The sequence below is a fragment of the Sphingomonas albertensis genome (genome assembly GCF_014358075.1).
Classification (GTDB): Bacteria; Pseudomonadota; Alphaproteobacteria; order Sphingomonadales; family Sphingomonadaceae; genus Sphingomonas; species Sphingomonas albertensis.
This window is the reverse complement of the sequence record NZ_JACONT010000035.1, coordinates 1-44,938: the sequence shown is the minus strand read 5'-3', so window position 1 is coordinate 44,938 and position 44,938 is coordinate 1. Positions and strand designations below refer to the sequence as shown.

At 66.3% G+C, this 44,938-nt stretch carries 38 protein-coding genes, 1 tRNA gene and 1 riboswitch; of the genes, 15 read left to right on the top strand and 24 right to left on the bottom strand.

The features are described 5' to 3' along the window. Nucleotides 1-83: 83 nt before the first annotated feature. Nucleotides 84-821 (bottom strand): SIMPL domain-containing protein, encoded by a 738-nt coding sequence (locus H8S47_RS14660; RefSeq protein ID WP_187504568.1) that lies wholly within the window; start codon nt 819-821, stop codon nt 84-86. A gap of 266 nt (nt 822-1,087) precedes the next feature. Between H8S47_RS14660 and H8S47_RS14655 the strand changes: the two genes are divergently transcribed. From H8S47_RS14655 to H8S47_RS14645, 3 genes are all read left to right on the top strand, one after another. Beyond that, nucleotides 1,088-2,266, top strand: a complete 1,179-nt coding sequence (locus H8S47_RS14655; protein WP_187504567.1) for an efflux RND transporter periplasmic adaptor subunit — start codon at nt 1,088-1,090, stop codon at nt 2,264-2,266. A 4-nt stretch (nt 2,267-2,270) separates the two neighbouring features. Then, nucleotides 2,271-5,501, top strand: a complete 3,231-nt coding sequence (locus H8S47_RS14650) for an efflux RND transporter permease subunit (protein WP_187504566.1) — start codon at nt 2,271-2,273, stop codon at nt 5,499-5,501. Between the two features lie 87 nt (nt 5,502-5,588). Beyond that, the gene (locus tag H8S47_RS14645; protein ID WP_187504565.1) at nt 5,589-6,857 is read left to right on the top strand and encodes a DUF445 domain-containing protein; all 1,269 of its coding nucleotides are present in this window, start codon (nt 5,589-5,591) and stop codon (nt 6,855-6,857) included. A 349-nt stretch (nt 6,858-7,206) separates the two neighbouring features. Here the strand turns inward: H8S47_RS14645 and H8S47_RS14640 are convergent, their stop codons facing one another. The 5 genes from H8S47_RS14640 to H8S47_RS14625 all read right to left on the bottom strand — a co-directional run bounded on the left by H8S47_RS14640 (nt 7,207) and on the right by H8S47_RS14625 (nt 12,339). Next, on the bottom strand, nt 7,207-7,626 hold the full coding sequence (locus H8S47_RS14640) for a hypothetical protein (protein ID WP_187504564.1): 420 nt from the start codon (nt 7,624-7,626) through the stop codon (nt 7,207-7,209). A 194-nt stretch (nt 7,627-7,820) separates the two neighbouring features. After that, entirely contained in the window at nt 7,821-8,861 is a 1,041-nt protein-coding gene (locus tag H8S47_RS14635) for a DUF6882 domain-containing protein (protein WP_187504563.1), read from the bottom strand. A 208-nt stretch (nt 8,862-9,069) separates the two neighbouring features. Continuing rightward, on the bottom strand, nt 9,070-9,336 hold the full coding sequence (locus H8S47_RS19245; protein ID WP_413243623.1) for a DUF6966 domain-containing protein: 267 nt from the start codon (nt 9,334-9,336) through the stop codon (nt 9,070-9,072). Between the two features lie 615 nt (nt 9,337-9,951). After that, on the bottom strand, nt 9,952-11,394 hold the full coding sequence (locus H8S47_RS14630) for a porin (RefSeq protein WP_398456266.1): 1,443 nt from the start codon (nt 11,392-11,394) through the stop codon (nt 9,952-9,954). A 222-nt stretch (nt 11,395-11,616) separates the two neighbouring features. Then, complete coding sequence (locus H8S47_RS14625; protein ID WP_235982928.1) at nt 11,617-12,339, bottom strand: HAD family hydrolase; 723 nt, start codon at nt 12,337-12,339, stop codon at nt 11,617-11,619. Between the two features lie 62 nt (nt 12,340-12,401). Here H8S47_RS14625 and H8S47_RS14620 point away from each other — a divergent pair, with 62 nt between their 5' ends. From H8S47_RS14620 to H8S47_RS14600, 5 genes are all read left to right on the top strand, one after another. Next, the gene (locus H8S47_RS14620) at nt 12,402-13,511 is read left to right on the top strand and encodes an ABC transporter permease (protein WP_187504562.1); all 1,110 of its coding nucleotides are present in this window, start codon (nt 12,402-12,404) and stop codon (nt 13,509-13,511) included. Next, nucleotides 13,511-14,416: an ABC transporter ATP-binding protein gene (locus H8S47_RS14615; RefSeq protein WP_187504561.1), complete on the top strand. Its 906-nt coding sequence runs from the start codon at nt 13,511-13,513 to the stop codon at nt 14,414-14,416. Before H8S47_RS14620 ends, H8S47_RS14615 begins: the two co-directional genes overlap by 1 nt. Further along, a complete protein-coding gene (locus H8S47_RS14610) occupies nt 14,416-15,378 on the top strand; it encodes an MlaD family protein (protein ID WP_132895582.1) in 963 nt (320 codons plus the stop codon). Before H8S47_RS14615 ends, H8S47_RS14610 begins: the two co-directional genes overlap by 1 nt. Before the next feature lie 8 nt (nt 15,379-15,386). Then, complete coding sequence (locus tag H8S47_RS14605; protein ID WP_187504560.1) at nt 15,387-15,968, top strand: ABC-type transport auxiliary lipoprotein family protein; 582 nt, start codon at nt 15,387-15,389, stop codon at nt 15,966-15,968. A gap of 63 nt (nt 15,969-16,031) precedes the next feature. Continuing rightward, nucleotides 16,032-16,325: a plasmid stabilization protein gene (locus tag H8S47_RS14600; RefSeq protein WP_187504559.1), complete on the top strand. Its 294-nt coding sequence runs from the start codon at nt 16,032-16,034 to the stop codon at nt 16,323-16,325. 141 nt (nt 16,326-16,466) lie between these two features. On the opposite strand, the gene H8S47_RS14595 is transcribed toward H8S47_RS14600, so the two are convergent. The 8 genes from H8S47_RS14595 to H8S47_RS14560 form a co-directional block, all read right to left on the bottom strand. After that, complete coding sequence (locus H8S47_RS14595; RefSeq protein WP_187504558.1) at nt 16,467-17,297, bottom strand: HpcH/HpaI aldolase/citrate lyase family protein; 831 nt, start codon at nt 17,295-17,297, stop codon at nt 16,467-16,469. Then, nucleotides 17,294-18,823 (bottom strand): alpha,alpha-trehalase TreA, encoded by a 1,530-nt coding sequence (gene treA / locus H8S47_RS14590; RefSeq protein WP_214655104.1) that lies wholly within the window; start codon nt 18,821-18,823, stop codon nt 17,294-17,296. Before treA ends, H8S47_RS14595 begins: the two co-directional genes overlap by 4 nt. Then, the gene (locus H8S47_RS14585; RefSeq protein WP_187504557.1) at nt 18,823-20,442 is read right to left on the bottom strand and encodes an alpha-D-glucose phosphate-specific phosphoglucomutase; all 1,620 of its coding nucleotides are present in this window, start codon (nt 20,440-20,442) and stop codon (nt 18,823-18,825) included. The genes treA and H8S47_RS14585 overlap by 1 nt, the downstream gene beginning before the upstream one ends. Continuing rightward, nucleotides 20,439-21,884 carry a glycogen synthase GlgA gene (gene glgA / locus H8S47_RS14580; protein WP_187504556.1) on the bottom strand — a complete coding sequence of 482 codons (1,446 nt, stop codon included), beginning with the start codon at nt 21,882-21,884 and terminating at the stop codon, nt 20,439-20,441. The genes H8S47_RS14585 and glgA overlap by 4 nt, the downstream gene beginning before the upstream one ends. 169 nt (nt 21,885-22,053) lie before the next feature. Then, nucleotides 22,054-23,316 (bottom strand): glucose-1-phosphate adenylyltransferase, encoded by a 1,263-nt coding sequence (gene glgC, locus H8S47_RS14575; protein ID WP_187504555.1) that lies wholly within the window; start codon nt 23,314-23,316, stop codon nt 22,054-22,056. 82 nt (nt 23,317-23,398) lie between these two features. Next, nucleotides 23,399-25,561 (bottom strand): 1,4-alpha-glucan branching protein GlgB, encoded by a 2,163-nt coding sequence (gene glgB / locus H8S47_RS14570; protein ID WP_187504554.1) that lies wholly within the window; start codon nt 25,559-25,561, stop codon nt 23,399-23,401. After that, a complete protein-coding gene (locus H8S47_RS14565; protein WP_187504553.1) occupies nt 25,558-27,984 on the bottom strand; it encodes a glycogen/starch/alpha-glucan phosphorylase in 2,427 nt (808 codons plus the stop codon). The genes glgB and H8S47_RS14565 overlap by 4 nt, the downstream gene beginning before the upstream one ends. A 140-nt stretch (nt 27,985-28,124) precedes the next feature. Further along, a tRNA-Tyr gene (locus tag H8S47_RS14560) sits at nt 28,125-28,211 on the bottom strand. 163 nt (nt 28,212-28,374) lie between these two features. Between H8S47_RS14560 and rlmB the strand changes: the two genes are divergently transcribed. After that, nucleotides 28,375-29,118, top strand: a complete 744-nt coding sequence (gene rlmB, locus H8S47_RS14555; protein ID WP_187504552.1) for a 23S rRNA (guanosine(2251)-2'-O)-methyltransferase RlmB — start codon at nt 28,375-28,377, stop codon at nt 29,116-29,118. Between the two features lie 164 nt (nt 29,119-29,282). Here the strand turns inward: rlmB and H8S47_RS14550 are convergent, their stop codons facing one another. Further along, nucleotides 29,283-29,600, bottom strand: coding sequence for a 2Fe-2S iron-sulfur cluster-binding protein (locus tag H8S47_RS14550; protein WP_187504551.1), 318 nt, complete (start codon nt 29,598-29,600; stop codon nt 29,283-29,285). A 72-nt stretch (nt 29,601-29,672) separates the two neighbouring features. Between H8S47_RS14550 and H8S47_RS14545 the strand changes: the two genes are divergently transcribed. After that, the gene (locus tag H8S47_RS14545) at nt 29,673-30,296 is read left to right on the top strand and encodes a DNA-3-methyladenine glycosylase family protein (RefSeq protein ID WP_187504550.1); all 624 of its coding nucleotides are present in this window, start codon (nt 29,673-29,675) and stop codon (nt 30,294-30,296) included. A 219-nt stretch (nt 30,297-30,515) separates the two neighbouring features. On the opposite strand, the gene gcvH is transcribed toward H8S47_RS14545, so the two are convergent. The 4 genes from gcvH to glmU form a co-directional block, all read right to left on the bottom strand. Further along, nucleotides 30,516-30,887, bottom strand: a complete 372-nt coding sequence (gene gcvH, locus H8S47_RS14540; protein WP_187504549.1) for a glycine cleavage system protein GcvH — start codon at nt 30,885-30,887, stop codon at nt 30,516-30,518. A 1-nt stretch (nt 30,888) separates the two neighbouring features. Beyond that, nucleotides 30,889-32,136 carry a glycine cleavage system aminomethyltransferase GcvT gene (gene gcvT / locus H8S47_RS14535; protein WP_187504548.1) on the bottom strand — a complete coding sequence of 416 codons (1,248 nt, stop codon included), beginning with the start codon at nt 32,134-32,136 and terminating at the stop codon, nt 30,889-30,891. 154 nt (nt 32,137-32,290) lie between these two features. Beyond that, nucleotides 32,291-32,394: riboswitch (glycine riboswitch) on the bottom strand. A gap of 253 nt (nt 32,395-32,647) precedes the next feature. After that, nucleotides 32,648-34,471, bottom strand: a complete 1,824-nt coding sequence (gene glmS / locus H8S47_RS14530) for a glutamine--fructose-6-phosphate transaminase (isomerizing) (protein ID WP_187504547.1) — start codon at nt 34,469-34,471, stop codon at nt 32,648-32,650. A gap of 23 nt (nt 34,472-34,494) precedes the next feature. Next, nucleotides 34,495-35,928: a bifunctional UDP-N-acetylglucosamine diphosphorylase/glucosamine-1-phosphate N-acetyltransferase GlmU gene (glmU, locus tag H8S47_RS14525; protein ID WP_187504546.1), complete on the bottom strand. Its 1,434-nt coding sequence runs from the start codon at nt 35,926-35,928 to the stop codon at nt 34,495-34,497. A 62-nt stretch (nt 35,929-35,990) separates the two neighbouring features. Here glmU and H8S47_RS14520 point away from each other — a divergent pair, with 62 nt between their 5' ends. Together H8S47_RS14520 and H8S47_RS14515 are read left to right on the top strand one after the other, a co-directional pair. After that, the gene (locus H8S47_RS14520; protein WP_187504545.1) at nt 35,991-36,674 is read left to right on the top strand and encodes an HAD-IA family hydrolase; all 684 of its coding nucleotides are present in this window, start codon (nt 35,991-35,993) and stop codon (nt 36,672-36,674) included. After that, complete coding sequence (locus H8S47_RS14515) at nt 36,671-37,030, top strand: VanZ family protein (RefSeq protein WP_187504544.1); 360 nt, start codon at nt 36,671-36,673, stop codon at nt 37,028-37,030. The genes H8S47_RS14520 and H8S47_RS14515 overlap by 4 nt, the downstream gene beginning before the upstream one ends. Before the next feature lie 10 nt (nt 37,031-37,040). Here H8S47_RS14515 and H8S47_RS14510 read toward each other — a convergent pair whose 3' ends face one another. From H8S47_RS14510 to H8S47_RS14490, 5 genes are all read right to left on the bottom strand, one after another. Further along, nucleotides 37,041-38,030, bottom strand: coding sequence for a nucleotidyltransferase domain-containing protein (locus H8S47_RS14510; protein ID WP_187504543.1), 990 nt, complete (start codon nt 38,028-38,030; stop codon nt 37,041-37,043). Further along, nucleotides 38,015-38,875, bottom strand: a complete 861-nt coding sequence (locus tag H8S47_RS14505) for an HprK-related kinase A (protein WP_187504542.1) — start codon at nt 38,873-38,875, stop codon at nt 38,015-38,017. The genes H8S47_RS14510 and H8S47_RS14505 overlap by 16 nt, the downstream gene beginning before the upstream one ends. After that, nucleotides 38,872-39,192 carry an HPr-rel-A system PqqD family peptide chaperone gene (locus H8S47_RS14500; RefSeq protein ID WP_328805556.1) on the bottom strand — a complete coding sequence of 107 codons (321 nt, stop codon included), beginning with the start codon at nt 39,190-39,192 and terminating at the stop codon, nt 38,872-38,874. Before H8S47_RS14500 ends, H8S47_RS14505 begins: the two co-directional genes overlap by 4 nt. 4 nt (nt 39,193-39,196) lie before the next feature. Then, nucleotides 39,197-39,670 (bottom strand): hypothetical protein, encoded by a 474-nt coding sequence (locus H8S47_RS14495; RefSeq protein WP_235982926.1) that lies wholly within the window; start codon nt 39,668-39,670, stop codon nt 39,197-39,199. A 125-nt stretch (nt 39,671-39,795) separates the two neighbouring features. Continuing rightward, nucleotides 39,796-41,604 (bottom strand): DUF885 domain-containing protein, encoded by a 1,809-nt coding sequence (locus H8S47_RS14490; RefSeq protein WP_187504540.1) that lies wholly within the window; start codon nt 41,602-41,604, stop codon nt 39,796-39,798. A 257-nt stretch (nt 41,605-41,861) separates the two neighbouring features. Here H8S47_RS14490 and H8S47_RS14485 point away from each other — a divergent pair, with 257 nt between their 5' ends. The 3 genes from H8S47_RS14485 to H8S47_RS14475 all read left to right on the top strand — a co-directional run bounded on the left by H8S47_RS14485 (nt 41,862) and on the right by H8S47_RS14475 (nt 44,863). Beyond that, nucleotides 41,862-42,038, top strand: a complete 177-nt coding sequence (locus tag H8S47_RS14485; RefSeq protein ID WP_187504539.1) for a hypothetical protein — start codon at nt 41,862-41,864, stop codon at nt 42,036-42,038. Between the two features lie 67 nt (nt 42,039-42,105). Beyond that, nucleotides 42,106-43,350, top strand: coding sequence for a putative DNA modification/repair radical SAM protein (locus H8S47_RS14480; RefSeq protein ID WP_187504538.1), 1,245 nt, complete (start codon nt 42,106-42,108; stop codon nt 43,348-43,350). A 127-nt stretch (nt 43,351-43,477) separates the two neighbouring features. Continuing rightward, nucleotides 43,478-44,863, top strand: coding sequence for a UdgX family uracil-DNA binding protein (locus H8S47_RS14475; protein WP_187504537.1), 1,386 nt, complete (start codon nt 43,478-43,480; stop codon nt 44,861-44,863). The last annotated feature ends 75 nt before the right edge of the window (nt 44,864-44,938 follow it).

Sequence of the window (44,938 nt, the reverse complement as noted above, 5' to 3'; positions counted from 1 at the left end):
CGGGTTCCATGTGTTCGAACGGTCGCGGCATAAGCGAGCCTACCCACCCCCAGCCCCTCCCTTTCAGGGAGGGGAGTTGGATGTCAGTTCAGCAGGAACCGCACCGATACGGTGACCGTCACGTCCTTCTCGCCCGGTGCGATCTGCGTGCTGTCCTTGGCCATCGACGCGCGTGCCATGAACATCGGCTGCGGTGAGCCGCCGGTATCCTGCCCCGATTCGGCGATCGAGACGATCCGCGACACCCGCAGCCCGGCTGCCTTCGCGTAGAGATCCGCGCGACGCTTGGCCTGCGCGATCGCGTCGGCGCGCGCTTCGTCGAGTGCCGCCTCGGGCTTGTCGATCGACAGGTTCGGCCCGTCGATCTGGTTCGCACCCTCCGCCACCAGCGCATCGAGGATCGCGCCGGACTTCGCCACGTCGCGGAAACGGATCGAGACTGTGTTGGTCGCCTGGTATCCGGTGATCACCGGCGGCTGGTTGTCGGCATAGCGATATTGCGGCGCGAGCTGGACCGACGACGTCGCGATGTCGCGCGGCGCAACGCCCGCCCGCTTCAGCGCCGCGAGCACCTTCGCCATACGCTGCGCATTGTCGGTGAGCGCGGCTGCCGCGGTCGTCGATTGCGAGACGACGCCGGCACGGATCGTCGCGAGATCAGGCACGCGGGTCGTGCGGCCCTCCGCCGTCACGTCGAGCACGGTGCCCGCCGCCGGGATCATCGGCTCGACCGTGGTCGGCGCGGTCTGCGCGATGGCGGCAGTTCCCGGCAACGCGACGGCGACGCCGGCCAGCGTGGTAAGGAACGTTGCGATCTTCATGACTATGTCTCCCGTGTAGCAATATGCCGGCGTGTGGCGCCGCGCACGTCAACGCAAGCTGAACGTCGCCAAACTCTTCGAACGTCCCAAACTCTTTGAACATCCCAAACTCTTTGAACATCATTGCGGATAGATCGGATTCGAAGCATGTCTTCGCGTTCGTGCTCGTCGAGGGGCTTGAGCACGGTGACTTATTCAGATAACACAGCGTGCGAATGGCGAAGCGGGTCGAGACAAGACCGGTCGGAATTGGGATTGTGACGCGCATGAATTACGAGACGAAGATGATCGGTGGCGAGAGCGAAGAGCCACTGGCGTTGCCGGACTACAGCGCGCCATCGCATCGCCGCCGCAACGTCATCATCGCCGTGATCCTCGTCCTGGCGATCGCGGTGGCGGTCTATGCCTTCAAGGCCGGCAAGAAGGACGTCGCGGCGGCGACGCCCGGCGCGCAATTGCCGACCGTGTCGGTGGTCGTGCCGGGCCGGCAGGCGGTCGACCGGACGATCTCCGCCACGGGCACGCTGGCGGCGCGACGCGAGATGCCGGTCGGCGTCGCGGGCGAGGGCGGGATGATCACGCGCGTGCTGGTCGAACCCGGCACCTGGGTTTCGGCGGGCCAGGTGCTCGCGACGGTCGATCGCTCGGTCCAGAACGAGACCGCGGCGTCGCTTGCCGCCTCGGTCAGCGTCGCGCGCTCGGACGAGACGATCGCGCAGGCCGAACTCGATCGCGCCAAGCAGCTCGTCGATCGCGGCTTCATCTCGAAGGCCGATCTCCAGCGCAAGGCGGCGACCCGCGACGCCGCGGCGGCGCGCGTGAAGGTGGCGCAGGCGACGCTCGGCGAGGCGCGTGCGCGCAACGGCCGGCTCGATATCCGCGCCCCTGCCGCCGGTCTGGTCCTGACCCGTGGCGTCGAGGCGGGCCAGATCGTCGGGCCATCGGCGGGCGTCCTGTTCCGCATGGCGATGGGCGGCCAGATGGAGATGCGCGCACAGTTGAGCGAAGCGGACCTGACCGGGCTGCATGTCGGCGCGCGTGCGACGGTCGTGCCGGTCGGCACCACGCAGGGCTATCCCGGCGAGGTATGGCAGGTCTCCCCCGTGATCGATCCGCAGACCCGCCAGGGCATCGCGCGCATCGCGGTCAAATACGATCCGGCGCTGCGCCCCGGCGGGTTCGCCGCGGCAACCATCGTCGGCGGCGTGACGCAGGCGCCGCTGCTTCCTGACTCTGCGTTGCAGAGCGACGAGAAGGGCAATTACGTCTATATCGTTGGCCCGGGGGACAAGATCGTCCGGCGCAACGTGAAGATCGGCCAGGTCTCCGACGCCGGCGTGACGATCATCGGCGGCCTCGACGGCTCGGAGCGCGTCGTCCAGTCCGCGGGCGGCTTCCTCGCCCCCGGGCAGACGGTCAAGCCGATCACCAAGAAGGCGAGCTGAGCCCATGAACTTCCGCAACATCTCGGCTTGGTCGATCCGCAACCCGGTTCCGCCGATCGTCCTGTTTCTGGCCCTGATGCTTGCGGGCGTCGTCAGCTTCATGCGGATGGACGTCAACCGCGATCCCGACATCGATTTCCCGATCGCGATCGTCGTCGTCAACCAGCCGGGCGCGGCGCCGACCGAGATGGAGACGCAGGTCACGCAGCGCGTCGAGGCGGCGGTGCGTTCGCTCCAGGGCATCGACGAGATCAACTCGACCGTCACCGAAGGCAATTCGGAAACGGTGATTCAGCTCACCATCGGCACCCCGATCGACCGCGCGGTGAACGACGTACGCGACGCGATCGCGCAGATCCGCAGCGACCTGCCCGACGGCATCCTCGAGCCGCAGGTCTACCGCGCGAACACCAGCGGCAACGACGTCGCGAGCTTCGCGGCGATCACCACCGACATGACCGTCGAACAGCTCTCTTGGTACATCGACGACACCGTCACCAAGGAATTGCTGTCGATCCCCGGCATGGCGACGATCAGCCGCAACGGTGGCGTCAGCCGCGAGATCCGCGTGATCCTCGATCCGCTGAAGCTCCAGAGCCAGGGCCTGACCGCAAGCCAGGTCAACTTGCAGTTGCGTCAGGTCAATCTGAACGCGGCGGGTGGTCGTGCCGAAATCGCCGGGTCCGAACAGTCGATCCGCGTGCTCGGCAACGCGCGCGACGCCAGCGACCTCGGCCAGACGCAGATCAACGTCGGCAATGGCCGCACCGTGCGCTTGGCGGACATCGCGCAGGTCCGCGATCTCTATGCCGAGCAGCGCAGCCGCGCGACCGTCGACGGGCGCCAGGCGATCACCTTCGATTTCCAGCGGGCCAAGGGCGCGTCCGACGTGACGGTCTATCATGCCGCGGTCGAGAAGCTGCGCGCGCTCGAAAAGCGTAATCCGTCGGTCAAGTTCGTCCAGCGCTACACCACCACCGACTATACCGAAGCGCAGTATGAAAGCGCGATCCATGCGATGATCGAGGGCGCGATCCTCGCCGTCATCGTCGTCTTCATCTTCCTGCGAGACTGGCGTGCGACTGCGATCTCCGCGCTGGCGATCCCGTTGTCGGCGATCCCCGCCTTCTGGTTCATGGACCTGCTCGGCTTCGACCTGAACGGCATGACTTTGCTCGCGCTCAGCCTGGTCGCGGGTGTGCTGGTCGATGACGCGATCGTCGAGATCGAGAACATCGTCCGGCATATGCGAATGGGCAAATCCGCCTATCAGGCATCGATCGACGCCGCCGACGAGATCGGTCTCGCCGTGCTGGCGACGACGATGGCGATCGTCGCGGTGTTCATGCCGGTGGCGCTGATGCCGGGTATCGCGGGGCAGTTCTTCAAGAATTTCGGCCTGACGGTGGTCGCAGCCGTGCTGATGAGCCTTGCGGTCGCGCGTCTTGTGACGCCGATGATCGCGGCGTATTTCCTCAAGTCGTTCGGCCATGCCAGCCACGGCGAGGGCAAGATCATGGACTGGTACGTCCGCACGCTCCATTGGACGCTTGACAGCCGTAAGGCCGCGGCGTGGCGCGCGCGCGGCGGCATTCGGAAGATGTTCAACCGCGTGATGGATCACCGGATGTGGGCGATCGGCGCGGGCGTGGTCGCCTTCGCGCTGACGCTGTTCATGTTCACCGTCATCCCCTCGCAGTTCCAGCCGACCCGCGACGAGGATGATTCGACCGCGCAGATCGAGATGGTGCCCGGTACCACGCTCGCACAGACCGATGCGGTGGTCGCGCGGGTCGGCGAGATCCTCAGCCAGCAACCCGAAGTCGCCACCGTCTATGCCCGCACGCGAGTCGGCAGCGGGATCGTGACCGCGAACCTGCGTCCTGATCGCAAGGAGAAGTCGGTCGATTTCGAGCGCCGGCTCGCGCCGCAGATGACTGCGATCCCCGATGCACGCGTGTCGTTCCGCTCGCAGTCCGGCTGGGGCGGCAGCGGGCGTGACGTGACGATCGTCCTCGGCGGCAGCGATCCCGCCAAGCTGCAACAGGCGGCGGACAAGATCGTCGCCGAGATGGGCTCGCTGAAATCGCTGACCGCGCCGCGCGTGTCGGGCGGCATGCAGCGCCCGGAAATCGTCATCCGCCCCCGCTTCGATCTCGCCGCCAATCTCGGTGTGACCACGCAGGCGCTGTCGTCGGCGATCCGGATCGCGACGCTCGGCGATATCGACCAGAACTCGGCGCGCTTCTCGCTCTCCGATCGCCAGATCCCGATCCGCGTCGCGCTCGATCAGTCGGCGCGGACCAGCCTGTCGACGATCCAGAACCTGCCCGTGTCGACCGCGTCGGGCGGCTCGGTGCCGCTCAACCTCGTCGCGGATATCGGCCTCGGCTCGGGCCCGACCAAGATCGATCGCGTCAACCAGCAGCGCCAGATCACGCTCGGCGCCGATCTCGCCCCCGGAGTCGTGATCTCCGACGCGATGAAGCAGGTCCACGCGCTGCCCGCGATGAAGAATCTTCCGGTCGGCGTCAGCGAACTCACGCTCGGCCAGAGCAAGTGGCAGGCCGAGATGATCACCAACTTCATCACCGCGGTGATCGCGGGCACCTTCCTCGTGTTCGCGGTGCTGGTGCTGCTCTACCGCCGCGTGCTGCCGCCGTTCGTCAACATGGGGTCGTTGCTGCTCGCGCCGCTCGGCGGACTGCTCGCGCTGTGGGCGACCGGACAGCCGCTGTCGCTGCCGGTGTATATCGGCCTGCTGATGCTGCTCGGCATCGTCGCCAAGAACTCGATCCTGCTGATCGACTTTGCGCTCGACGAGATGAGCAAGGGCGTCGACGCGTTCACCGCGATCATCGATGCCGGGCACAAGCGTGCGCAGCCGATCGTGATGACCACGGTCGCGATGGTCGCCGGCATGGTGCCGACCGCGATGTCGCTCAGCGGCGATTCGTCGTCTCGCGCGCCGATGGGCACGGTCGTGATCGGCGGCCTTGCGCTGTCGACGCTGCTGACCCTGCTGATCATCCCCGCGGCGTTCAGCCTGGCGGTCGGGATCGAGCGCTATGTCGGGCCGCGGCTGAGCCGTCGCCTGCTCACCTATCGTCCGGGCGACAATGGCGACGACGTGATCGAGATCGCCGGACCCAATCCGGGGCCGTTGCTCGGGCCGGCGACCGGCAAGCTCGGGCACGGCGGCGAACGGGGTGACGGCACGCAACCCGCCGAGTGATCGACCTACGAAACGCCCTTCTGCACCCGGGCACCCGAACCGCCGCAGCGGCGTGAACATTCGGGGCGCCCGGGGATTGTTACGGGCATGACGCTTTTACCCCGTATGCGCCCGGCCGGCGAAGCACCTCCCCCGGCGCTCGTCCGCATGCGGATCGTCGCCACCGGCCTGCTCGTGCTCATGGCCGCGACGTTCTTCGCCAGCCGCGCGCTCGTCCCCGTCCACCCGGCGTTCGGGTTCGTCCGCGCGTTTGCCGAGGCGGCGATGGTCGGCGGTCTGGCGGACTGGTTCGCGGTCACCGCGCTGTTCCGCCATCCGCTCGGGTTGCCGATCCCGCACACCGCGATCGTGCCGCGCAACAAGGATCGGATTGGCGACACGCTCGCGCAGTTCCTCCGCGCGAACTTCCTGATCCCCGTCGTCATCGCGCGGCGCACGCGACGGCTCGACGTGGCGGGGGCGATCGCCCGCTGGCTCACCGATCCGCCGGAGGGGGCAGGGGGCCGCTTCCGGCAGGGCGCGTCGAAGCTGGTCGCGCAAGTCCTGGAGGGGCTCGACCCGGCGCGGCTCGGCGGGATGGTCAAGGCCGGGATCGGCGCGCGCCTGCGGGAAACCGAAGTCTCGCCGATCCTGGGCCAGTTGCTCAAGGCCGCGATCGCCGAGCGCCGCCACGCGCCGCTGCTCGAAAGCGCGATCCGCTGGGCGGCCAAGACGCTGGCGGCGAATGACCACCTCGTCCGCGCGATGGTTCACGACAAGGCCGGCTCGATCCTGCGCTGGACCGGGCTCGATACGACCGTCGCGGACAAGCTGATCAGCGGATTCGACAAGCTGCTCGCCGAGATGGCCGAGGACCCCGAGCATCCGTTGCGCCTGAAGGCGGAGGAGGGGCTCGATCGCCTCGCCTGGGATCTCCAATACGACCGCCGCATGCGCGAGCGGGTCGAGACGATGAAGAACGACCTGCTCGACAATCCGGCGATGCAGCGCTGGCTCGACGGTCTGTGGGAACAAGCGCGCGGTGCGCTTCTCGCGATCGCCCGCGACCCCGAACGCGCGATGGCCGGCAAGCTCGGCGACATCCTCCGCCAGCTCGGCGAGACGTTGCAGCACGACCCCCGCATGTCGCGCACGATCAACCGCTTCGTGCGGCGCGCGGCAGTCGGCGCGGCGGCGGATTACGGCGACGGCATCGTCAAACTCGTGTCCGAAACGGTGCGCAGCTGGGACGCCGACACCATCACCAGCCGCCTGGAAAACGCGGTCGGGCGCGACTTGCAGTATATCCGGGTGAACGGCACGATCGTCGGCGGGCTGGTCGGACTGGTGATCCACAGCGTCGATGTGCTGTTGTGACGGGTAGATCACAGGATCTTTTAGATCGCACGCGGAGTGACAGTTTTACAGGTATCGTCCGGTCGTTTGTAGCTGCCTGGGTTAAGTAAGACCTGGAGGGGTTAGCTCTGAAAACAGATCGAGATGGGACGGCGCTTGCCGACATCGAATGTCTGGGTTGGGAGGAAAGCGGACAGGCGGCTTTCGGGAAGGCGGGTGGCGATAGCAGACATTGGGCGGCGGCCGGCTTTCCCAAAAAGAATCGACTTTCGGGAATCGCTGGCGACGGACCTCGTATGCTATCGAGGTGGTAAGCTGCCGCCGGTCCCATGGACACCAGGTTAGGCTACATGAGCCCGCCTCTCAAAATCTATGGGGTGCGAGAAGCATCCCCTAGGTACAAAGGCGGCAATGATTGAACATCAAATCCGAAATTTATTTTGAGTAGATTGTCTATGTAAGCCTTGCGGACCGCACCCAGGCTGACAGGACTCTTACCCCCGAGATAGTAGGAGTCTCCTCTGCCGCGGTGCACTGCGATCTCACGGAGGTATTGAAATTCGTCTTCAGAATCTACGCCGGTGGTTGGCGTAAATCCAATCTCGTCATGAAGACCACGCCCGTGGTAGCGCTCCATGTCCAGCATGACGTAAATATAGGTTGGTGGATCTTTCACTGCGTCAATTACGCGTGCAGCCCAATCGGCAATTTCGCTAGTATCGACTGTGCCAGTTATCAGAGCGGCGACTGCGAAGCCGAGGTCGATTGAGTCGTTGAATATCACGCGCACGATACTAATCCTTTGAGATGTGCGAAGGTCTTGATTACCGCATTATGAGCACACCAACTGTCTCGCAAACGATCAAGTTTCGGGAATGGCTGAGTTTGGTCGGCAGCAGCTTATAGCGAGCTGGGTTCGTCCTGCCCCCATCTTGGCAAGGCGATCTGGCGCAATGAGCGCAGTGACATGCGCGCTCTCCGCGATCAACCATCCACCGTTGGCCAGATAAAGCCTCCGCCCCAATCCAGCAGCTGGTCAGTAATCCTCAGTGCACCGTCTGCGGACTCGATCCGGTAAACGGTTTCGCCAAAATGCTTGCCGATAGCAATGTCGATGGCGCCGCCTTTGGGGTGCGGGACGGTGAAACAGATCGCCTTCGTGTCCGGGTCGTGGTCGGACGGCCAGCCGAGCGAGCTTGGTTCCCAATCGCTATCAGTGCGTGACCAATAGCGATGGTATATAGCCAGCTTGCGGTCGATAAGCTCGCGCAGGATGTCGTCTTCGCCTTCGCCGTCAAGTTCGTGGTGCTCGCGGTCGATCGGCAGCATTTCGGCATCATAGGCCGTCACCAGCACATGAGATGCGTCCAGCATGGCATCGTTGGCCGTCGCCGCGACGCGGGACTTGCGGGCGGGTTGGTCGAGGCGGAACGATATGAACACCGACGTCGAGCCGTTGACGATGCCGCGATAGACACCATCCGCGCCGCCCGCCCGGGCGGCCAGGGCGAGTAGCGGCTTCAGGTTATCGAAAACAATAGTCTGGGTTGGCGTGGTTAGGGCGGCGAGCCCGAGCCTTTCTCCTTCAGTCTGCGCGCGTTCGGAATCCTCGCACACTGCCGACAGAAAGGACGGATTGGCCCAAGCCCACATGAAACTGCGGTTGCGTGGATCGAAGCTGCCGAGGATCTGGCCGCGGGCGACGATCGTGCGGCTGCGCGCGAACTTCAAGGTGAGCAAACCGGTGTCCTGGTCAAAATCGTAATTGCGCTCAAGACCGAGGCCATGTTCACTGGCGAAACGGATGTTCTGCCCGATTAGCCAGTCGCTGGCTTCGCGGAGGCGGGGTGCCAGCCTGTCGTCCGAGACAAGTACGGGGTAGCTGGGGCTATTCGCGCTGCCCTTGGCAAGCGACAGCGTCTGCGTCACCCGGGAGATGCGCCCCCGCTCGTCGCGCTCCACCTTGCCATGGGGTGGTGCTGCGCTCTGGTCCCCAACCATAAGTTTCCGCAGCCATTCCAGCATGTCCCATCTCCATTGTCCGAGTGGTTACTGATCCACGGGCCGTCTGTTAAGCGCCCTAATCACAGTCGGTCGCCGGTGAATTCGTCGATCTCGGAAGCAGCCGCTCGTTCGGAACATCGGCAGCAATAAGAAAGGACCGAGGTTGGGCATTCCGGCCAACCAGCCTTTCCCATCAGGATCGAATTTTGGGAATGTCCGGGTTGGAAGGTTAGTTACTGTCCTCGCTCGCTCTGTCCCGCGCTAGCGTATTCGCGTCTTTCCAAGCATCTGTTCGAAGCGCGTTAAACCTCTCATTGTCTTCTGCCGGGGCAATTCCACCGGATTGCAGAACCACGTCGTTCAGTGATCCCATTCCACCGTAGAGACGCAAAAGTCGATCGACGCCGTGATAATCGGATTGTGCGATACTCGATCTACACCGCTCGACCTGCTCGGCCCATCCGTTGTCACCGTGCAGCTTTAGTAATGTCGCCATTACTTCGAGTGTTCCAGCGAGCCGAGCAACATCAGGATGCAGTGCCATTTTACTAGCGTAGCGGGTCTCTCGGAACGACTGCAAGTGGCTTTCTGCCGATACCGCCCTTCCCGAAAAGGAACCCATCGCGGGAAAGTCGCCGAGGCGATTGCGCAAAGAGCCGTCCCAGCCCCACCTTTTTCCCAGAATCTGTTCCCAATTGCTCTTTCCCAAAATGGCCTATTGGAGACGGAGAAACGGGAAAGACCGCACTCAACGAATGGCCGTTATCGGGAGCCCCGATCGCCAGCCTGAATGTCCGGGTGTGGGCGATAGCGGAATGGCTGGAATGGGAGGAAACCGGCCGGTCCGCTTTCGAGTAGCGATCACCGTAAACAGCAGTTCGTTCAGGTAGCGGGGCAGGAGCCAAAGGACCGCTTCGGGTTGATGGCGGCCGGCCCGCTTTCAAGCAGCAAGCGAGAAACAGATGTTCAAACTCAATGGCGCCACGCCGCCTAACCTTGGTTCACGCGGGCCGCAGCCTGCGATAGACCGTGTCGAATGCCGTTACGCGCGGTCAAGTGAACGGAAGGTAAGGCACCCCGCTCCAGATGCGGCGCACGGCGCCTCCCCGGCTCAGTAATTCCACTGCAATTGCGTACGGATCACGTCACCTTCGGCGCGCCCCGCCAACCGTTCGTCGCCTTCGCGCCGCTGCATATGGGCATAGGCAAGCGTCAGCTCGAGCTCGGGGTTCGGCTGGAACTCAATCCCCAATTCGATCTCGTCGGTCTCGAGCCGGGGCGCGTTGGTCAGTGCCTTCCAGCCGCCGCGGTAATGTTGCCAGCGCGCATAGGGCATGAACGGCCCGACCGGCGAGCGCCGCACGCGTGCCATCGTCTGGACATAGCCGCCGTTCAGCGGAAGAGAGCGGATCGCCTGGCGGGACACGTCAAATTCGGGACCACGCCCCCAGTTCCATTCCGCCTGGAAGCCCAACGGTTGCGGGTAGAGCACCGCATGGATTCCGCCGCGTTCCTCGCGGTAGACGGTGTCGCTCGTCCCGCCGCTGCGGATTTCAGGCTGTACGCCATTGCGCAACAGGGCACCGCCCAGTTCGAGCACCTGCCCGTCGAACGCCCCGCCCAGCCCGTCGAGCGCGAACGGCCAGGTCGCCATCGCGACCGTCATCACGCCGTCGTTGGTTTCGGTCCGGTTGATCCCTTGCCCGTTGAAGACGCCAACGCCGAACGCGCCGTAATTGCCGAACAGCTTCTGCCCGTCCTCCTCCAGCCTCTGCCAGATGCGTTCGACCTGGCGTGGGGTGTAATAGGCGATCACGCCGATATCGCGCTCCCCCGGCACCGCACTATTGATGCCGTCGCTGCGATCGAGCGTCAGGCGGTTGGACGAGGATTGCATGTTCTCCCACCCGAACGGCACCTTCGACTGACCGAAGCGCAGCCGGATCCGCTTGTCGCGGTCGAGGAAGGTATCGACGTACGCGTCGCGGAGCTGGACAAACCCTTCGCGGCGTTCACCGCCCGACTGATTGGCGACGCTGTTTGCGAAGTCAGGCTGGAAGTAGAAGGAGACGCGGTCGCTCAGATCGCCCTGCAGGATCAGGCGAATTCGGCGGAAGGTGAAGTTGGTATCGTCGCCGATCCCGCCGTCTCCGACCGAGCGCAACCGCGAGATTCCGTCCGGCGCGCGCCGGTCGCCGCTGATGATCTCGTTGAAGCGCAATTGCGTATAGCCGCGAATGGCGATGCGGTCGTACCATTGCTGTTTGGCGGGTTTCTCGACGGCAGCGATCGCGACCGTCGGTTGTTCCGCACGCGGCGCGGCCGGCGCTGCCGGCGCGGTCGTCGGCGCCGCTGCGACGGCCACACTCCCGGGCGGCGTCGGCGCGGGGCCGGGCGACGCCTTACCCTTTTGCGCGGCTTTCATCTCGGCGATCGTCGCCTTCAGTTCATCGATCTGCGCCTGCAATTCCTGCACCGTCTGCGCCTGCGCGCCTTCTACGGGGAGGACCGCGAAGATTGCGCCGAACGAGGCCGATAAAAGTCGTCGTTGCACGGATCATACTCACGGATCGTCGACGCTGTAGGCGATACGGCACCGCCCCTGATCGTCGCTGCAACCCCGAACAAGGGCCGCCGATCGGCCCGCCTATTGCCGCAGGATCAGGACCTCGGCAAGATCCCGTCGCAGTGCCGATACTGCTGCTGCCAACGTCCGCAAGTGGGCGAGAGTTACCGGCCAAGTTTGTTAATTGCGAACTCGTCTCGCGCAACGGAGCTACCGGTCCCAATCCGGCATCGGCCAGCCCTTCGCCTTTGCCAGCAACCGCAAAGGCCCATGCGCATTCACCGCGAAGGGCTCGTCGGCCCATTCGAAGGTCGGGGCGTCCGAGACATGATCGGAATAGAAGCGGACATGCGCGGTCTCTCGGGGGATGCCTTCACGGTCCATCCAGGCCTGGATCATCCGCAGTTTTGCCGGGCCGTAGCAATTCTCGCCTTCGATGCCGGCGAGCAGCACGCCGTCGCGGTCGCGCAGGCTCTCGGTGCCGATCACCGCGTCGAAGCCCAGTCGCCGCGCGATCGCCTCGACGTAGAATCGGTACGACGCGGTCGCCATCACCAGCCGGTATCCGGCAGCGCGATCCGCCTCGATCTGCGCGCGGGCGCTCGCGAACACGCCGTCGCGCATCACGCGGTCGGCGAAGGCTTCGGCCGCCCGGCGCTCTTCGGCGGGGGTCATGCGCTTTCCGAGCATCATCCGCTGCATCAGATATTTGAGCCGGCCGCGGCTGATCAGCTTGCCGACATAGCCGAGCGCGGCGACTCCGGCGAACGGGACGAGCGCCAGCCGCCACGGCGCGCCGCCTTTCTTCGCGGTGTGGAGCAGGAACGGCGTCCAGGTCGGCGCGTGCGTGATCGTCTTGTCCATATCGTAGATCGCGAGGCGGACGGACGAAGTGGCGTTCGTGGTGGAGGGGGCGGGGGAAGAAATAGTCATCGTCGCGACTTACGCCGCATTCATCTTGCCGATCCAGTCACTTTGCCGCAAAGGTGCCCCCGATGAGCGCGATGGCCGATTTTCAGCAGGACGGTGCCGATACCGGCACGCTTCGCTTTACCGGCGATCTGTCGCTCGCAAAGATCGGCAATCTGCCCGATCGGCTCGAGGCGATCGACGCGGCTTCGGTGAAGCATGTCGACCTGAGCGGGGTCGACCGGATCGACACGATCGGCGCCTGGGTCGTCCACCGCTTCGCCGCCCGCAACGACGCGACGATCGACGGGCTCGACGCCAACGACCAGGCTTTGTTCGACCAGGTCGTCGCCTCCGACCAGCCGCTCGCGGCCAAGCCCGCCAAGGTCAGCGCGGTCAGCCGCGTGCTCGGCGAGATCGGCGATGCGGTCGTGCTGTCGGGCAAGACCATGCTCGGGCTGCTCGGCTTTCTCGGCGCGACCACGGTCGCGTTCGGCAGCGTCATCCGTCATCCGCAGCGCTTCCGCTTCAACGCCGTCGTCCAGCGCTTCGAGGTGGTCGGCGTCGCCGCGCTCGGCATCGTCGGACTGATGAGCTTCCTGATCGGCATGGTAATCGCGCAACAGGGCGCGGTCCAGCTGCGCCAGTTCGGTGCCGAAGTCTTTACGATCAACCTCGTCGGCCGCCTAACGATCCGCGAGCTCGGCCTGCTGATGACCGCGATCATGGTCGCGGGGCGCTCGGGTTCGGCGTTTGCCGCCCAGCTCGGCACGATGAAGCTTACCGAAGAGATCGACGCGATGCGCACCATCGGCGTCTCGCCGATGGAGGCGCTGGTCCTGCCCCGCGTGCTCGCCGCGATCGTGATGATGCCGCTGCTCGGCTTCTACGCGTCGGTGATCGCGATCATCGGCGGCGGGCTGCTCTGCTGGGTCCAGCTCGGCATTCCGCCGGTCACCTTCATCGCCCGCATCCGCGAAGTCGTGCCGATCACCGACCTGTACATCTCGCTGATCAAGGCGCCCGTCTTCGGCGCGATCATCGCGATCGCCGGGTGTTTCCAGGGGATGCAGGTCGAATCGGACGCCGAACAGGTCGGCCTGCGCACCACTTCGGCGGTCGTCCAGGGCATCTTCCTGGTAATCGTCCTCGACGCGTTCTTCGCGGTCTTCTTCACCTGGCTGGGTTGGGACTGATGCCCCGCAACACTGACGATACCAGCGACAACATCATCTCCGTCCGGGGATTGAAGAACGCATTCGGCGATTCTGTCGTCCACGAGGGACTCGATCTCGACGTCCGGCGCGGCGAGATCCTCGGCGTGGTCGGCGGGTCGGGGACGGGCAAGTCGGTGCTGATGCGCTCGATCATCGGCCTCCAGACTCCGGTCGCGGGCGAGGTCACGGTCTTCGGCGAGCCCAATATCGGCCGTGAAGAAACCGAGGCGACCGAGATCCGCAAGCGCTGGGGCGTGCTGTTCCAGGGAGGTGCGCTGTTCTCTACGCTGACGGTGGCCGAGAACGTCGAAGTGCCGTTGCGCGAGTTCTATCCGGACTTGTCGCCGTCGCTGCTCGCTGAGATCGCGTCGTACAAGGTGGTAATGACGGGCTTGCCCGCCGATGCTGCGAACAAGTTTCCCGCCGAGCTGTCGGGCGGCATGAAGAAGCGTGCCGGCCTGGCGCGTGCGCTGGCGCTCGATCCCGAACTGCTGTTCCTCGACGAGCCGACCGCGGGTCTCGATCCGATCGGTGCGGCGGCGTTCGACGGGCTGACCCAGTCATTGCAGAAGACGCTGGGGCTGACGGTGTTTCTGATCACGCACGATCTCGATACACTGTATGCGATCTGCGACCGGGTTGCGGTGCTGGCCGACAAGAAGGTCATCGCGGTCGGTACGATCGACGAGCTGATCGCACTCGATCACCCGTGGATCGAAGAGTATTTCAAGGGGCCACGCGGCCGTGCCGCGGTCGCGACTCAGGAGGCGCACGAGCGCGCCGACGAGGAAGCAGCCCGACACCCTACTGAAGTCCAGTCCAAGCAGTCCGCGCCGGACGACGCCGACGCGACATACGCCGAGAAAGAAGCAAGGACGCGCTGATGGAAACCCGTTCGAACCACGTCCTAGTCGGCGCCGTCGTGCTGATCCTGCTGGCCCTGCTGGCACTGTTCACCGTGTGGATCGCGCGGCTGGGCGGCAAGGAAGAGAAGGAATACGACATCTTCTTCCGCCAGTCGGTCGACGGGCTCGCGCGCGGCTCTGCCGTCGTGTTCTCGGGCGTGCCGTCGGGACAGGTGAAGACGATCTCGCTGTGGAAGAACGATCCGCAGTTCGTCCGCGTCCGGATCAGCGTCAACGACGAGACTCCGGTGCTGCAGGGCACGACCGCGTCGATCTCGGGCGTCGGCTTCACCGGCGTCAGCCAGGTGTCGCTCGATGGTGCGCGTAAAGGCGCGCCCGCAGTCTCCTGCCCCGATGTCAATGGCCAGCCTTGCCCGTACGGCGTGCCGGTCATTCCGACCAAGCAGGGCGGCCTCGGCGCGATCCTGAACTCGGCACCGCAGTTGCTCGAGCGCCTGTCGACGCTGACCGAGCGGCTGACCGGGCTACTGACCGACCGTAACCAGGCGTCGATCGCCGGGATCCTGGAGAACACCAATCGGCTGACCGATGCGCTCGCCGATCGTGGTCCGGAGATCGCCGCGACGCTCGCGCAGACCCGCGTCGCGATCCAGCAGGCGGGCGACGCCGCGCAGCAGTTCGGCGTGCTCGCCAAGACCACCAACGGCGTCCTGTCCGAGGATGTGAAGCCGGCGATGGCGAACCTGAACAAGGCGATCACGTCTGCGCAGCAGAGCGCCGAGACGCTCAACGCCGCGATCGGCGACGCGCGGCCGGGCCTGCAGGCGTTCTCGAAGACGACCATCCCCGAGGCCAACCGTCTGGTCCACGACCTGCGTACGACTGCCGCGGCGCTCTCGTCGGTCGCCGAAAAGGTCGACCAGCAAGGTGCGAGTTCACTGATCGGGCAGCAGAAGCTCCCGGATTACAAGGGTAAGTGAGGCACGCCATGAAGACACCGCTCATCCTGATCGCGATGCTGCCACTCGCCGGGTGCATCAGTTTCGGCGCGAAACCGCCCCCCACGCTGCTGACGCTGACGAGCGTTTCGTCGGTGCCGGTCGGTCAGAACCAGGATTCGGCGACCGCCAAGTCGATCACGATCCAGACGCCGGTCGTCCCGCAGTCGCTCGCAACCGCGCGCGTGCCGGTGCAGGCCACGCCGACCTCGATCGCGTACGTCACCGACGCGCAGTGGGCGGAGCCGCCGGCGCGCCTGTTCGCACGGCTGGTGTCGGATACGGTCTCGTCGCGAACCGGGCTCGTCGTGCTGTCGACGGCGCAGTCGATCGGCGACCCGGGCGGGTTGCTTGGTGGCGAGCTGCGGTCGTTCGGGCTCGATGCGACGACTCGCGAGGCGGTCGTGACCTACGACGCATCGCTGATGCGCGCGGGCAAGACGTCGGTCGAGAAGCGCCGCTTCGAGGCGCGCGTGCCGGTGTCGGCGATCGATGCGACCTCGGCTGCGGCCGGGATCAACCAGGCGGCGAACCAGGTGGCGACCGAAGTGGCGGACTGGATCGGCCGCTGAACGCTGTTGCTCTGAACGTGGCGCCGCTTTGAGCGTTGAGGCTCTCTGACGAGGAGAGCGGCGATGCCACAGGGCGACAAGGACGCGTATACCGACAAGCAGAAGCGCAAGGCCGCGCACATCGCGGATGGCTATGAGGCGAAGGGTGTTCCCGAGCCCGAGGCCGAGGCGCGGGCCTGGGCTACGGTGAACAAGGATTCGGGAGGGGGCAACAAGTCCGGCTCGGGTCGGGGCAAGCCTGATACGCAGGCATCGGCGCGGAGTGGTGGGAAGCAGGCGGCGGGGCGTAGCGGGGCGGCGAAGTCTGCTGCGGCGAAGAAGGGTTGGGAGACCCGGCGGAAGAAGGCAAACGGCTAACCAAGTCTTCGCTCCTGCCCTGTAAGGGGAGGTGGCTGGCGATTGCCAGACGGAGGGGTGACACCCTCTCGACAGCGCGATACCCCTCCGTCAGTCCTGCGGACTGCCACCTCCCCTTGCAGGGGAGGAATAAAGTCTGCCTCAGCGTGCCAGCATCGCTTCCGCCTCGGCCAGATGCAGGCGCTCGACCATCTGGCCATCCAGCCGAATCGCGCCCTTGTCCGCATTCTCCGGCTTGGCAAATGCCGCCACGATCGCCCGCGCCCACGCCAGTTCGTCCTCGCTCGGACCAAAACCCGCGTTCGCCGCGTCGATCTGCGAAGGATGGATCAACGTCTTCCCGTCGAACCCCAGCATCGCGCCCTGAGCGCACTCGGCCGCGAAGCGCGCAGGGTCGTCGAGCGCGTTGCAGACGCCGTCCAGCGCCACGATTCCAGCCGCTCTCGCCGCCATGACGGTTGCCGCGAGCGCGGGGATCAGCGGGGTGCGATCCGCCCCGGGACGGCACCGCATGTCCTTGGCGAGATCGTTGGTACCGGCGATCAGCGCCGTCAGCCGTGACCCCCAAGCCGCTTGCGACAGGGCCGGCAGCGACAGGATCGCGGCACAGGTCTCGATCATCGCCCAGATCGGCGGGCCCGCCTCGCCCAGCGACACGCGGATTGCCTCCAGATCGGACGGGTACGACACTTTGGGTACGAGCACGGCGTCGACGCCCATGCCGCGCACCGCGGCGATGTCGTCCGCGTACCACGGCGTGCCGAGGCCGTTGATCCGCACGACAAGCTCACGCGCGCCGGACCCGCCTTCGCGCACCGCCTCGACGACCCGGTCGCGCGCCGCGGGTTTCTCTTCCGGCGCGACTGCATCCTCCAGGTCGAGGATGACGACATCGCAATCGAGCGTTCGCGCCTTGGCGATCGCCCGCGCATTGGACGCGGGCATGTAGAGCGCGCTGCGGCGGCGCGTCATGGGCGATCCGCCATCAGCGCGCGCGTGACCCCGTTGGTCCAGCCGAAGCCGTCCTGGTTGGGATATTCGCCGCCGCCGCCCGGCTTGCGCTCGACCACGTCGTATTTCTCCGGCAGCTTGCCGCTAGCCTGATATTCGCGATCGACCGACGCGAGCCAAGCCCTGGTGACCCGGTCGGCAAGCGCAGTTTCGCCGTAGCCGCGCAGGCCCTGGATCGCGATCCATTGCAGCGGCGCCCAGCCATTGGGATCGTCCCATTGCTGGCCGCTGCCGATCAGCGTCGTGCGCAAGCCGCCTTCGCCGACGAACGGGCGGAGTGCGGTGGCGGTCGCGCGTGCCTGATCGGGTGTGGCGACCTTGGCGAACAGCGGGAACGCCATCGCGGCGCTGACGAAGTCGCTCGCGCGGTTGGTGTCGAGGTCGTAGTCGGCGAAGAACCGGCCGTTCCACAGGTGCTTGCGGATCGCTGCCACGCGGGTGGTCGCGCGCGCCGCGTAGGATGTCGCGCACGCGGTGTCGCCGAGCGTCCGGCAGTTCGCGGCGATCGCCTGCTCCATGCCGACCATTAGGCTGTTGAGGTCGACCGGCGCGAGCCGGGTGGTGCGGATCGTCGCGAGCGTGCGGCCGTCGGCGAGCCAGCGCGACGAGAAGTCCCAGCCGCTTTCCGCCGCTGCCCTCAGGTCACGGAAGAGTTCGCCGCGGTTGCGCGACGGCGTACGGTCGGCGAGTTCGGCGTCCTCGCGGTAGCTTTCGTCGCGGGGATCGTCGCGGTCGTCCCAGTAGCGGTTGAGCAGTGCGCCGTCGGACAGGCGGACTGCGCGGCGCGATTGCTGGCCGGGCTTGAGCGTTTCGGCGCCGGCCATCCAGAATGCGTGTTCGACGCGAAGCTGGCGGGTACGGGTGGCGAGCGTCCTGGGATCGCGCGACAGGCCGGCGATCAGGTAGAAGAACGGCGGTTGCGAGCGGCTGAGATAGTAAGTGCGCGTGCCGTTGGGGATATGGCCGTAGCGGTCGATCAGGCTGCCGAAATCGACCACCATGTCCTCGACCAGATCCTGCCGCCCGGAGCGCTGGACGCCGAGCATCGTGAAATAGCTGTCCCAATAATACATCTCGCGGAAGCGGCCGCCGGGGACGACGTAGCGCTTCGGCAGGGTCAACGCGGAGGAGCCGGCGGGGACGCTCGTCTGTGTGCGCGTCAGTTGCGGCCAGAGCGCGTCGATGTGCGCCTTCAGCGTCAGCCGCTCGGCCGATGGTGGCGCGGCGGGCGTCGTCGGGATCGTGAAGTTCGCTGCGACGAACCGGCGCAGCGCAGGCTCTGCATCGCAGCGGCATTTGGCATAGTCGGCGAGGATCGCCTTCGCCGGCCGCTTGGGCGTCGCATCGGCGAAGGTCTTCGAGTCCGGGAACAGCCCGCGCATCTGCACCGCCTTGTACAGCGGGCCGAACATCTGCGCAGGCGATTGCGGCGCAGGCGCTGCCGCGACCAGCAGGGTCGATAGCGCGAGCAGGCCGTAACGGCGCATCAGGTGACGACGTCCGGTGCGTTACGGCCGGTGTGTTGCCCGATGCCGGCGATCGACTCCGCCGCGGCGACGATGCTGGCGAGCATCTCGCCGGTGTCGCGGTCGAGATCGCCGCCGACGGGTTCGTAGCGTTCGAGGTACACTCGGAGCGTCGCGCCGGTGGTGCCGGTGCCCGACAGGCGGAATACGACGCGGCTGCCGCCCGCGAACAGAATGCGGACGCCCTGGTTGCGGCTGATCGAGCCGTCGGTCGGGTCGGTATAGGCGAACTCGTCCGCGGTCTCGACGGTGAGGTCGTTATATTGCTGGCCGGGAAGGGTGGCTAGGCTTGCGCGCAAGGCGGCCATTAACGCGTCGGCGCGCGGGGTCTCGACGCCTTCGTAATCGTGGCGCGCGTAATAGTTGCGGCCGAACTTTGCCCAGTGATCGCGCGCGATCGCGTCGACGCTTTCGCCGCGGACGGCAAGGATGTTGAGCCACAGGAGCACCGCCCACAGCCCGTCCTTCTCGCGGACGTGGTCGGAGCCGGTGCCCGCGCTTTCCTCGCCGCAGATCGTTGCCATGCCGGCGTCGAGCAGATTGCCAAAGAACTTCCAGCCGGTCGGGGTTTCGTAGGCGGGTATGCCCAGCGCTTCGGCCACGCGGTCGGCGGCGGCACTGGTGGGCATCGAGCGGGCGATCCCCTTGAGGCCACCCGCATAGCCGGGTGCGAGGTGCGCGTTCGCCGCCAGCATCGCGAGGCTGTCCGAGGGGGTGACGAAGCGGTGCTTGCCGATGATCAGGTTGCGGTCGCCGTCACCATCTGATGCCGCGCCGAAATTGGGCGCGTCGGGGGCCATCATCGTCTCATAGAGTTCGTGCGCGTGGACGAGATTGGGGTCGGGGTGATGGCCGCCGAAATCGGGGAGGGGTTCACCGTTGCGGACCGTGCCTGGCGCGAAGCCGAGACGGCGTTCGAGAATCTCGGTCGCGTAGGGGCCAGTGACCGCGCTCATCGCGTCGAACGCCATCGTCAGTTTTGCGGCACGGATCGCGTCGAAGTCGAACAGCGTCTCCATGAGGGCGGCGTAGTCCTCGACTGGGTCGACGACCTCGACCGGCATCGCGCCGACCATGACTTCGCCGTCGGTGTCGAGGTCGATGTCGTCGGCGTCGACGGTCAGCCAGCGGTCGATCTCGAGCGTCCGCGCGTTGATCGCGTCAGTGACGCCCTCGGGCGCCGGACCGCCATTGGCGATGTTGTACTTTATTCCGAAATCCTCGTCGGGACCGCCCGGATTGTGGCTGGCCGACAGCACGAGCCCGCCGATCGCGCCCCGCTTGCGGATCATGTGGCTGGCGGCAGGCGTCGACAGGATGCCGCCGCGACCGACGATCACGCGCCCGAAACCGTTCGCCGCGGCCATGCGGATCGCGACCTGGATGACTTCGCGGTTGAGGAAACGGCCGTCACCGCCGATGACCAGCGTCGCGCCGGCCTTTTCCGCCACCACGTCGAACACGCTCTGGACGAAATTCTCGGCGTAGTTCGGCTGCTGGAAGACCTTCACCTTCTTGCGCAGGCCCGACGTGCCGGGCTTCTGGTCGGTGTAGGGCGTGGTCGAAACGGTGCGGATCATGCGGGCTCCAGGAGGCTCGAATAGAGGTTCGCGTAACGGCGGCCGCTCTCGTCCCACGAGAAGTCCGCGCGCATCGCGTTGCGCTGCAACATGGCCCAGCGATCGGGGCGTGCATAGAGGGAGAGCGTTCGGCGCAACGCGTGGCTGAGCGCTTCCGGCGTGACGCCGTCGTGCTGGATGCCGGTGGCGACGCCCGCGGCGATCGCGGCTTCGTTGGCGTCGATCACTGTGTCGGCGAGGCCACCGGTGCGCGCGACGACAGGGATGCAGCCGTAGGCAAGCCCGTAGAGCTGCGTCAGGCCGCAGGGTTCGAACCGCGACGGGATCAGGATCGCGTCGGCGCCGCCTTGCAGCAGGTGCGAGACGGGTTCGTCGTAGCCGATGCGGACGCCGATCCGGCCGGGGTGGCGTTCGGCGGCGGCGAGGAAGGCGTGTTCGAGTTCGATGTCGCCCGAGCCGAGCAGCGCAAGACGGCCGCCGAGCGTGACGAGTTCGTCGAGTGCGCCGGCGAGTACGTCCATGCCCTTTTGCCCGGTAAGGCGGCTGACGACGGTGAAGAGCGGACCGTCTTCGGTATCGAGGCCGAACAGCGTCTCGATCGCGCGTTTGTTAGTACGGCGGCGGGCGAGCGTGCGCGTGGTGTAGCGGGCGGGGAGAGACGCGTCGGTCTCCGGGTTCCAGACGGCGGGGTCGATGCCGTTGACGATTCCCGTCACGCGGCTGGCGCGGTCGTTGATCAGGCCTTCGAGGCCCATGCCGAATTCTGCGCGGCGGATTTCGGCGGCGTAGGTCGGGCTGACGGTGGTGATCGCGTCGGCGGCTTCGAGGCCGGCCTTGAGATAGCCGACGCCGCCATAATATTCGACGCCGTCGAGCGCGAAGGCGATGTCGGGCAGCGCGAGGTCGGCGAAGATGTCGTAGCCGTAGCGGCCCTGGAACGCGATGTTGTGGATCGTCACGACGGTCCTGGCGGGCTTGGCCGGGCCGGGGGCATAGCGGAGATAGGCCGGGGCCATCGCCGCCTGCCAGTCGTGCGCGTGGAGGATGTCGAACGCGTAGCCGGGGACCGCGCCCGAGGCGAGGTCGGCGGCGGCGCGGCTGAACGCGGCGAAGCGACGCCAGTTGTCGGGCCAGTCCGCGCCGGTCGCGTCGCCGTACGGGCCACCGCCTCGGGCGAACAGCGCGGGGGCGTCGAGGACGAGGAGCGGGTGGTCGCCGATCTTCGCTTTCAGGATGCGGGCTTCGGCGCCGAGCAGGTCGGTATAGCGGTGGACGACTTTCGCGCGCTTGGTGACGGCGGCGAGCGCAGGGTAGCCGGGGAGGAAGGTGGTCAGCGCCACGCCGTGCGGCGCGAGCGCGGCCGGAAGCGCGCCGACGACGTCTGCGAGACCGCCGGTCTTGATGATGGGGTAGGCTTCGGAGGCGACGGAGAGGACGCGCATTAAATCCTCCCCGGCACGGGGAGGGGGACCATGCATCGCATGGTGGAGGGGGGCTTCCACAGACGGTCCGCCCTCGATCGCAGATGGTACGCTTGCGGTGAGCCCCCTCCACCCTTCGCCGATGGCGAACGGTCCCCCTCCCCGTGCCGGGGAGGATTTGTGTTGGTCATCATGCCGTAAGCCGGTCGATCATGGATTTGGTTACCAGCACCACACCACTGTCGGTGCGGCGGAAGCGTTGCGCGTCGAGCTCCGCATCCTCTCCAACCACTAGGCCGTCGGGAATCTCCACGCCGCGATCGACGACCACCTTCGACAACCGCGCACCGCGACCGATCACGCAGTGCGGGAGGATCACCGCTTGATCGAGCATCGAATAGCTGTGTGCTCGGGTGCCAGTGAAGATCAGGCTGCGGTGGATCGAGGAGCCGGAGATGATGCAGTCGCCCGACACGAGGCTCGACACCGCCTCGCCGCGGCGGCCGTCGTCGGCGTGGACGAACTTCGCGGGCGGGGTGACCTCCGAATAGGTCCAGAGCGGCCAGCTGCGGTCGTAGAGGTCGAGCTTGGGTACGACGTCGGTGAGGTCGATGTTCGCCTCCCAATACGCGTCGACCGTACCGACGTCGCGCCAATAGGCCTCGACCTCTAGCCCCGAGCGGACGCAGCTGTCGGAGAAGCGGTGCGCGACCGCCTTGCCGTGCTTGACGAGGTACGGGATGATGTCCTTGCCGAAATCGCGCGAGGATCCGGGCGTCTCGGCATCGCGGCGTAGTTCGTCGAACAGCAATTTGGTGTGGAAAACATAGATTCCCATCGATGCCAGCGCGATGTCCGGGTTGCCGGGAATTGCGGGCGGATCAGCGGGTTTCTCGACGAACGCGGTGACGTTGTCGTGCTCGTCGACCGCCATCACGCCGAACGCGACCGCCTCCATCCGCGGCACTTCGAGGCAGGCGATGGTGACGTCCGCGCCGGTCTCGCAATGCTGTTGCAGGATCAGCTCGTAATCCATCTTGTAGATGTGATCGCCCGCCAGGATGACCATGTATTCGGGCGCGTGGCTCTCGATGATGTCGATGTTCTGGTACACGGCATCCGCAGTGCCCTCGTACCATTGAAACTCGCTGATGCGCTGCGACGCAGGCAGGATGTCGAAGCTCTCGTTGCGTTCCGAGCGCAGGAAGTTCCAGCCGCTCTGGAGGTGGCGGATGAGCGAATGCGCCTTGTACTGCGTCGCGACGCCGATCCGTCGGATGCCGGAATTGATCGCGTTAGACAGCGCGAAATCGATGATGCGCGCCTTGCCGCCGAAATACACCGCAGGTTTCGCGCGCGTATCGGTCAGTTCCATCAAACGGCTACCACGGCCGCCTGCCAGCACGTACGCCATTGCGTCGCGCGCGAGAGGCTGTCCTCGCCGTTCTACCATTTTCGCTCTCCAGTCTCTGTTATCAGGTCGTATTAATAACGTCCGGCAACCCCGATCTGGTTCCGATGCCTGCCAGATCGCGTTACTCTTCGAACTCCAGCATGATCGTCGCGAGCGGGGGCAAGGTGACCCAGGCCGCACCGTCCTGCGCGACGACACCGCCAAGATTGCCGAGCCCGCTGCCCCAATATTCATGTGCGTCGCTGTTGATGATCTCGCACCAGCGACCATCGATCGGCAGCGGGATGCGGTACGGCGCGCGCGCGATCGGCGTCATGTTGGCGATGATCGCGACCGGCTTTGCGCCGGGGGCCTTGCGCAGCCAGGCGAACACCGAATTGGCGGCGTCGTCGGCGATCAGCCATTCGAACCCTTCCGCCTCGCAGTCGCGGGCGTGGAGCGCGGGCTTCTCGCGGTACACGGTGTTGAGGTCGCGGACGAGGTTGCGGATGCCCTCGTGACTGCGCGCGTTGCGCAGGTCCCAGTCGAGCGCGCGGTCCTCGGACCACTCCCGGCGTTGCGCGAATTCCTGCCCCATGAAGAGCAGCTTCTTGCCCGGATAGCCCCACATGAACGTGTAATAGGCGCGCAGATTGGCGAATTGCTGCCAGTCGTCGCCGGGCATCTTGGTCAGCAGCGAACCCTTGCCGTGGACGACCTCGTCATGGCTGAGCGGCAGGACGAAATTCTCGCTGAACGCGTACACGAGGCCGAAATTGATCTCGCCATGATGATGCTTCCGGTGCAGCGGATCGCGCGCCATGTACTGGAGCGTGTCGTGCATGAAGCCCATGTTCCACTTGAACCCGAAGCCCAAGCCGCCGCTCTTGCCGTCGTCGCCGACCGGTGCGGAGACGCCCGGCCACGAGGTCGATTCCTCGGCGATCGTGAAGACGCCGGGGTGCTGGCCGTAGATCTCACGGTTCATGTCACGGAGGAAGGCGACGGCTTCCCAATTCTCGCGGCCGCCTTGCTCGTTGGGGATCCATTCGCCGGCCTTGCGCGAATAATCGCGGTACAGCATCGATGCGACCGCATCCACGCGCAGGCCATCGATATGATAGCGCTCGGCCCAGAACAGCGCGTTGTTGACGAGGAACGACGCGACTTCGCGCCGGCCGAAATTGTAGATCGCGGTGTTCCAGTCTGGGTGGAAGCCGAGCCGTGGGTCCTCGTGCTCGTACAGCGCGGTGCCGTCGAAATGCGCGAGGCCGAACGCGTCGGTCGGGAAATGCGCCGGCACCCAGTCGAGCAGCACGCCGATCCCGGCGAGATGCGCGCCATCGACGAACCGCGCGAAGCCATCGACGTCGCCGAAGCGCGCGGACGGCGCGTAGAGGCCGGTGGTCTGGTAGCCCCAGCTCGGGTCGTACGGGTGTTCGCTGATCGGCAGGAACTCGATGTGCGTGAAGCCCATCTCGACCACATACGGTATCAGTCGATCCGCGAGCGCGTCCCAGGTCAGGAACCAGCCATCGGCGTCGCGGTCCCATGAACCCGCGTGGACCTCGTAGATGCTGATCGGCACGCGGCGCGGATCGACCGAGGACCAGTGTTTCCGGTGATCGGTGTCGGCCCAGTCGTGCGCAAGCTTCCGCGTTATCGAGGCGTTGGCGGGGCGGAGTTCGCTGGCGAAGGCGAACGGGTCGGCCTTGAGCGGCTGCAACTGACCATCGGGCCCGACGATCTCGAACTTGTAGGCGCGGTATTCGGCGATGTCGGGGATGAAGATCTCCCACACGCCGACGTCGCCGCGCTTGCGCATCGCGTGGCGGCGGCCGTCCCAGTCGTTGAAGTCGCCGACCACCGACACGCGCTGCGCATTCGGCGCCCAGAGCGCGAAGTGGACGCCCTGTGCGCCCTCATGCTCTATGAGGTGCGCGCCCATCTTGTCGTGGAGGCGGCGGTGCGTGCCCTCCGCCATGAGCAGGTCGTCGATCGGTCCGAGGACGGGACCGAAGCTGTAGGGGTCGGTGACCCACCACGACGTGTCGCCCGCCTCCGCATGGTATTTCACCGGCTGTTGCGTGCCGTCGATCGGGCCCTCGAACAGACCACGATCGTCGATGCGCGGGAGCGTACCGAGCGCGGTGCCGTCGAGTGCGTGCGCCTCCGCCGTGTCCGCGCCCGGCAGCCAGACCCGCGCGAACACGCCGGTCGGGCCTTTGTGGACGCCGAGCAGCGAGAAGGGATCGTCGTGACGGCCCTCCAGCAGGGCAACGATGGCGCCTTCGGGTGGCTTCACATGACTGTCCAGATCTCGCGCGCATATTCGCGGATCGTGCGGTCGGACGAGAACCAGCCGACGCGCGCGACGTTGCGGACGGTCGAGGCGACCCACGCATCGCGATCGTTCCAGCGCGTGTCGACCGCGCGCTGGGCGCTCGCGTAACTGTCGAAATCGGCGGCGAGCATGAACCAGTCGCCCTCGTACAGCCCGCCCATCAACCCGGCGTAGCGCGCCTTGTCGTCAGGCGAGAATACGCCGGACGCGATCGCCGACACCGCCTGGCGGAGTTCGTTCGATCCGTCGATCACGCTGCGCGGATCATAGCCATTGGTGCGCTTCGCCTCGACCTCGTCCGCGGTCATGCCGAAGATGAAGATGTTGTCGTCGCCGACGCGGTCCTTGATCTCGATGTTGGCGCCGTCGAGCGTGCCGATCGTCAGTGCGCCGCTCATCGCGAACTTCATGTTACCGGTGCCCGACGCTTCGAGGCCGGCGGTCGAGATCTGCTCGCTGAGATCGGCGGCGGGGATGATCTTCTCCGCCAGCGACACGTTGTAGTTCGGCAGGAACGCAACCTTGAGCAGGCCACCGACCGATGGGTCCGCGTTGATCCGGCGCGCGACGTCGTTCGCCAGTTTAATGACGAGTTTCGCGTTGTGATAGCTCGACGCCGCCTTCCCCGCGAACAGCTTCACGCGCGGCGTCCAGTTGCGTTCGGGATGGCTGCGGATCTGGTCGTAGAGCGCGACCGTCTCGATGATGTTGAGCAGCTGGCGTTTATACTCGTGGATGCGCTTGATCTGCACGTCGAACATCGCGTCCGGGTCGACGCGGAGCCCCATGCTCTCCTTGATGTGATTTGCCAGTGCCACCTTGTTCGAACGCTTCACCCCCGCAAACCGCTCCCTGAACGCGGAATCGCCGGCAAAAACATCAAGATTGACCAGCTTTTCGGCATCGTCGAGAAAGCCGTCGCCGATCGCATCGCGGATCAGCGCGGTGAGGCCGGGGTTGCATTGCTGGAGCCAGCGGCGCGGCGTGATGCCGTTGGTCTTGTTGTTGATCCGCGTCGGGTAGAGCTTGTGGAGATCCGCGAAGACCGTCTTCTTCATCAGCTGCGTGTGCAGCGCCGCGACGCCGTTGACGCTGTGCGACCCGGCGAAGGCGAGGTTCGCCATCCGCACGCGCCGCTCGCCGCCCTCGTCGATCAAGCTGATCGCGGAAATCGCGCGGTCGTCGATACCTTCGACACCGCGCGCTTCCCGCAACAGCTTGGCGTTGATCGCGTAGACGATCTGCATGTGCCGCGGGAGCAGGCGCTCGAACAGCGGCAGCGGCCAGCTCTCCAGCGCCTCGGGCAGGAGCGTGTGGTTGGTGTAGCCGAAGGTCGCGCGCGTGATCTTCCACGCCTCGTCGAAGTCGAATTCGTGATGGTCGATCAGCAGCCGCATGAGCTCGGCGACCGACACCGCGGGGTGCGTGTCGTTCAGCTGGATCGCGGCTTTGTCGGGCAGCGTGCGGATGTCGCCAAAATACTGGATGTGGCGGCGGACGATGTCCTGGATCGACGCGGACGAGAAGAAATACTCCTGCCGCAGGCGGAGTTCCTGGCCGGCGGCGGTGGAATCGTTGGGGTAGAGGACCCGCGTGAGCGTCTCGGCCCGCAACTGATCCGCCAGCGCACCAGTGAAATCACCGGCGTTGAAGCGGTCGAGCTTGATCGGATCGAACGCGCGGGCGGTCCAAAGGCGGAGCGTGTTGACGTGCTTGCCGCGCCAGCCGACGACGGGGGTGTCGACGGCGGTCGCCTCGACCGCCTCGGACGGGCTCCAGTGGATCTGGCCGCTGTCAGATGCCGTGACTTCGCCGCCGAAGCCGACAAAGTACGCGCTCTCGCGACGTTCGAACTCCCAGGGATTGCCATGCGCGAGCCAGTTCTCGGGCATTTCGACCTGCCAGCCATCGTCGATGCGCTGGCGGAACATGCCGTTCACATAGCGGATGCCGTAGCCGTAGGCGGGCAGCGCGAGGCTCGCCATGCTCTCCATGAAGCACGCCGCCAGACGGCCAAGGCCGCCATTGCCGAGCGCCGCGTCGGGCTCGATTTCCTCCAGCTCGGCGAGGTCGACACCGTGCCGCGCGAGGGCGCGCGTGACTTCGTCGTTGCGCTGCAAATTGGTCACCGCGTCGCGCAGCAGCCGGCCGATCAGGAATTCGAGGCTGAGATAATAGACGCGCTTGGCGCCGGCCGCGTGCGCCGCCTTGGTCGATGCCATCCAGCGTTCGACGATGTCGTTGCGGACCGTCAGGATCGTCGCCGCCAGCCAGTCGTGTGGGCGGGCGGCCTGTGCGTCCTTGCCGATACGGTGGACGAGCGTGTCGAGGATCGAGTCGGCGAGATCTTGGGCGGGCTGCTGTACGGCGGGGTCTGAGGTCACGCGGCTTCCGAAATCGTTACGGTCGCCGTGATCCTAACCCTCCGCGAGCCGATGTCACGCGGACTTCCTTCCCGTCTCGGAAAAGATGCTTGTCGATCAATGTTTTGATTTTGGGTAAACCCATCACCGCGCGGGAGCGGTGGTGGACAGGGTAGGGTTCGAACCTACGTAGGAGAAACTCCGGCAGATTTACAGTCTGCTGCCTTTAACCACTCGGCCACCTGTCCAGGCCGCTCTTGCGAACGTCGCTCTCTCAAGCGAGGCGGCTCAATGGCGAAGCGCGCCCGGTGTGTCAACGCAGCTTTTGCGAAGTTTCGCGCTTCGGTGTTGCCGCAGAGGCCGAATGCCGACAAGGACGCGGCATACACAGACACGATATAGAGAGCGAATATGGCACGCAAGGGACACAGGCCGAGCAAGGCACCGGCAGGCCGCCCCCGCTTCTGGGGCAAGCATGCGGTGGGCGCGGCGCTCGCCAATCCGGAGCGCACGGTGCGGAAAATCCTCGGCACGCGCGAGGCATTGGCCGGGTTCGACCTGCCGGCCGACGTGCCGGTGACCTATGCCGAGGCGATGGATCTGGCACGGCTGGTGCCGGGAGACGCGCCGCACCAGGGCGTGGTGATCGAGGTCGAGCCGCTCGAGGACATGTGGCTTGCGGATCTGCTGGAGCACGGCAAGGACGACAATCGTCCGCTGGTGATCCTCGACGGCGTGACCGATCCGCACAATGTCGGCGCGATCCTGCGCTCTGCGGCAGCGTTCGATGCGCTGGGGATCGTGACCGCAGATCGCAACGCGCCGCCGGAGTCGGGGACGATCGCGCGGGCTGCGTCTGGGGCGCTTGAGAGCGTGCCTTGGATCCGGGTGGTGAACCTTGCGCGTGCTCTGGAGGAGATTGCGGCGGCTGGCTTCTGGCGGATCGGGCTGACCGGCCACGCGACGCAGACGCTGTCGGAGGCGATGGGCACGCAGCGCATCGCGATCGTGCTCGGCGCCGAGGGCGAAGGCATGCGGCAGAATACGGAGCAGCATTGCGACGAACTGGCGAAACTGCCGATCTCGGAGAAGGTGGAGAGCCTGAACGTGTCGAACGCCGCAGCGATCGCGCTGTATGCGATAACGACGCGGTGACCTGAATTCCCTCTCTCCGACGGGGAGAGGAAAGGGGCCCGCCGCACTTGCGGTGGGAAGGGTGAGGGGCTTGAGGCTCGGGACGGTTCATCCCAACGCCCCTCTCCCTTCCGGCGCAAGCGCGCCTCCCTCCCTCTCCCCGGAGGGGCGAGGGACAGGGGGAATCAGTCCTCGGCTGCGATCCGTACTTTCAGGCCATCCAAGCCCTCGGTCAGCTCGATCTGGCACGACAGGCGCGAAAACTCGTCGCGATCGCTCGTCGAATCGAGCAGATCGTCCTCGTCGGGCCCGATCGGCTTCAGTTTGCCCGCAAACTCCGGGTCGACATGGACGTGGCAGGTGGCGCACGAGCAGCAGCCGCCGCACAGCGCCAGGATCTCGTCGATCCCGGCGTCGCGGATGACTTCCATCACCGAAAGGCCGGATTCGCCCATGATCTCGCGTTCTTCCCCTTCGCGCGTCACGACGATAAGCTTGGGCATGCTGTCCTCCGAAAAACTTCCGCCGATCCATGGCGTTACCGCCGCGCGCGATCAAGCGTCTTGGCGCCCGACATGGGGCTGAGCGCAGACCAACTCGACACCGCGATGGCGGCCCTGTGCGCGATCGAGCCGGCGTTTGCGGTCGCGGTCGGCAATGCCGGCCATCCCGCGCCGCGGATCAGCGAGCGCGGCTTCGCGACGCTGCTGCGGACGATCGTCGGCCAACAGGTCAGCGTCGCCTCGGCGCAGGCGGTCTGGACCAAGCTCGACACGGTCGTCGGCGGCGCAGGCGACCCGGCGAAGATCGCCGCCGCCAGCGACGAGGTGCTACGCAGCGCAGGTCTCTCGCGGCAGAAGCTTGGCTATGCCCGCAGCCTTGCCGACGAGGTGACGAGCGGTCGGCTCGACCTGACCAACCTGCCCGAAAACGACGAGGAGGCGATTGCCGCACTGGTTCGCGTGAAGGGAATCGGCCGCTGGTCGGCGGAGATCTACCTGTTGTTTGCGGAAGGGCGCACCGACATCTGGCCGGCGGGCGATCTCGCGATCCAGATCGAGGTCGGGCGGATCCTGGGCCACGAGACGCGCCCGAGCGAGAAACTGACCCGCGAAGTGGCGGAAGCCTGGCGCCCGCACCGCGGCGCCGCTGCGATCTTCGCATGGCATCATTACCAGGCGGACATGAAGGTGATCTGACCGCCTTCTCCCCTCCCTGGAAGGGAGGGGCGGGGGTGGGTCGGCGTCCGCATGAACGGACGGGGGTGGCTCGATCGGGCCGGGGGGCCCCCCCCCCCCCCCCGCCGGGGGGGGGGGGGGGGGGGGGGGGGGCGCCCGACCTGTTGCGGGCGGAACGTCTGGAGGAGAGCGCGTGCCCACCCCCTGCCCCCTCCCGCTAGCGGGAGGGGGTTCTAGGAATTACAGCCCTTCGACGAACGTCGCGTAGGCGGCTTCGTCCATCAGGCTGTCGAGTTCGCTCGGGTCGCTGAGCGTCAGCTTGAAGAACCAACCCGCCGCTTCCGCGTCCGAGTTCACTAGGCTGGAGTCGTCAGTCAAAGCCGCGTTGCCCTCGGTAACGGTGCCCGAAACCGGGGAGTACACGTCCGACGCAGCCTTGACCGACTCGACGACCGCGGCTTCGTCGCCCTTGCTCAGCGTCTTGCCGGCTTCGGGAACGTCGACGAACACGACGTCGCCGAGCTGGCTCTGCGCGTATTCGGAGATGCCGACGGTGCCAACGTCGCCGTCGACATCGACCCATTCGTGATCCTGCGTGAAAAAACGGCTCATATCACTTGGCTCCTGCGCGGACGTAGCGGTGGGGAATGAAGGGCATCGCGGTGACGGTGGCGGTGTGGACCTTGCCGCGTTGCGCGATTTCGATGCGGGTGCCGGGGGCGGCGAGCGCGAGCGGCACATAGGCCATCGCGATCGGCTTCCCGAGCGTCGGCGCGAAGCCTCCGCTCGTGAGGCGGCCGATCGTCGCACCGGTGTCGTCGATCACCTCGGCGCCTTCGCGCGCGGGCTGGCGGCCCTCGACGATCAGGCCGACGCGCTTGGCGGCGGGGCCATGCTCGCGCTGGGTGAGGATACGCTCGGCACCGGGAAAATCGGCGGCTTCGCGGCGGCGCTTCGACAGCGCGAAACCGAGGTCGGCCATGACCGGCGTGATCTCGGGATCGAGATCGTGACCGTAGAGCGGCAGGCCGGCTTCGAGACGCAGCGAATCGCGTGCGCCAAGGCCGATCGGCTTGATCTCGGGGAGTGCGAGCAATGCATCGGCAAAGGCGACGGCATGCTCGGCGGGAAGCGAAATCTCGACGCCATCCTCGCCGGTGTAACCCGAGCGGCTGATCCAGAGCGGCACCTCGTTCCAGTGGAACGCGCCGGCGGTCATGAATACGAGGCCGTCGACGCCGGGGACGATCCGCGCGACCGCCTCGACCGCTTTCGGACCCTGCACCGCGAGCAGCGCCTGGTCTTCGAGGATGTTGATCGTGACGTCGTCGGGCAGCTGCTCGATCAGATAGCTGATGTCGTCATACTTGGTCGCGCCGTTGACGACGACGTAGAAGCTGCCGCTCGCGGTCGGCGACGGGTGCAGCGGGTCGTACGCTTCTGGCTCGACGTCCTGCGCGGAGAACGGCGACGGCTGATCGTCGGGGAGGCGCGTGGCCATCAGGTCGTCGAGGATACCGCCGTCCTGTGCGAGCAGCAGCGAATAGCGCATCTTGCCCTCACCGAGCCCTGCGATATCGCCTGGCAGTACGGTTTCGAGCGCATGCGCGACGCCTTCGCCCGAGAAGACGAGCTGGCCCATGTGACTGACGTCGAACAGCCCGGCCGAGTCGCGCGTCCAGGCGTGTTCGGCCATGATGCCTTCATACTGGATCGGCATCTCGTAGCCAGCGAACTCGACCATCCGCGCGCCGTGCGCCCGGTGCCATGCGTCGAGCGGCAATGGCAGGATCTCGGGCTCGACGTAATCGTCGGCCTGATCGATGATGCTGGCGTAATCGCGCAGTTCTGGGTCGCTCATGGTCGTCTCCGTCGAAGGGGCGCGCGGCACCAATGGGTGCAACGATCCGAACCCCCTCTGTCACGGGACCTGAGAGCTTTCGCGCCGGACTTGTCCAGCGCTTACCCCTTCGGTGGCCCTCGACTTACGCCAGGACGCTTTCCAGAGTGTCGATTGCTCCTGCGCGGTCTCTGGTGCCTGAGAGATTCCGGGGTGGTTGCTCCTTCGGCGGTTCCATCAGCCCTCAAAGGACCGGAAACGCTCTCCCGCGCGGTGCCATGCCGGTTGCCCGACATCGACGCCGCGAGTTGTGACGCGGCGCACAATTATAGTCAATCTAGGGATGGGCGCGGCGAAAAGAAATCGGTGGATACCCCGCCACTAGCACCACCCCGGCGAAGGCCGGGGCCCAATTGGAAAGGTCGCTGTAACGGAGGAGCGCGCCTCAGTTACCTCCGTCCCCCAATTGGGCCCCGGCCTTCGCCGGGGTGGTGTCTGGGGTTGGGTGTACCAACCCTAACCATGCCGCGAATTATTCGACGGTGACGCTCTTCGCCAAATTCCGCGGCTGGTCGACGTCCGTGCCCTTCAGTACCGCCACATGATACGCGAGCAACTGCACCGGTACCGCGTACACCAAAGGCGCGATCAGTGGGTGGACTTTGGGCATGGTGATCGTCGCCATGCAGCCTTCGCCGGCGGCCTGGATACCGTCGTAATCCGAGATCAGAACGACCTTGCCGCCGCGCGCCATGACTTCCTGCATGTTGCTCACGGTCTTGTCGAACAGCGGCCCCGACGGCGCGATGACGATGACCGGGACATGCTCGTCAATCAGTGCGATCGGGCCGTGCTTCATCTCGCCGGCGGCATAGCCCTCGGCGTGGATGTAGCTGATTTCCTTCAGCTTCAACGCGCCCTCGAGCGCCAGCGGATAATCGGTCCCGCGGCCGAGATACAGCACGTCGCGCGCGCCGGCGATGTTGTGCGCCATCGCCTCGATCGCTTCGTCATACGCCAGCGCGCCGTTGAGCGCGGCGGGCGCCTCCGACAGATGCCGGACGATCTCGCGCTCCTGCTCCTTAGAGAGCAGCCCCTTCGCGCGCGCAAGATTCGCGGCGAGCGCGGCGAGCACCGCGAGCTGGCAGGTGAACGCCTTGGTCGAGGCCACGCCGATCTCCGGGCCGGCGTGCGTCGGCAGCAGCAAGTCCGCCTCGCGCGCCATTGAGCTGGTGGGCACGTTGACGACGACCGCGATCTTCTGCCCCTCGGCCTTGGCATGGCGGAGTGCAGCGAGCGTGTCCGCGGTCTCGCCCGACTGCGAGATGAAGAGCGCGAGGCCGCCGTCCTCCATCACCGGCGCGCGGTAGCGAAATTCGGACGCGACATCGAGGTCGACGGGGACGCGTGCGAACTGCTCGAACCAGTATTTGGCAACCATGCCGGCGTAGAAGCTCGTCCCGCATGCGACGATGGTCACGCGCTTGATCGTGGACAGGTCGAACTCTGGGATCGGCAGCGAGACCTCGCCCTCCATCCGCTTGAGGTACGAGCGGAGCGTCTGCGCGACGACGATCGGCTGCTCGTAGATCTCCTTGAGCATGTAATGCTTGTGGTTGCCCTTCGAGATCACCTCGCCGGTGATCCCGGACAGCGTGATCGCGCGCTCGACGGGAGTGTTCTCGCGGTCATAGACCTGCGCGCCGTCGCGGGTCAGCACGACCCAGTCGCCCTCGTCGAGATACGCGATCCGCTGCGTCAACGGCGCGAGCGCGAGCGCATCGGAGCCGAGGTACATCTCGCCGTCGCCGTGCCCGACCACGAGTGGCGAACCAAGCCGCGCACCGATCAGCAGGTCGGGATGCTGGCGGAACAGGATCGCGAGCGCGAACGCACCGTGCAGCCGCGGCAGCACGTCGCGGACGGCGGAGACCGGATCCATCCCCGCCTCGATCTTCTCGCTGACGAGATGCGCGACGACTTCGGTGTCGGTCTCGCTGGTGAACGTCCGGCCACGCGCGATCAGTTCGTCGCGCAGCGGCTTAAAGTTCTCGATGATGCCGTTGTGGACCACCGCGACCTCGCCGGTCGCGTGCGGATGCGCGTTGTTGGTGGTCGGGCCGCCATGCGTCGCCCAGCGGGTATGCGCGATCCCGGTCTTGCCGGGCAGCGGATGCGCGGCGAGTTCGTTCGCGAGATTGACCAGCTTGCCCGACGCACGCCGCCGCTCGATCGCGCCGTCATGGTCGGTGGCGATCCCCGCCGAATCATACCCGCGATATTCGAGCCGCTTCAGGCCGTCGAGCAAGCGGTCGGCAACGTCTTCGCCGCTCAGAATTCCAACGATGCCACACATTCGATCTTACTCCAGAATCGCGCTTATCGGGCGGCCTTGCGGGCTATCATCTTCTCACGGAACCGTGCGGCCCAGCCGGGCTTGGCGATCTGCGGCGGGCGGACCAGCGCAAGCGCGTCGGCCTCGACATCCTGCGTCACGACCGATCCGGCGGCGACGATCGCGCCGGCGCCGATATTGACGGGGGCGACCAGCGCCGAGTTCGAGCCGATGAACGCGCCCTCGCCGACGACCGTGCGGTATTTGAAATAGCCGTCGTAGTTGCAGGTGATCGTGCCCGCGCCGATGTTCGCGCCCGCGCCGATATCCGCGTCCCCGATATAGGTCAGGTGGCTGACCTTCGCGCCCTCGCCGATCACGGCTTTCTTAACCTCGACGAAGTTGCCGACCTTGGCGTCCGCGCGCAGGTCCGCGCCGGGGCGGAGGCGCGCGAAAGGCCCGACGTTCGCGCCCTTGCCCACGCTCGCGCCCTCGACATGGCTGAACGCGTGGATCGTCGCGCCGTCCTCGACGCGCGCACCGGGGCCGAACACGACGTTGGGTTCGATCACCACGTCGCGACCCAGCACCGTGTCGTGCGCGAACCAGACCGTATCGGGCGCGATCAGCGTCGCGCCGTCGGCCATCGCTCGCGCGCGACGTTCCGCCTGCCAGGCTGCCTCGACGCCGGCCAGTTCGCCGCGGCTGTTGACGCCGGCCACCTCGTCCGCGCCGGTCTCGATCACCGCGGCCGACCGCCCGGCCGCGCCTGCCAGTCCGACGATATCGGTCAGGTAATATTCGCCCGCCGCATTGTCGTTGCCGAGCCGGTCGAGCAGCGCGAACAGGTCGGTCGCGCGCACCGCCATCAGCCCGGAGTTGCACAGCGTCACCGCGCGTTCCGCCTTCGACGCGTCCTTATACTCGACGATCCGGTCCATCCGGCCCGCAGCGTCGGCGATGACGCGGCCGTATGCGCCGGGATCTGCCGGGCGGAAGCCGAGCACGACGACCGCGGGCGTATCGTCGGCGTGCAGCCGGTCGATCATCCGCTGCATCGTCGCGGTGGTGACCAGCGGCACGTCGCCGTAGAGGATCAGCACGTCACCCTCGAACCCGGCGCCCTCGAACCCCGCCAGCGCCCCACGCGCCTGCGCGACCGCATGGCCGGTGCCGAGTTGCTCGGCCTGCAACGCGGTGGAGATGCCGAGCGGCGCGACCGCAGCCTCGACCTGTTCGCGCCCCGCTCCCGTCACGACGACCGTCTTCGCAGGGTGCAACGCCGCCGCACTCGCGATCAGATGCAGCAGCATCGGCCGCCCGGCGATCGGGTGAAGCACCTTGTGGAGGTCCGATTTCATCCGCGTGCCCTTGCCGGCCGCGAGGATCACGACCGCGATAGAGCGTACGGCCGGGTCTTCGGGCGGGTGTACGGGGGAATGCGCCGGAAACGGTTGGTCGTTGGAATGCGTCGTCATGGGAGGATCGCTGCCACGAAAGCCTTGCCAATTCCATAGCGCCGCTGGCAGGCATCACCGTAATGACGCATTTTTCTTTCGATATCGTCGGGTTCGACCTCGACGGCACGCTTCTCGATACCAGCGGCGACCTTGCCGCCGCGGTCAACCATGCGCTGACTTCGGTCGGGCGCCCCCATTTGAGCGTCGATGAGGTCAAGCCGATGATCGGCGGCGGCGCGCGGCACATGCTCAAGCAGGGCCTGACCGCCACCGGCGGCTATGACGAAGCGATGCTCGACACATTGCACGCCACGCTGCTCGCCTATTACGAGGCGAACATCTGCGTGCTGACCAAGCCCTATCCCGGTGCGATCGAGGCACTGGATGCGTTGGCGGCGAAGGGCGTGACGCTCGGCATCGTCACCAACAAGATCGAACGGTTTGCGCGGACCGTATTGGCCGAGCTGGACCTGACCGATCGGTTCGCGTGCATCCTCGGCGGCGATACGCTGGCCGAGTCCAAGCCATCGCCGATGCCGATCCACGAGATGGTCAGGCTTTGTCGGGAACGTGGGGGCGGCGGTGGACGCGCCGCGTTCGTCGGCGACTCCGTTTTCGACATCCAGGCGGGACAGGCGGCGGGGCTACCGACGATCGCGTGCAGCTTCGGCTTCCTGATGCAGCCGGTCGCAGAGCTCGGCGCCGACGCGGTGATGGACGGCTATGCCGAGTTGCTGCCGACGCTCGAAAGGCTCGGCGCATGAACCGCACAGGGTTTCTTCGCCTCGCGCTGGTCGCGGCGGTGGTATTCGCGGTGACGATGGCGTTGCTGCCAAAGCCTCCGCACATGCCGACCGACCAGTTCGGCGACAAGTTCCAGCACATGCTCGCCTTCGCAACGATGTCGCTGCTCGCGGCGCTTGCCTATCCGACTGCCAAGCTGTCCCGGATCGGCGAGCGCTTCTCGTTTCTCGGCGCGTTGATCGAGGTGGCTCAGTCGATCCCGTCGCTGCACCGCGATTGCGACATCCGCGACTGGATCGCGGATACGCTGGCGATCACGGTCGTGCTGCTGATCGTCTGGTCGGTGCGACGTCAGCGTGGTGCGCGGTTGCCGTAAACCTGGAGCGCTAAGCCTTGCGGAACTTGATCCACAGGTGCCGCGCAAGCATCGCCGGCGGCATCCGCAGCCAGTGCGAGCGGACGTAAAAGGCCAGGCGCGTGATCGGTCGGGTCGGCCTGCCCCAGCCGTCCCGAGCAGCGATCCGGCGAACGTAGAGGCGATCGACGCCGCGGGCCCTGGTCACACCGAACAGCGCGTCGACCAGCCGTAGCGAGCGCGCCACCTCGTCGCGCAGGCCATGCCGGCGCGCTTCCGCGTCGAGACCGTCGGTGCCGAACTCCTCGACCAGGCAGCGGATATCCCACAGGTTGCGCATTCCCCCCGCGAGGTCGCCGTCCGCGAACAGATGCGCGGCGGCGTGGACGATCATCCCGTTCGGCGACAGGATCCGCAGCCCATTCGCGAGCGGCACGCTATCCTCGACCAGCGCGTCCGCGTCGGGCGTGATCCGTGCGGTCAGCGGCAATATGGTGTGATGCACGTCGATCATCCGGTCGCGCTCGCGGTGGATCAGCGGCGGCAGCTCGTGCATCCAACGCCGATAATAGGCGTCGTCATACGGGTCGGGCTTCACCCATTCCCAGCCGGCCGCGAGCAGCGCCGACTCGACCGCGTCGAGCGACGCGCGCGGCACGAGGATATCGAGGTCGCCGATCGACCGCCCCTGCCCTGCCGACAGTCCCCCGGCGACGAACGCGGTCCCCTTCAGCAGCACGACCGGGCAATCGATCGCAGCGAGCGCCCGGCGTGCCATTTCCGCTTCCCAAAGTGCCGCCCGGCGGCCCTGTTCGGCGGCGGCGCGCGCATCGGCGAGGATCGCCTTGACCGCGGCCGGCATCGGCAAGCCATCGAGCCGGATCGCCAGCGTACCGATCAGCTGCTCTGCCCGCGCCATTGCCAACAGCGTGGTCCAGCCGTCCGGATCGAGCCCGACGACGCTGGCCGGATCGGCGAGCGCACGCGCCAGCACGCGGGCGTCGGTCACATCCTCGCCCATAAAGCCTCGACCTGTTCGATTGCGCTCGCGCCATCGGGATAGTCCACCGCCACCGAAGGCACATCCCCGATCAACCCGGTCAGCGCGCGAAAACCGGCTTCGCCGAGCGCGACGTAGTTGGTCGATGCCTGGGTCATCCGCACGAAGGCCTCGCCCGGCTGCACCGAACGGATCTCGGGCGCGAAACCATAGCGCGGAAATACCAGCAACGCGGGGCGCGCCGGCACGTCCATCGCCGCGATCGCCCGCGCGTCAGGGACCATGTGGCGGATATCGCCCTTCGGCGTCGCCGGCATCAGCGGCCCCATCCGCGCATCCGGCCACGCCGCTTCGGCTGCCGCGATCGCTTCGTTCTTCAGGCTGATCAGCCGCGGGAACGCATGGATCAGCCCGCTCGCCGGATCGAGCAACGCGAACTCGTCCCCCATGAACCGCCAGCCTTTCGCGGCGAGCAGCGTGGCCAGCGTAGACTTCCCCGCCCCCGAAATACCGGTCATCAACAGTGCACGCCCGTCGCGCTCGACCGCGGATGCATGCAGCAACAGATATCGTCGCGCGCCAAGCGCCATCTGCAGGTTCATCGCCATCTCGGCGGCGAGCAGCCCCTGGCGTAGCGGCAGCGGTGCGGCTTCGGGCAGCATGTAATCGCCACCGATCTCGACCGAGGGGCGGAGGAAACGCCGCCAGAGCCGACGCGCGAACAGCCGGACGGTGAAATCCGGCACGCCGTCCAGCGGCTTGGGATAGTCGCGGTACAGCGTCTCGAGGTGCGCGATCGGCGCGCGCCAGTCCGAGCCGATCCGGAAGCCGACCGGGCCGATGCGGACGGCGAAGGCGTGTCTCATGCCCGCTCGACCAATCCGGATTCCACCAGTTCCGCAAGCCGCGCCGCCAAAGCCTCGCGCGTGCCGTCGGTGAGATCGCCGTCGGTGAGATCGCCGTCCGTGAGATCGCCGTCCGTGAGATCATAGTCGCGCGCGAGACGATCGAGCAGCGCGTTGAGCGACAGCGCCCCATCTCCCAGGATCGCCAGGATCTGCGGCGCCGGCTCCGTCAGCAGGTGGGTGATCCCCGACGCGCGGTGATAGACCGCGGTAAACTCGTCGAGCGGAGCGACCAGCAGCCCCCCCTCGGGCGGAGCGCGATAGAGGCTGTCGTGCACGGCCTCAGCCGCGCGGCATCTGCAACGATGCGAAGCAGGTGAAGCCGCCCTGGCCGCGCTGCAACCGGCGGATGTATTTGACATAGGCGCGGCTGCGCTCGGAATCGACGCCGGGCAACGTGCTGCCATTGGCCATCGCGCGCTTGACCTCTTCGCCCTTGAACGGGCGGGTCGACGGCGGGAACGCACCCTTTGTGCGCGCCGGCACGACCTTGCCGTCCGCATCGATATAGCTACCGGCACGACCTGGATCGGGAACCGGGATCTGGCAGTTCAGCACCGAACCGACGGTCTGGGCGAGCGCGGGCCGGATCGACACGACCGCACCGGCCGTCACCGCGCCCAGCGCCAGCACGCGACGTCGGGTCGGCACGGGATCGGGTCCGGCCCCCGCCCCGTCCGCGGACGGAGCGGCAGAATCGTGATCGGCCGGATCGTGATGGGCCAGATCGTGATGGGATCGAGTATCGTCGCTCATGCTGCCCCTGCTACACCCCAGCCCTTTCACAATCCTGAAGCGCTGACAATATCGCGCGGCAGACCGTGCCGAAGCAGGACGGCACGCAATTCGATCCGCTTGGCGCCGCTACCCTGACCTCGCCTTTACGTTGCCGAGGCTTCGCGTCGAACGACGCGTTCCAGGATGGCGAGCGGCATCGCCCCCTTGAGCAGCACCGCATGGAACTGCTTCAGGTCGAAACCGGGGCGCTTCTGGGCCTCGGCACGGAGGCGGTTCCAGACGGTGTGGCCGATCTTGTAGCTGCACGCCTGCCCCGGCCAGACGGTGTAGCGATCGATCTCGCCCTGGCTGCGACCGCGCGCGATCCCGGTCGTGGCGATCAGATAATCGGTCGCCTGCTCGCGGGTCCAGCGCTTCGCATGCATGCCGCTGTCGACCACCAGACGCGTCGCGCGGAACAGCAGCGACTGGAGATAGCCGACCTGTCCCAGCGGATCGCCTTCGTACATGCCCATCTCGTCGGCGAGTTGCTCGGCATAGAGCGCCCAGCCCTCCGAATACCCACTGAAGAACCCGCGACGGCGGATCAGCGGAATTTCGGTGCTTTCCAGCGCGAGGCCGACCTGGAGATGATGACCGGGCACCGCCTCGTGATGCGTAAGGGTCGCCAGCCCAAATTTCGGACGGTCGAACGTGTCGCGCAGGTTGATGTAGTAGATCGCCGGACGCGAGCCATCGAGCGAGGCGTTCTGGTAATAGCCACCGGGCGCACCGGCCTGGATCGTCGGCGGCACGCGACGCACTTCGACCGGTGCCTTGGGCAGGGTCGCGAACGCTTCGGGCAGTCGCTTTTGCATCGCGACGATCTGGCGATTGAGATGCGCCAGCAACGCATCCCGGCCGGCGTCGGTGTTCGGATAGAGCTGATCGGGACGCTGGTTGAGCGCCACCAGCCGCTCGCCGACGCTGCCCTTGGTCATCCCTTGCGCCTTCAGGATCGTGTCGATCCGCGCGCCGATCTCGGCAACCTGGGCGAGGCCGAGACGGTGGATTTCGTCGCCGCTCATCGCCACCGTCGTCGCAGCCTCGGCGGCCGCGGCGTAGTAAGCGGCGCCGTCGGGAAGCCGCCAGCAGCCGGCGTCGTGGACCGCCTTCGTCCGCAATTCCGCCACGAGCGCGCGTTGCCGTTCCAGCGCGGGGAAGACGTCGCGCTGGACGATCGCCGTCGCCTTGGCCACGCGGTCCGCCGGGAGATTGGCCGCCTTCAGCTTGGCCGCGAAACTCGCGACCATCACGGTCTGGTCCGCTGGCCGCTCCATCGCGCTGCCGAGCTGTTTGAGGGTCGTGTCGAGGATATAGTCCGGGGCGAAGACGCCGCGGGCGGCATCGCTGCGTTGCCGGGCGCTGCTGTCGTCGATCGCCTTCGGAAGGGCCGCGAGCCGTTCGAGATACGCATCCGCCTCGGCGGCATCGCGCACGCGCGTCTGCGATTCGAGGAAGTCGGGTACGTCGCGATAGGGGCCGGTCAGCTGGCTGAGGACATAGGGCGCGAATCGGCCGAGGCTGTCGCCATAGGTGAAGCGCTCGGCACCGGCGATGGCACGGGTCAGCTGATAGGCTACGACTTCGTAGTCGAGTGCGGCGGCGGGCGAGAGCCCACTGGTGCCGAACGCCCGCAAGTCCGCCAGCTCCGCTTTGGCCCGCGCAAGATCGTCGGCCTTTCCGGTGGCGGACTCGTCGTCGAGCTTCCCCTTCAGCGCAACGCGGGCACCGGTGTCGAGACCGAGCCGGGTCGCCTGTTCGGGCGACGCATCGAGCCGCGCGTAGAAGAACCGATCGAGCATCGTCCTCAGCGCCGTATCGCGAGTCCCCGCTGCCGCGATGGCTTGGGCCGGCAGCACTCCGACGGCCGATGCCGCCGCTGCGCTCGCAAGAAAATTACGACGATGCATGCTTACTCCCCGGTCAAGTTTTGCCGAGCCTATCGTCTCGCGCCGCGCATGGCGATCCATTCCGCCCGGCTGGGGCGCCCGAGATCGTGCCGATATCGTGATTGCCGGTCGCTCGGACCGAATTTATTCGCCGGGGTGGTAGTAGTATCGCACTATGATCGTTAGGTTTCGCATCATGTGCTGCCGCTTGCCACCGGTGTCGTGGATACCGCGTTCGGTTGGAGGCATGCGGTGCGGACGATCGCCTGGAGACCGAGATGTTCCTCGACGAGACCCATAACTGGCCCCGCAGGGAAGAGCTGCCACCACGCCGGCCCGCCTTCAAGCACGAGAAGGCGCTGAGCCGGATCCTGCTGTTCTACGCGCTGGTGCTGCTGCTCCTGCCCGTCAGCCTTGGCGGATTCGTCGATCTGTTCCGGTACGTCTTCGACTGAGGCCTATCACGGGAATCGTTGATGTCGATCAATCGACACTTGCGATAGCGGAACGTAAGACGAACGGATGGCCCAGCTCGATACCCGTGAAAAGCTCGAGATTCTCGCCGATGCGGCCAAATACGATGCGTCGTGTGCGTCGTCGGGTACGACCAAGCGCAATTCGAAGGACGGCAAGGGGCTCGGCTCGACCGAGGGGATGGGGATCTGCCATGCCTATGCGCCGGACGGTCGCTGCATTTCGCTACTGAAGATCCTGCTGACCAACAGCTGCATATTTGACTGTCATTATTGCATCAACCGCAAAAGCTCGAACGTCCGCCGCGCAAGGTTCACGGCGAAGGAGGTCGTCGACCTGACGATCGCCTTCTACAAGCGCAATTACATCGAGGGGCTGTTCCTGTCGTCGGGGATCATCGCGTCGTCGAACTACACGATGGAGCAGATGGTCGAGGTCGCGCGGTCGTTGCGCGAGGATCATCATTTCCGCGGGTATATCCACCTCAAGACGATCCCCGATGCCGATCCCGAACTGGTCCATCAGGCCGGGCTGTATGCGGATCGGGTGTCGATCAACGTCGAGCTGCCGACGGTGAACGGGCTGAAGCGGCTCGCGCCCGAGAAGGACGGGGTGCGGATCGAGACCGCGATGGCGGAGGTGAAGGCGTCGATCATCGACGGCAAGGATGCGAAGGCGAAGTACAAGTCCGCACCGCGCTTTGCCCCAGCTGGCCAGTCGACTCAGATGATCGTCGGCGCGGACGCGGCGACGGATGGTGACATCGTGCGGAAGGCGTCGACCTTGTACGACCGCTTCGGCCTGCGACGCGTGTATTATTCGGCGTTCAGCCCGATCCCCGACGCGAGCGCGGTCCTTCCGCTGCAACGCCCACCGCTGATGCGCGAGCACCGGCTGTACCAGTCGGACTGGCTGATGCGGTTCTACGAGTTCCAGCCGCACGAGGTGGTGGCGGCTGCCGACGACGCGACGGGCATGCTGCCGCTCGATATCGATCCGAAGCTCGCCTGGGCGTTGAAGTTTCGCGGGAGCTTTCCGGTGGATGTTAACCGGGCGCCGCGCGAGATGCTGTTGCGGGTTCCAGGGCTGGGGGTGAAGGCGGTCAATGGCATTTTGACGAGCCGGCGTTGGCGACGGTTGCATCTGGCGGACGTGGCGCGGTTGACGGTGTCGGTTGCCAAGTTGCGGCCGTTCATCATTGCCGAGGATTGGCGACCGGTGGTGCTGGCGGATCGCGCGGAATTGCGGCCGATCGTCGCGCCGAAGCCGAAACAGATGGAAATGTTCGCGTGAGGACTGCGCGCAATCTGCTCCCCTCCCTGAAAGGGAGGGGTTGGGGGTGGGTCGGCCCGAGGCAGGCGCAGCATTCCCTCGAGAGCAACCCACCCCCAGCCCCTCCCTTCCAGGGAGGGGGGAAGATATGCGCGTCGTAACGCTTTCCGAACCGGACGATTTCGACGGTTGGCGTGATGCCGCGCGCGGACTGATCGCCGAGGACGTGCCACCCGACGACGTGGTCTGGCAGGTCGGCGACGAGCCGGCCGACTTGTTCGCGACCGTCGCCGAGCCAGCCCCTGCCCCGGCCCCGGGCGCGTTCTCCGTGCCGCGCGCGTTCCTCGATCTCGCCCGTAGCGCGATCCTCGGCAGCGATCCCGAGCGGTTCGCACTGCTCTACACGCTGCTCTTCCGCCTTCGCCGTGAACCCAAGCTGATCGAGGACCGCGCCGACCCGCTCGTCCGCCGGCTCGACCGTATCGCCAAGGATGTCCGCCGCGATATCCACAAGATGCGCGCGTTCCTGCGCTTCCGCGAGGTCGAGGAAGAAGACGGCACGCGGTTCGTCGCGTGGTTCGAGCCCGATCATCACATCGTGCGCGCCAACGCCGCGTTCTTCGTCAACCGGTTTGCCAGCATGCGCTGGTCGATCTTGACTCCCGAGGTCTCGGTCCACTGGGACGGCAAGGCGCTGAGCGAAGGCCCCGGCGCCAGCAAGGCGGACGCGCCCGACGGGGACCCGACCGAGGAGGTCTGGAAGACCTATTATGCCAGCATCTTCAACCCGGCCCGCGTGAAGATCGGCGCGATGCTGAAGGAGATGCCGAAGAAATACTGGAAAAACATGCCCGAGACCGCGCTGGTGCCGGGTCTGCTGGCGGCAGCGCAGGCGCGGGAGAGCGGGATGATTGCGAAGGCGCGCGATACGGTCGGTGGCAACAGCCTGATCGCGTGGGAGGCTTTGCGCGACGAGGCGGCGGGGTGCACGCGGTGTCCGCTCTACAAGCCGGCGACGCAGACCGTGTTCGGCGAGGGCCCGGTCGATGCGCCGCTGATGTTCGTCGGCGAGCAGCCCGGCGACCAGGAGGATCTTGCCGGGCGACCGTTCGTAGGCCCCGCCGGCCAGATGTTCGACAAGGCTATGGCCGAAGCCGGCGTCGACCGGTCGCGGGCGTACGTCACCAATGCGGTCAAGCACTTCAAGTTCGAGCAGCGCGGCAAGCGGCGGATCCATGCGAAGCCGGGTGCGGGCGAGATCGATGCGTGTCGCTGGTGGATCGAGCAGGAGCAGATGCTGATCAAGCCGAAGGTGACGGTGGCGCTGGGGGCGACGGCGGCGCGGTCGTTGTTCGGCAAGGTGATGACGATCGGACGCGAGCGTGGGCGGGCGTTGCAGTTGCAGGATGGCGGCGAGGCCTGGATCACGGTGCATCCGAGCTATCTGCTGCGGTTGCCGGACCCGGCTCAGGCTGCCGAGGAATATGCGCGGTTCGTCGAGGATTTGAGGGCGGTAGGCGGGCGGATCGGCTAGTCCTCCCCGGCACGGGGAGGGGGACCAGCGCAGCTGGTGGAGGGGGTTCACCGCGGGCGTACCGTTCGTGGTGAG

Coding starts and splice junctions, on each gene's coding strand:
- H8S47_RS14660 (WP_187504568.1), bottom strand. CDS start 821: ATGAAGATCGCAACGTTCCTTACCACGCTGGCCGGCGTCGCCGTCGCG.
- H8S47_RS14655 (WP_187504567.1), top strand. CDS start 1,088: ATGAATTACGAGACGAAGATGATCGGTGGCGAGAGCGAAGAGCCACTG.
- H8S47_RS14650 (WP_187504566.1), top strand. CDS start 2,271: ATGAACTTCCGCAACATCTCGGCTTGGTCGATCCGCAACCCGGTTCCG.
- H8S47_RS14645 (WP_187504565.1), top strand. CDS start 5,589: ATGACGCTTTTACCCCGTATGCGCCCGGCCGGCGAAGCACCTCCCCCG.
- H8S47_RS14635 (WP_187504563.1), bottom strand. CDS start 8,861: ATGCTGGAATGGCTGCGGAAACTTATGGTTGGGGACCAGAGCGCAGCA.
- H8S47_RS19245 (WP_413243623.1), bottom strand. CDS start 9,336: ATGGCGACATTACTAAAGCTGCACGGTGACAACGGATGGGCCGAGCAG.
- H8S47_RS14625 (WP_235982928.1), bottom strand. CDS start 12,339: ATGACTATTTCTTCCCCCGCCCCCTCCACCACGAACGCCACTTCGTCC.
- H8S47_RS14620 (WP_187504562.1), top strand. CDS start 12,402: ATGAGCGCGATGGCCGATTTTCAGCAGGACGGTGCCGATACCGGCACG.
- H8S47_RS14615 (WP_187504561.1), top strand. CDS start 13,511: ATGCCCCGCAACACTGACGATACCAGCGACAACATCATCTCCGTCCGG.
- H8S47_RS14610 (WP_132895582.1), top strand. CDS start 14,416: ATGGAAACCCGTTCGAACCACGTCCTAGTCGGCGCCGTCGTGCTGATC.
- H8S47_RS14605 (WP_187504560.1), top strand. CDS start 15,387: ATGAAGACACCGCTCATCCTGATCGCGATGCTGCCACTCGCCGGGTGC.
- H8S47_RS14600 (WP_187504559.1), top strand. CDS start 16,032: ATGCCACAGGGCGACAAGGACGCGTATACCGACAAGCAGAAGCGCAAG.
- H8S47_RS14595 (WP_187504558.1), bottom strand. CDS start 17,297: ATGACGCGCCGCCGCAGCGCGCTCTACATGCCCGCGTCCAATGCGCGG.
- treA (WP_214655104.1), bottom strand. CDS start 18,823: ATGCGCCGTTACGGCCTGCTCGCGCTATCGACCCTGCTGGTCGCGGCA.
- H8S47_RS14585 (WP_187504557.1), bottom strand. CDS start 20,442: ATGATCCGCACCGTTTCGACCACGCCCTACACCGACCAGAAGCCCGGC.
- glgA (WP_187504556.1), bottom strand. CDS start 21,884: ATGCGCGTCCTCTCCGTCGCCTCCGAAGCCTACCCCATCATCAAGACC.
- glgC (WP_187504555.1), bottom strand. CDS start 23,316: ATGGTAGAACGGCGAGGACAGCCTCTCGCGCGCGACGCAATGGCGTAC.
- rlmB (WP_187504552.1), top strand. CDS start 28,375: ATGGCACGCAAGGGACACAGGCCGAGCAAGGCACCGGCAGGCCGCCCC.
- H8S47_RS14550 (WP_187504551.1), bottom strand. CDS start 29,600: ATGCCCAAGCTTATCGTCGTGACGCGCGAAGGGGAAGAACGCGAGATC.
- H8S47_RS14545 (WP_187504550.1), top strand. CDS start 29,673: ATGGGGCTGAGCGCAGACCAACTCGACACCGCGATGGCGGCCCTGTGC.
- gcvH (WP_187504549.1), bottom strand. CDS start 30,887: ATGAGCCGTTTTTTCACGCAGGATCACGAATGGGTCGATGTCGACGGC.
- gcvT (WP_187504548.1), bottom strand. CDS start 32,136: ATGAGCGACCCAGAACTGCGCGATTACGCCAGCATCATCGATCAGGCC.
- glmS (WP_187504547.1), bottom strand. CDS start 34,471: ATGTGTGGCATCGTTGGAATTCTGAGCGGCGAAGACGTTGCCGACCGC.
- glmU (WP_187504546.1), bottom strand. CDS start 35,928: ATGACGACGCATTCCAACGACCAACCGTTTCCGGCGCATTCCCCCGTA.
- H8S47_RS14520 (WP_187504545.1), top strand. CDS start 35,991: ATGACGCATTTTTCTTTCGATATCGTCGGGTTCGACCTCGACGGCACG.
- H8S47_RS14515 (WP_187504544.1), top strand. CDS start 36,671: ATGAACCGCACAGGGTTTCTTCGCCTCGCGCTGGTCGCGGCGGTGGTA.
- H8S47_RS14510 (WP_187504543.1), bottom strand. CDS start 38,030: ATGGGCGAGGATGTGACCGACGCCCGCGTGCTGGCGCGTGCGCTCGCC.
- H8S47_RS14505 (WP_187504542.1), bottom strand. CDS start 38,875: ATGAGACACGCCTTCGCCGTCCGCATCGGCCCGGTCGGCTTCCGGATC.
- H8S47_RS14495 (WP_235982926.1), bottom strand. CDS start 39,670: ATGAGCGACGATACTCGATCCCATCACGATCTGGCCCATCACGATCCG.
- H8S47_RS14490 (WP_187504540.1), bottom strand. CDS start 41,604: ATGCATCGTCGTAATTTTCTTGCGAGCGCAGCGGCGGCATCGGCCGTC.
- H8S47_RS14485 (WP_187504539.1), top strand. CDS start 41,862: ATGTTCCTCGACGAGACCCATAACTGGCCCCGCAGGGAAGAGCTGCCA.
- H8S47_RS14480 (WP_187504538.1), top strand. CDS start 42,106: ATGGCCCAGCTCGATACCCGTGAAAAGCTCGAGATTCTCGCCGATGCG.
- H8S47_RS14475 (WP_187504537.1), top strand. CDS start 43,478: ATGCGCGTCGTAACGCTTTCCGAACCGGACGATTTCGACGGTTGGCGT.